Source organism: Collinsella aerofaciens ATCC 25986, assembly GCF_010509075.1.
In the GTDB taxonomy this organism is placed as follows: domain Bacteria; phylum Actinomycetota; class Coriobacteriia; order Coriobacteriales; family Coriobacteriaceae; genus Collinsella; species Collinsella aerofaciens.
The window spans coordinates 1899322-1956992 of sequence record NZ_CP048433.1 but is presented as its reverse complement, the minus strand read 5'-3'; the positions used below and the strand labels follow the sequence as shown (position 1 = coordinate 1956992).

50 protein-coding genes and 1 tRNA gene (2 of these 51 only partly in view) are annotated in these 57671 nt (G+C 61.0%); 25 read left to right on the top strand and 26 right to left on the bottom strand.

What is annotated here, in order from left to right; all coding sequences use genetic code 11:
• From GXM19_RS08795 to GXM19_RS08765, 7 genes are all read left to right on the top strand, one after another.
• Positions 1-799, top strand: partial view of a tyrosine-type recombinase/integrase gene (locus tag GXM19_RS08795; protein WP_006235184.1) — the 3' portion only. It extends 509 nt beyond the left edge of the window; only the last 799 of its 1308 coding nucleotides appear in the window; the start codon falls outside the window, past its left edge; it ends in the stop codon at positions 797-799.
• A gap of 64 nt (positions 800-863) precedes the next feature.
• Positions 864-1550 carry a hypothetical protein gene (locus GXM19_RS08790; protein WP_006235185.1) on the top strand — a complete coding sequence of 229 codons (687 nt, stop codon included), beginning with the start codon at positions 864-866 and terminating at the stop codon, positions 1548-1550.
• 92 nt (positions 1551-1642) lie between these two features.
• Positions 1643-1885 carry a hypothetical protein gene (locus tag GXM19_RS08785; RefSeq protein WP_006235186.1) on the top strand — a complete coding sequence of 81 codons (243 nt, stop codon included), beginning with the start codon at positions 1643-1645 and terminating at the stop codon, positions 1883-1885.
• Complete coding sequence (locus tag GXM19_RS08780; protein ID WP_006235187.1) at positions 1885-2781, top strand: DnaB-like helicase C-terminal domain-containing protein; 897 nt, start codon at positions 1885-1887, stop codon at positions 2779-2781. Before GXM19_RS08785 ends, GXM19_RS08780 begins: the two co-directional genes overlap by 1 nt.
• Positions 2782-2784: 3 nt before the next feature.
• Complete coding sequence (locus GXM19_RS08775) at positions 2785-3129, top strand: plasmid mobilization protein (protein ID WP_006235188.1); 345 nt, start codon at positions 2785-2787, stop codon at positions 3127-3129.
• Between the two features lie 2 nt (positions 3130-3131).
• A complete protein-coding gene (locus GXM19_RS08770; RefSeq protein ID WP_162010716.1) occupies positions 3132-5048 on the top strand; it encodes a type IV secretory system conjugative DNA transfer family protein in 1917 nt (638 codons plus the stop codon).
• Positions 5049-5058: 10 nt separating this feature from the next.
• Positions 5059-5997, top strand: a complete 939-nt coding sequence (locus tag GXM19_RS08765; RefSeq protein ID WP_006235190.1) for a relaxase/mobilization nuclease domain-containing protein — start codon at positions 5059-5061, stop codon at positions 5995-5997.
• Between the two features lie 484 nt (positions 5998-6481).
• Here the strand turns inward: GXM19_RS08765 and GXM19_RS08760 are convergent, their stop codons facing one another.
• From GXM19_RS08760 to GXM19_RS08720, 9 genes are all read right to left on the bottom strand, one after another.
• Complete coding sequence (locus GXM19_RS08760) at positions 6482-8251, bottom strand: GmrSD restriction endonuclease domain-containing protein (protein ID WP_040359134.1); 1770 nt, start codon at positions 8249-8251, stop codon at positions 6482-6484.
• Complete coding sequence (locus GXM19_RS11155) at positions 8251-11079, bottom strand: DNA methyltransferase (RefSeq protein WP_006235192.1); 2829 nt, start codon at positions 11077-11079, stop codon at positions 8251-8253. The genes GXM19_RS08760 and GXM19_RS11155 overlap by 1 nt, the downstream gene beginning before the upstream one ends.
• A gap of 395 nt (positions 11080-11474) precedes the next feature.
• Positions 11475-11550, bottom strand: a tRNA-Arg gene (locus GXM19_RS08750).
• A gap of 269 nt (positions 11551-11819) precedes the next feature.
• Positions 11820-12218 (bottom strand): DUF956 family protein, encoded by a 399-nt coding sequence (locus tag GXM19_RS08745; RefSeq protein ID WP_006235193.1) that lies wholly within the window; start codon positions 12216-12218, stop codon positions 11820-11822.
• Positions 12219-12338: 120 nt separating this feature from the next.
• Positions 12339-13259 (bottom strand): PTS system mannose/fructose/sorbose family transporter subunit IID, encoded by a 921-nt coding sequence (locus GXM19_RS08740; protein WP_006235194.1) that lies wholly within the window; start codon positions 13257-13259, stop codon positions 12339-12341.
• Between the two features lie 16 nt (positions 13260-13275).
• Positions 13276-14094, bottom strand: coding sequence for a PTS mannose/fructose/sorbose transporter subunit IIC (locus GXM19_RS08735; RefSeq protein ID WP_006235195.1), 819 nt, complete (start codon positions 14092-14094; stop codon positions 13276-13278).
• An 18-nt stretch (positions 14095-14112) separates the two neighbouring features.
• Positions 14113-15102 (bottom strand): PTS sugar transporter subunit IIB, encoded by a 990-nt coding sequence (locus GXM19_RS08730; RefSeq protein ID WP_006235196.1) that lies wholly within the window; start codon positions 15100-15102, stop codon positions 14113-14115.
• Positions 15103-15507: 405 nt separating this feature from the next.
• Positions 15508-15936 (bottom strand): hydrogenase maturation nickel metallochaperone HypA/HybF, encoded by a 429-nt coding sequence (locus GXM19_RS08725; RefSeq protein WP_040359136.1) that lies wholly within the window; start codon positions 15934-15936, stop codon positions 15508-15510.
• Between the two features lie 30 nt (positions 15937-15966).
• Entirely contained in the window at positions 15967-18744 is a 2778-nt protein-coding gene (locus GXM19_RS08720) for an FAD-dependent oxidoreductase (RefSeq protein ID WP_006235199.1), read from the bottom strand.
• A 187-nt stretch (positions 18745-18931) separates the two neighbouring features.
• Here GXM19_RS08720 and GXM19_RS08715 point away from each other — a divergent pair, with 187 nt between their 5' ends.
• The 3 genes from GXM19_RS08715 to GXM19_RS08705 all read left to right on the top strand — a co-directional run bounded on the left by GXM19_RS08715 (position 18932) and on the right by GXM19_RS08705 (position 22401).
• Positions 18932-19594, top strand: coding sequence for a TetR/AcrR family transcriptional regulator (locus GXM19_RS08715; protein ID WP_006235200.1), 663 nt, complete (start codon positions 18932-18934; stop codon positions 19592-19594).
• A gap of 63 nt (positions 19595-19657) precedes the next feature.
• The gene (locus GXM19_RS08710; RefSeq protein WP_006235201.1) at positions 19658-20665 is read left to right on the top strand and encodes a DUF5692 family protein; all 1008 of its coding nucleotides are present in this window, start codon (positions 19658-19660) and stop codon (positions 20663-20665) included.
• Between the two features lie 239 nt (positions 20666-20904).
• The gene (locus tag GXM19_RS08705) at positions 20905-22401 is read left to right on the top strand and encodes a hypothetical protein (RefSeq protein ID WP_006235202.1); all 1497 of its coding nucleotides are present in this window, start codon (positions 20905-20907) and stop codon (positions 22399-22401) included.
• 73 nt (positions 22402-22474) lie between these two features.
• Here the strand turns inward: GXM19_RS08705 and GXM19_RS08700 are convergent, their stop codons facing one another.
• From GXM19_RS08700 to GXM19_RS08685, 4 genes are all read right to left on the bottom strand, one after another.
• Positions 22475-23827 carry an ATP-binding protein gene (locus tag GXM19_RS08700; RefSeq protein ID WP_006235203.1) on the bottom strand — a complete coding sequence of 451 codons (1353 nt, stop codon included), beginning with the start codon at positions 23825-23827 and terminating at the stop codon, positions 22475-22477.
• A 321-nt stretch (positions 23828-24148) separates the two neighbouring features.
• Positions 24149-24343: a hypothetical protein gene (locus GXM19_RS08695; protein WP_040359140.1), complete on the bottom strand. Its 195-nt coding sequence runs from the start codon at positions 24341-24343 to the stop codon at positions 24149-24151.
• 132 nt (positions 24344-24475) lie between these two features.
• Positions 24476-27103, bottom strand: coding sequence for an ATP-dependent chaperone ClpB (gene clpB, locus GXM19_RS08690; RefSeq protein ID WP_006235205.1), 2628 nt, complete (start codon positions 27101-27103; stop codon positions 24476-24478).
• 367 nt (positions 27104-27470) lie between these two features.
• Positions 27471-28142, bottom strand: coding sequence for a hypothetical protein (locus tag GXM19_RS08685; RefSeq protein ID WP_147293026.1), 672 nt, complete (start codon positions 28140-28142; stop codon positions 27471-27473).
• A gap of 234 nt (positions 28143-28376) precedes the next feature.
• Between GXM19_RS08685 and GXM19_RS08680 the strand changes: the two genes are divergently transcribed.
• Complete coding sequence (locus GXM19_RS08680; protein WP_006235207.1) at positions 28377-29045, top strand: hypothetical protein; 669 nt, start codon at positions 28377-28379, stop codon at positions 29043-29045.
• Between the two features lie 474 nt (positions 29046-29519).
• Here GXM19_RS08680 and GXM19_RS08675 read toward each other — a convergent pair whose 3' ends face one another.
• From GXM19_RS08675 to dnaK, 5 genes are all read right to left on the bottom strand, one after another.
• Entirely contained in the window at positions 29520-31820 is a 2301-nt protein-coding gene (locus GXM19_RS08675) for a hydratase (RefSeq protein WP_006235209.1), read from the bottom strand.
• Between the two features lie 388 nt (positions 31821-32208).
• A complete protein-coding gene (locus GXM19_RS08670) occupies positions 32209-32625 on the bottom strand; it encodes a heat shock protein transcriptional repressor HspR (RefSeq protein ID WP_006235210.1) in 417 nt (138 codons plus the stop codon).
• 72 nt (positions 32626-32697) lie between these two features.
• Positions 32698-33663 carry a DnaJ C-terminal domain-containing protein gene (locus tag GXM19_RS08665; protein WP_006235211.1) on the bottom strand — a complete coding sequence of 322 codons (966 nt, stop codon included), beginning with the start codon at positions 33661-33663 and terminating at the stop codon, positions 32698-32700.
• A gap of 108 nt (positions 33664-33771) precedes the next feature.
• Positions 33772-34614: a nucleotide exchange factor GrpE gene (locus GXM19_RS08660; protein ID WP_006235212.1), complete on the bottom strand. Its 843-nt coding sequence runs from the start codon at positions 34612-34614 to the stop codon at positions 33772-33774.
• 2 nt (positions 34615-34616) lie between these two features.
• Entirely contained in the window at positions 34617-36509 is a 1893-nt protein-coding gene (gene dnaK / locus GXM19_RS08655; RefSeq protein WP_006235214.1) for a molecular chaperone DnaK, read from the bottom strand.
• A 592-nt stretch (positions 36510-37101) separates the two neighbouring features.
• Here dnaK and GXM19_RS08650 point away from each other — a divergent pair.
• Positions 37102-37353, top strand: a complete 252-nt coding sequence (locus GXM19_RS08650; protein ID WP_158564522.1) for a ferredoxin family protein — start codon at positions 37102-37104, stop codon at positions 37351-37353.
• Positions 37354-37554: 201 nt separating this feature from the next.
• Here GXM19_RS08650 and GXM19_RS08645 read toward each other — a convergent pair whose 3' ends face one another.
• The 4 genes from GXM19_RS08645 to nadA are packed head-to-tail and all read right to left on the bottom strand — an operon-like array spanning position 37555 to position 41421.
• Positions 37555-38100 carry a transcription repressor NadR gene (locus GXM19_RS08645; RefSeq protein ID WP_006235217.1) on the bottom strand — a complete coding sequence of 182 codons (546 nt, stop codon included), beginning with the start codon at positions 38098-38100 and terminating at the stop codon, positions 37555-37557.
• On the bottom strand, positions 38100-38960 hold the full coding sequence (gene nadC, locus GXM19_RS08640; RefSeq protein WP_006235218.1) for a carboxylating nicotinate-nucleotide diphosphorylase: 861 nt from the start codon (positions 38958-38960) through the stop codon (positions 38100-38102). Before nadC ends, GXM19_RS08645 begins: the two co-directional genes overlap by 1 nt.
• 3 nt (positions 38961-38963) lie before the next feature.
• Positions 38964-40367: an FAD-binding protein gene (locus GXM19_RS08635; RefSeq protein ID WP_050766129.1), complete on the bottom strand. Its 1404-nt coding sequence runs from the start codon at positions 40365-40367 to the stop codon at positions 38964-38966.
• A gap of 28 nt (positions 40368-40395) precedes the next feature.
• A complete protein-coding gene (gene nadA / locus GXM19_RS08630; protein ID WP_006235220.1) occupies positions 40396-41421 on the bottom strand; it encodes a quinolinate synthase NadA in 1026 nt (341 codons plus the stop codon).
• 292 nt (positions 41422-41713) lie between these two features.
• Here nadA and GXM19_RS08625 point away from each other — a divergent pair, with 292 nt between their 5' ends.
• Together GXM19_RS08625 and GXM19_RS08620 are read left to right on the top strand one after the other, a co-directional pair.
• Positions 41714-42436, top strand: a complete 723-nt coding sequence (locus GXM19_RS08625; protein ID WP_006235221.1) for a LytR/AlgR family response regulator transcription factor — start codon at positions 41714-41716, stop codon at positions 42434-42436.
• Positions 42436-43713, top strand: a complete 1278-nt coding sequence (locus GXM19_RS08620; protein WP_006235222.1) for a sensor histidine kinase — start codon at positions 42436-42438, stop codon at positions 43711-43713. The genes GXM19_RS08625 and GXM19_RS08620 overlap by 1 nt, the downstream gene beginning before the upstream one ends.
• Positions 43714-43731: 18 nt before the next feature.
• Here GXM19_RS08620 and GXM19_RS08615 read toward each other — a convergent pair whose 3' ends face one another.
• A complete protein-coding gene (locus GXM19_RS08615) occupies positions 43732-44307 on the bottom strand; it encodes a hypothetical protein (protein WP_040359148.1) in 576 nt (191 codons plus the stop codon).
• A gap of 136 nt (positions 44308-44443) precedes the next feature.
• On the opposite strand from GXM19_RS08615, the gene trxA reads away from it, so the two are divergent.
• The 10 genes from trxA to GXM19_RS08565 all read left to right on the top strand — a co-directional run bounded on the left by trxA (position 44444) and on the right by GXM19_RS08565 (position 54174).
• Positions 44444-44764 (top strand): thioredoxin, encoded by a 321-nt coding sequence (gene trxA, locus GXM19_RS08610; RefSeq protein ID WP_040359205.1) that lies wholly within the window; start codon positions 44444-44446, stop codon positions 44762-44764.
• A gap of 231 nt (positions 44765-44995) precedes the next feature.
• A complete protein-coding gene (locus GXM19_RS08605) occupies positions 44996-45244 on the top strand; it encodes a hypothetical protein (protein ID WP_006235225.1) in 249 nt (82 codons plus the stop codon).
• Between the two features lies 1 nt (position 45245).
• Positions 45246-45758, top strand: a complete 513-nt coding sequence (gene nikR, locus GXM19_RS08600; RefSeq protein ID WP_022094795.1) for a nickel-responsive transcriptional regulator NikR — start codon at positions 45246-45248, stop codon at positions 45756-45758.
• Between the two features lie 117 nt (positions 45759-45875).
• Entirely contained in the window at positions 45876-48347 is a 2472-nt protein-coding gene (gene hypF, locus GXM19_RS08595; RefSeq protein WP_006235227.1) for a carbamoyltransferase HypF, read from the top strand.
• A gap of 131 nt (positions 48348-48478) precedes the next feature.
• Positions 48479-48739 carry a HypC/HybG/HupF family hydrogenase formation chaperone gene (locus GXM19_RS08590; RefSeq protein WP_006235228.1) on the top strand — a complete coding sequence of 87 codons (261 nt, stop codon included), beginning with the start codon at positions 48479-48481 and terminating at the stop codon, positions 48737-48739.
• Positions 48739-49851, top strand: coding sequence for a hydrogenase formation protein HypD (hypD, locus tag GXM19_RS08585; RefSeq protein WP_172544907.1), 1113 nt, complete (start codon positions 48739-48741; stop codon positions 49849-49851). The genes GXM19_RS08590 and hypD overlap by 1 nt, the downstream gene beginning before the upstream one ends.
• Before the next feature lie 48 nt (positions 49852-49899).
• Entirely contained in the window at positions 49900-50934 is a 1035-nt protein-coding gene (gene hypE / locus GXM19_RS08580; protein ID WP_006235231.1) for a hydrogenase expression/formation protein HypE, read from the top strand.
• A gap of 125 nt (positions 50935-51059) precedes the next feature.
• Complete coding sequence (locus tag GXM19_RS08575; RefSeq protein WP_040359150.1) at positions 51060-51728, top strand: HAD family hydrolase; 669 nt, start codon at positions 51060-51062, stop codon at positions 51726-51728.
• A gap of 368 nt (positions 51729-52096) precedes the next feature.
• Positions 52097-53350, top strand: a complete 1254-nt coding sequence (gene istA / locus GXM19_RS08570) for an IS21 family transposase (protein ID WP_006235233.1) — start codon at positions 52097-52099, stop codon at positions 53348-53350.
• Positions 53347-54174, top strand: a complete 828-nt coding sequence (locus GXM19_RS08565; RefSeq protein ID WP_006235234.1) for an ATP-binding protein — start codon at positions 53347-53349, stop codon at positions 54172-54174. Before istA ends, GXM19_RS08565 begins: the two co-directional genes overlap by 4 nt.
• A gap of 320 nt (positions 54175-54494) precedes the next feature.
• Here GXM19_RS08565 and GXM19_RS08560 read toward each other — a convergent pair whose 3' ends face one another.
• The 3 genes from GXM19_RS08560 to GXM19_RS08550 form a co-directional block, all read right to left on the bottom strand.
• Positions 54495-55052, bottom strand: a complete 558-nt coding sequence (locus GXM19_RS08560) for a hypothetical protein (protein WP_006235235.1) — start codon at positions 55050-55052, stop codon at positions 54495-54497.
• A 353-nt stretch (positions 55053-55405) separates the two neighbouring features.
• On the bottom strand, positions 55406-56149 hold the full coding sequence (locus GXM19_RS08555; RefSeq protein WP_040359153.1) for a hypothetical protein: 744 nt from the start codon (positions 56147-56149) through the stop codon (positions 55406-55408).
• A gap of 312 nt (positions 56150-56461) precedes the next feature.
• Positions 56462-56998, bottom strand: coding sequence for a PTS sugar transporter subunit IIA (locus tag GXM19_RS08550; protein WP_006235238.1), 537 nt, complete (start codon positions 56996-56998; stop codon positions 56462-56464).
• Positions 56999-57184: 186 nt separating this feature from the next.
• Here GXM19_RS08550 and GXM19_RS08545 point away from each other — a divergent pair, with 186 nt between their 5' ends.
• Positions 57185-57671, top strand: partial view of a MurR/RpiR family transcriptional regulator gene (locus GXM19_RS08545; protein ID WP_050766130.1) — the 5' portion only. The gene runs 68 nt beyond the window's last position; 487 of the gene's 555 nt are visible here — the first part of the coding sequence; its start codon is at positions 57185-57187; the stop codon falls past the right edge of the window.

Below are 57671 nucleotides of genomic sequence, written 5' to 3'. Positions count from 1 at the left end.
ACTGGAGAATGAGCTAATCGGGCGCAACCCATGCATCAGCGTCAAACTCCCAAAGCCAGACCTTAGAGTGCGCAACTTCCTCCCACCCGACGAACTGCCCCGATTCACCAAATGCCTGCTATCCGAACCCATGGGGCCGATGACCGTCTGCACCATGCTCATATTCCACCTAGGACTCAGAAAAGGCGAGGCCCTGGGGCTCTGTTGGGAAGACTACGACCCCGAGGCGATGGAAATCAGAATCGTCCACCAGTACACCAATGACAAAACGCTCAGGGCACCCAAATCGGAAATGAGCAGGCGGATCCTGTCTATAGACTCTTCGCTAGCCGCGTATTTAAACGACTGGAAGATGCGGCAGCGCAACCTATTCGAGCAACGCGGGCTAAGACAGAGAAACTCTGACCCCATCGTTCACGCCCTCAGCCCGCATAAGGACGAAAACGGCAACCTTCACGTCAGTATCACCCGACCCGATGGACACAACTATTCACGCTGGTTCAGGGACTTCTGCGTCGACAACGGCTATGGCGAGTACGCCAACGTGACAAGCCAGTTCGAGCGCAACGGCAAGCTGCACACACGCGGCACCGGATACTCGGGTCTCATCCCCCACGGACTGAGACACACGGCAGCGACGGCGCTCGTCGCAAACAACGTCGATTTGAAGACCGTTCAGGCGCGGATGGGACACGCATCAGCGAGTACGACGGCCAATTTCTACACCCACGCAATCAGAGCCAACGACCGCAACGCTGCCGAAGTCTTCGAAAAATTATCTGAAGGTAATGAAAATTAATACTCTCATAATTGTGTCACCAGATGTATACTGCAAATAAGGCCAAACAGAGAGGAGGTTATCAATGGCACTTACCACTGCGAGCAGCAAGCTGCGTTCGACAATCCTATTCAACTCAAAGGATGAGCAGGTACTCTTCAAGCGCTCCAGCGCTGACCTCGCCGCGGCAAGGGGTCTCACCCCGTCCGCGCTCCTAGCGAGGCTTCCCATGGAGCAGCTGACGAGCTCGGATCTAGGCAGGTGGGCCGCGCAGCTCATCTATGCTGAGGATGGGAGCTGTCTCGACGCCTTCGAGGGCATGTTCGAGGACTGGAGCGCAATCCAGCCAGAAAATGATTGCCGCGACGTCATCAAAGGCTTTTTTGACTACTGTCATGAAGCAAGGATCTGCATCGACACCACGAGCGAGCGCGTTCATCATCTCCGCACTAACTGGGACAGCATTTGCCTCATTATGGAAGAGGCTGCAAAGATGCCCGAGTGCAACCTCGACGCACGTATCCAGGCTAAGACCGGCCGTGAACTCGAAACTACCCTGCAAGACCCTACAGCGTTGCTCGCCGTTACACCTTTGGTCTCATACATTCTCAACGCATGGGAGCACATCAAGGGCTATTCCTGCACTTACCGTGCTCTGCTCGATTTCGCCAACATCGGCAGATCATCCCGCAAGGGATACAGCGAGCCCGCAGAAGCTCGAATCAGTCTTCTGCACCTTATCGACGAATACGAGAAGAAAGGGGCTAATTAGTCGATAAAACCATTTTATAAACAAGCACCCGACTCCTCTCACTGTCGCCAAACATCGAAGAGGAGCCGAGCGCCCTACTAAAGGAGTTTATCATGCATCTTGCAGATGACCCCAAGACCGACGCCATCTCCGCAGGCATCAACCTGCGCCATGTCGGCACCAAGCGCATCATGAGCCGCCTGGACGTTCAGATCCTCACCGGCATCGGACAATCCAGCGCCATCAAGCTCATGAAGTCCACCCACCACTGCTTTAGCATCGCCAACCAGTACTTCGTCATGGAAGAGGACCTGTTCGACTACTTCCACAAGCTGGCAGAGGGGGCGAGCGAGTAATGCAGCGCCCGAACGTCAATCCCCTCGTCTTCGAGCTTGATGTGCTCGACGAGCACGTCCACGCCCTTCAGGAAGACAAACCCATCGCCTCCTTCGGGCTCGACGCACTCAACAGCATCCTCGGCGGTGTCTACCCCGGGCTCAACTACGCAATCGGGACCGCCCCGGGCAAGGGCAAGACGACACTGGCACTCCAGGAGGCCGACAAGCTCGCGGCAGACGGGCACCCGGTAATCTACGTTTCCGCCGAGCTTCCCGCGCACAAGCTGATCGAGAAGAGTCTGGCGCGTCTCAGCGACGGCAAAGTCGCGTTGTCCGAGGTCTCCAGCTGCGCGACCCAGAATCACCCTAAGCACACGACTTTCGAGGCTGCACTCGACAAATATCGCACCCAGATCGCCCCCAATCTCTGCATCACCGGCCCGCTCAACACCGTGGAGCTCTCCAACCTCGTCGGGCTGGTAACACGCGAGCGCGGCGAGGTTCCCATCGTCTTCATTGACTACCTCCAGCTCCTCGCCTGCGGCGTCACGGCGGACCAGCAGTTCATCGACGAGCGATTGGCTATCACAGCATGCGTGAAGGGCCTCCGCGAAATCTCGAACCTCTATGGCTCTCCCGTCATCGCACTGAGCTCGACCACTCGCAAGTCCTACGATTCCGGGAAGTCGGCCAGGCCCAACCTCGCCATGTTCGGTGGTTCCTCCGCTGTCGAGTACGGCTTTGACTCGGTGCTCTACCTCGCCGATGACAATGACAAGCCCGAGTGGCCCTACGAGTCTCCCGCAACCGGCACGCCCCTCAAGCTCGTCGCCCTCAAGAACCGCTACGGCACGCTGGGCGAGTCCCGACTCGACTTCGACGGTGCGCGCGCCACCTTCCACGACAGGGGCTAGCCCATGCGTGGCAAAGCCAAGACCGCGCATATAAACGTCCGCATGACCGAGGAGGAGCGTGCCGCCATCACGGTGCGCTCCTCCTCTTTTGGTATGGCCCCATCGACGTTCATGCGCGAAGCCGCCCTCCTCATCGGTGAGAAGCCCGTCAGGATCGCCGACGAGGCGACGCTGCGGCAGCTTCTTCATCAGATGAAGAAGCAGGGCGGAAACCTCAACCAGGCCGTTCGCACCGCAAACGCCTATGGCGTGGATACGCAGACGGCCCAACAGCTCGCGGAGGCCGTCCGTCTGGTATCGGGCACGGCCTCGCAGCTATCGAACCTCATCTCCAAGAATCGAGAATGATCATGAAAACCAAGATGCCCACAGCGCTCATATCATCTCTTCTCCTAGCGATCCTCGCATGCCCCGTCCTCGCCGTCCCCGTCGACGATTTCGTCGCCGGGACACCGTTAGGCGCGGCTGCGATTCCGTCGTCGTTCGGCGTGGATACCGTCCTCGGCTGGTGGCTCACGGGTGGGTTCACTGCTTGCCCGCTCGGAACCCTGCTGACCTTCCTCCTCGCCTTTTGCATCTGCACTCTCATCGCCTACTCGACCACCCTCAACGCGAGGGCCGAGGACGGCGGCGTGCTCGGCGACGCCCACGTCAAGACGGGTCGCGAGGTCATAAAAGGGTCCATGACCTGGGACGGCTCGACGAATCCCTCGTCACGTGGGTTCGTCTATGGGTTCACCAAGTATCACGGCAAACCCTGCTATCTCTACGAGCCCAAGAAGATGGCCTTCGTGTCAGGGGCCACCGGGTCAGGTAAGAGTCGCTTCCTCTATCTCCCCTCAATCGACCTGCTCAGCTACGGCGGCGCTTCCAACGGATCCGAGCCCGCGACCCTAATCGTCTCCGACGTGAAAAACGAGCTCATAGAACTCACGGGCGACGAGCTGGCCCGTCGCGGCTATCGCGTCCTGCTTCTCGACACGCAGCACCCCTATAGGGGACAGAGGTTCAACCCGCTCAAGCAGGTGCTCGACCTCCATGCCGAGGGACGCGACCAGGAGGCCGAGCAGGCGGCGGACGCCATCGCGGAGCTCGTGGTGCAGGACGACGAGAAAGACAAGGGCTCGCACTGGACCGCCTCGGCCAGGGGCCTGCTCTCGGCCCTGGTCCTGCTGGTCTCCATGTCCGACGAGTGTCCCGAGGAATCAAAGCACCTCGCGACCGTCTGCGAGGTCCTGGACCGCGGCACCGAGGCCGAGGGAGACGACCCGTCCGAGCCCCTGAAGGCCGTCTTCCGCGCTCTGCCGAGCGGCCACCCCGCCAAGGGCAGGGCGTCGCAGTTCGTCTCCTCGGGCGGCAACGAGCTCAGGAGCATCCTCTCGACGCTCAAGGTCGCCCTGCGCCCGTTCTCCTCCGCCCCGGTCGCCTGGATGACCTCCGGCTCCGACATCGACCCGCACACGGTACTCACGGAGAAAAGCGCCGTCTTCCTCCACGTGCTCGACGAGGGCTCCCCCTACAACTGCATCGCGGCGATGTTCCTCTCGCAGCTCTGGGCTTCGGTCCAGGCGGTCGCGGACGTGAACGGCGGCAGGCTCCCCCGCCCCGTGCAGATACTCGGCGACGAGTGGGGCAACCTGCCCCGCGTCGAGTGCCTGCCCGCCCTCCTCAGTCTCGGGCGCGGGTGCGGGACGTTCTGGGTCGGAGCGACGCAGGACGTATCCCAGCTCAACAAGTATGGCGAGAGAGACGGCCGCAGGAAGATCCTCGCGAACTGCGGGGTCAAGATTGCGATGAAGCTCGCCGAGGAGGAGGACCGCCGGTACTTCACCGAGCTCATCGGCAAGACCACGCGCCACACGCAGGGCACGAGCAACGGCAGGGCCGCGTCGGGCACGTCATCCTCGACGTCCTACAGCGAGAGCGCCGACGACGTGATACACCCCTGGGAGTGGCGCGGCATGGCCCCGGACCGGGACGGGATCATCGTCGTGAAGCACGCGGACAACGGTATGCCCGCATGTCGAGCCGGCGTCTTCCGCTCCCCCGTCACCGACTGCACCAACACACCCACAAGGGAGCACTTCGACCTCGGGACCCCCGAGCACGAGGCGGAGAACCGTCGCGCCTACCAGCGCCGCCTCGACGAGTCAGCTGCTGGGAAGATGCGCGAGGAGGCCTCGACCTGGTGCCCAAAGTGGCCCGAGCCGGAGAAGAAGAACGGGAGCAAGCCGGGCGGCAAATTCAGCGGGCTCTCGCTCGACTAGGGAGGCGACCATGACGGCGATAAAGCAGACGAGCGTCTGCAGCGAGAGGCACCTCGCGAGACTCAGGGATTACCTCTCCTGGGACCGCGACAAGGCGCTCGCCCACGGCACGCAGAACATCATCGACGATGACCGCTGGTTTCAGGAGATGGCGGACACGAGGGCGGCCATGGGTCACGACAGGCCCGGCAAGGCCGGTGCCAAGTGTACCTACATGCAGCACCAGATACTCGGGTTCCTCCCAGACGAGTGCGACCTCAACGGCGGGAAGATGACGCCGGAGCTGTGCATGCGCTATGCGAGGGAGTACGTGGCCGAGCGCTACCCCAACCAGGAGGTCGTGATGGTGCTGCACCGCGAGCGCTGCCGCGCGGACGCCACTGACCGCTACGCCGTGCACCTCGGCATCAACCGCAGTGATCTGGAAACCGGCCGAAGGCTCGACGAGGGCCCCGCCCGAAAGGCGGCGGCATCACGCGTGAAGACCGTCCGTACCCTGGACGAGAGGTATGGACTCAGGCAGCTTGAGCGCGGCAAGGCCAACTCGCGCGTCCACGCGAGGCAACCCGGCACGGAAGAGCGCGACATGGCCCGAAAGGGGCAGGCCGAGCGCTCGGAGAACGCCCGCATCCGCGTCGCGGTCGCCCGCCGGATCGAGGAGGTCGGGCGCATGCGCGACTGCCCCGACCGGATGGGCGAGCTTGAGCGGCGGCTCAGGCGGGACGGCATCGAGCTCGCCAGGTCGAAGGGCGGGAGCCTTCAGTACCGATTCTTCTCGAAGGCCCTCGGGGCTGTGCGGAAGGTAAACGGCGGCAGGCTCGGCTTCGCGGTCGACCACTCGACCGGCCTCGTCGTCCGCTTCACGCTGCGCGGGATAGCGACGGCGATGAGGGCGTTCTGGGAGCTTGAGCGCAAGGCGCTCGAGAACCAGAACGGGCGAGGGGACTGAGCATTTGGGCCGGGACGCAACAGGCGTCCCGGCCCCTTTTGGCGAGAGCGACTTCGGAGCGGTTCGCCCCCGCCGCAGGCGGCAAGATGATTCCGTGCAACGGAATCCATATCTTGCCCGCACGGAGCGAGCCACTTGCCAGGGGCAACGCGAGCCCGGGCGGGTGAGCGCCGGCTGAGCCGACGCCGAGGAGACACGACCCTGGGGAGCGTCGTACGACGGCGCTTGGCGACCCGGCGCGAGAGGCCCCGCCCGGCGACCACGGCGTAGCGATGGCGACTTCCGGAAGCCATCGAGCGCAGCCGTTCGGCGGGCGGGGCCGGCGTGAGCGGAGGCGGACGAAACGCGACCCATGGGGAGCGTTGCAGGGAGCCGCAGCGAGAGCGACGCCTCGCGTCGCGGGGGCCCGCCCATGAGCGGGACCCATCGGCCGCAAGGCCGATTGCTACGCCTCGACCCTCAGGGGCGGGTCCATGGCGCGAGCCTACAACTGCTCGTACGCCCTCTTCACCAGCTCGCCCATGAGACGCCTGCGCCTGCCGAGGAACTCCTCGTAATCGAGGTCCTCGAACCCTATGGGCAGGGCATGCTCCTCGCAGTTGCGGCGGTACTCGTCCTCCCCCAGCGAGTCGCGGTACTTCCTGACGTACTCGCTCGGGGCGTCGTCCGAGATGTAGATGTTGTTCTGGTAGTCCACGAGGGTGAAGTTGCCCCTGTTGCTACGCTGCGAGAGGTAGCCCCTGGACTTCAGGTAGTTGTCCGGGAACAGGTGGTGCTTGTCCAGCGCCTTCTTCGAGCCCGACGAGCCCATGAGCAGGAGCTGGGACAGCGGGGCCGTGCTGAACAGCGCCTTGGCACCGAGCACAACCTGAGCTGCGACGAAGCCCCACCAGGTCGGACCCGTCGCCTCGTTTGCATCGAGGGAGCTGGGCAGCGTAATGGAGAAATAATCGTCCGTCATGATGGCGGCGAGCCTACGATCGAAGTACGCCTGGAACTCGTCGGCAGTATCAAGGCGCGAGACGTCGTTAAGCTGCTGCTCGAACTCGGATTCGAAGGATCCCACATAGAGCCCCGTTATGGCTGCGGCGAAATACCAGCGCCGCACGAGCCCGCGCACAGCCAGTGGCTCCATGTCGAACTCATAGCGCCCGATAAGGTAGAACGCATAGCAGAACATGAGCGCGTTGCCCGACCCCACCTGGTCGGAGCAGACGTAGCCCGCCTCCGCCAGCGTGTTGATGAAGGCATGCCAGTTGTTCAAGTCAAGCACGAGATCGAGGGCGCGACCGAACGTGGCAAAGTTCTCGGCTCGCGTCTCGGGCGTCGTTTCCTTTGTCTTGAGATCTCGCCCACGAAGAATCTGGTAGGCATAACGTAGGCGACCCCTCTTGAACCCCACGCCCACCGTGGCGCGAATGATATGCGTCGGCGAGACGGTCATGAGCGGGTTGTACGAGGTGCCCTTTGCGGGCGCATGGCTCATGGCGCAGAACTCCTCTATACGCTCCCTCATGGCAGGTTCGTAGACCGAAAGCAGGGTCATGATGAAGTCATCCTGCTTAAGCGCCTGCCCTTGCGAGTTCACACGCACAAAGATGTCCGATACGGTCTCCTCGTCAGCCGATTCGGAAATCTCCAGCGTCGGCAGAAGATAACGCTCAAGCCCGAGTAATGCGTTGAGCCCGCTCTCGACGGCATCCTCGCCGTCATCGTCGAGTTCGGGTTCTCCCTTTTTGGCGTTCGCCTCGTTAAGGCGCTTGATGAACGCCCTGCGATAGGCGCTCAGCTTGTTATCGTGGTTCGCCGCGAAGGCCTCGGATACGTCCGGCATATAGCGCGAATCCTTCTCGGTCGAGGCGTCGGCATTTTTGAATGAGCGTGCGATGGGATCGTAGGCGACCTTCACCGTTCGCTCCCTGAAGTTCTTGTCTCGCACGGACACGCCGTACAGGGAGCTCAGAAGGGCAGTGAGTCTCTGCTGTCCGTCGATGACAAGGGACTTGGGGACGGTATACACCTTTTGGTTCGAGCCTATGGCGGTCTTCTTGCCCGCGTTGTCGCTCGGAGAGTCCCACAGCATCACATAGCCAATAGGGTATCCGCGGAGCATGGAATCAAGCAGGTCGCGGACCTTTTCGTTGCCCCACACGAAGGGTCGTTGCAGATCGGGCAGACCGATCTTGCCCGTCTGTACGTCCTTCAGGATGTTACCAACCTCCAGCGATATGGGGTTATAGATGGAGTTTTGCACTATAGTTCACCGACCTTCTCGGCGTACAGGTTGAAGAGATGGGCGACTATCTTCTCCTCATCCCCACCGAAGTCGACGCCATAGGCGGCTTCGACGGCGGCGTCGAGCGCCTTGTGCGCTGCCATCAGCTCGGGGAAGAACGTCTCGTTCTTGGGATCGTACATGTCCGCGAGCGTCGCACCTTCTTGGGCATCCCGAGCGTCGAGCACGGCTTGGGCGCAGCGTTCAACCTCGTTCCTTTGCTCTTCACTGGGCTCGGGCCAGACGAAGTTGTTGTAGACGATTCCGCCGGAATAGCGGTAATCGGATTTGAGCCGCCCCGCGACCGTGCGCATCCATGCGTTGTGGAGCTGTGACTGAAGGACGCCAAAGTGATAGAGCGTCGCATTGGGTATTAGAAACACCAAGTCACTGCACAACGTCTCAGACCCGACAAACCCCATAGGGATATACCTTCTACGCTCTGACGAGACTTTGGGGACAATGATGGCAGTCGAATTAGGAATGATTTCGGTACCGAAATGGTTCGGCCTCTCGGCTGCTTTCAAGGTCTGCTTCCTCGAGCTACTCAGGCGATAGTTTCTAACGTTCTCGATTCTCTCCCTACAACAAGGAAGGCCCTTGAGATCGGCCCACGAGGCCTCCCCCAACCACAGGCACCATCTCTCAATACCCCGTATGAACTCCTGCGATCCAAGCCATTTATGAAAGTACTTCTCAGCCGCGGGCTCTTTCGAAAGGAACGCCGCCTTCTCCTCCGGTGTGAACAGATAGTTGCCGCCATCAATCGGTTGAGAGCCGATACCGATAGCGGGCACGTCCGACAAAGGCTTGCTTCTGTTCCAGATGAAAGCGTCGGGCGCGTTCTTCAGATAGGCATTGAGCCGAGGAACGGCAATCCGGTCTTCGTCAGAATCGGGCGTCGCATGATAGAAGAGCGTCTTGTTCCCCGCTTCGCGGGAGAACCCGACGATGACGCAGAACACGTGTGCTTTGTCCGCCGCCTCGTTGTCCCAGCGGAAGGTGTTGTGTGCGAAATCGATATGGATGCCCATGTCATGCAGGGGTTTCCAGAGGTTGGCGACCTGCTCGCCCTGACATATCGAGTTGGTAGAGACCAGGGCGCAGCGCGTACGCTTTCCCTGCGTGAACCTCGCGGCCTTCATGTACCAGGCCCCGCAGTAGTCGATGTTGCCTGCGTTCTTCGCTCCATCGAAGACCTCAAGGAGCTCTGCCTTCTGCTCCTTGGATTGGTTGCGAGCACCCAGGAACGGCGGGTTGCCCACAAGATAAGTAAGGTCATCGGGGAACACCTCGGACCAATCGGTCTTGAGGGCGTTGCCCTCATGGAGGTTGCTGAGGCTCCTGAGCGGCAGGAAGTCGAAGTCATAACCGACGTATATCTCCTGCGTCTTTCGGAGCATCTGCTCCTCGGTGATCCAAAGGGCGGTCTTTGCGACCGAGACGGCGAAGTCGTTAATCTCGATGCCGTACAGTTGATCGAGAGAAACGCGGACGGGGCTATCCTGCGCAATGACGAGGGATGTCTGCCCCGCGTTGCCGGTCTCCTCGCTGAGCTCGTCCTCGATGATTCGGTTCTCGATGGTGCGCAGCTGCCGGTACGCCTCGGTAAGGAAGTTGCCCGAGCCGCATGCCGGGTCGCCGATGGTGATGGAGGCCACCTTGTCGTGCAGCCTCGCCAGGGCCTGCTTGCGCTTGGCAGCCGTCCTCTCGCCCTCGGCCTCGTGCAGCTCATCCCACAGCTCGTCGAGGAAGAGCGGCCTGAGGCAGCGCTCGATATTCTCGACGCTCGTGTAGTGCATGCCCCCGGCATGGCGCGTCTCGGGGTTCAGCGTGCCCTCGAACACGCCGCCGAAGATGACGCCCGAGATCTCGCGCCAGTCGAAGTCCTGGGACGCGTCGGTGATGGCTTCGAGGATCTCCGGGGTCATCTGCGGGACGATGATGGAGGAGTCGGCGAACAGACCGCCGTTCACGTAGGGGAAGGCCGCGAGGTCCTCGTCCATGTACTCGTCCCGCTTGTCCAGGGGCGTGTCGATCGCCTCGAACAGGTCCACCAGCTTGCGGTGGAGCTTGGCAGGGTCACCCTCGCAGTACCTACCGAACGCCTGGTGCGATTGCAGGAGGTCGGCGTCCTCGGCGTAGAGCAGAAAAATGATTCGGGTGATGAGCACGTTGAGGGAGCGCTGCTCCTCCTGCGCGCGCTCGTCCTTCTCCTCGATGTGGTGGTACTGCTTGGCGAGGGCATCGTAGAGCCTAGAGACGTAGGCCCCGGCCTCGATGGAGAGCTGCTGCTCCTTGTGCAGACGGCTCGTCTCGTTGGAGGTCAGGAAGGACAGAAGATACAGACTGTCCGGGAGCTCTTCGAGGGAGAACTCCTGCACGGTGTCCTCGGGCCGCTCGTTGTCGAGGTCGTATAGACGGAAGGTCCCGAAGTTGCACGTCATCACCCAGCGGGGGCGCTCAGAGTACGGCAGGTGCCGCGCGTACCACATGGCCTGCTGAAGCGGCGTCTCCATGCCGCCGTTCCTGGGTTCGGGCTTGTCGAGGTCGATGCCCCACGACTTCTGCTCGCAGAGGAAGTTGTGGTCGGAGACGAACACGTCGATGCGACGGCCTCTCACCTTCCGCTCGAAGTCAACGAAGCTGTCTATGGTGTTGGACGGGATGCCCAGGACGTTGATGAGCAGGTCGACCCAGAACTTCTGCGTATCCTGCTGCTCGTTGTTGGAGCCTGCGGGGATGGCACCGAGGCGCTTCTTCCACCGTTTGACGAACTCCTTTGCCTCTTTCTTGCTGGCAGGCATACCGGACCTCCTGCGTCGTTGTCACTTTCGGACAATTTTAAGGGGTAAAAGCCCTCTTCCAAGCGGAAGGGCGAGTTTTCAACGGTCCACGGTGTCGCAGGGTCCCAGGCGAAACCCGAAGACGCCGGGGGCTGTTGGAAACTCGCCCATCTCACAGCAACGTCACCCTAGGTTTTCAACGCTTTCCATGGCCGAAGGGCTTCTTATAAGCCCGTAGGCTGTGGGAAGGGTTGGAAACCGGATATTTGGGTGAAATATCGGAGTGAAATATGTAGGCGAGCTGTTTTCATCATAGAACTTTCTTTCACCCCTTTTTCACCCCTCTATCGTCTATTTAGCCCTATTTATACAGAAGCAGGTCAGACGATTTATACCGTCTGACCTGCAATTTCTTCTGGTGCCCCCGGTGCGATTCGAACGCACGACACCCGCTTTAGGAGAGCGGTGCTCTATCCCCTGAGCTACGGAGGCATGTTGTACTAGTGTAGCAGATTTGCGCCACCGCCATGCAGCGCATAGCCACTCTTCGAAGTTACGGTGGAACAGCCTTCCGGAAAGCGTGTCCCACTATCCAGACGAAATCTGGGACGGGCTTTCCGGATGGGGCCTCTCTAGGAAACTACGGCCCGGAATTTGAGCTCGAAACGGGATATGGTTTCCCAATTGAGCCTGTTCCGGAAACTGCATCCCAGAATAGGCGCTCAAACCGGGATGATATTTCCCCAACGACTACCCAACGACTAGTTGCCTTTGTGGAAGAGGTTTTTGATAACGGAGGGGATGCTCTTGGCGCCCTTGGCAGTCACATCGATAAAGTCGGGCGAACGCACGAGCTTATCCTCGTCGACGTACTTACGGACAGCACGAAGCGTCTCTTTGTCGTCGCGCGTCGAAAACGTAAAGTGACCGTTGTCCTTGGTGAAGATGGCAAAACGCGTGATCTTCTTGGTGCCGCGTAAAACCTCGGCGGCAATATAGTCGACCTCGTCCCACGGGATTTGAATATAATCCTCGGGATTGCGCTCGTTGTAATACTCGAACGCCTTATTGCCCACCATCACGTTACCGTGGCTGGTAAGCCCCATCAGGCAGGTTGCCGGCGTTGCCAGATCGACCGTGCTGTTCTGAGATTGCGCCATGCGCGCCTCGCCCTCCAAATAAAACAATCGGACCGCATCCAGTGTACCCACCGGGTGCGGTCCGTTTCAATGGCTCAAAAGCCCTTGCCTAGCAATTCTCGGTCTTAAGCCGAAGCGTGCTTACATGAAGCCGCAGAAGCGACCGATGATGCCGACGGCGAAGAGAGCCAGGATGATGACGATCGGGCTGACCTTCTTCTTGAGGAGCTTGCAGACCAGCAGGGTCAGGCACACGGCGGCAAGGCCGGGGATGAGCTGATCGAGGTTGGCCTGAAGCGTGGTGACCTTCATCTGATCAAGGGCGGTAGCACCGACGGAGTTGTACATCGTCAGCGCTTCCTTGATACCCTCGGAACCGGAGGGCAGGCTAGCCCAGTCGATAAAGGCGCCAGCAGACTGCTTGACCGTGGAGACGATCGGGGTGAAGGAAATGGACACCCAGCGCTCGACCAGGGCGCCGATGATGAACATACCCAAGATGGAAGCGCCCTCGGTGACCTTGCCCATCAGACCACCGGAGAGGTCCTTGGCGATGGAGGAGCCGACCTTGTAGCCAAACTCCTGCGTGTACCACAGGAAAGCGTAACGGATGATGTTCCACGCGAAGAAGAACAGCAGCGGACCGACGATGCTGCCGGACATGGCCAGGGAAGCGCCCAGAGCGCCCAGAATCGGGCGAAGGGTGAACCAGAAGACGGGGTCGCCGACGCCGGCGAGCGGGCCCATCATACCGACCTTGACGCCCTGAATGGCGACGTCGTCAATCGGGGCACCGTTGGCGCGCTCCTCCTCGAGAGCGAGGGTAACGCCAATGACGGGGGCGGAAACATAGGGGTGGGTGTTATAGAACTCCAGGTGGCGCTTAAGAGCGGTAATCTGGTCATCCTTGCTGGTGTAGAGCTTCTTGATCGCAGGGATCATTGCGAAGCACCAGCCGCCGTTCTGCATACGCTCGTAGTTCCACGAGCCCTGAAGGAACTGATGACGGAAGCAAACCTTCTTGCGGTCAGCCTTGGTGAGCTGAATCTTGTTCTCTGCCATATGTATCACTCCCCTCCTACTCGTAATCGTTCAGAATGTCGCCGAGCGGGTCGCCGGAGCCACCGCCCATGCCGCCACCCTGCTTGGCCAGATCCTTAAGGCCAAGGTAGATGAGGGCAAGGGAGATGCCGATGAGACCAAGGGCGATCAGCGTGAGCTGAGGGATGGCAGCAAGGACAAAGCCGAGGACGAAGAACGGCCAGGTCTCCTTGGTGGCCATCATGTTGATGACCATGGCGTAACCGACGGAAGCGACCATGCCGCCGCCGACAGCCATGCCGCCGGACAGCCAGTCGGGCATAGCGTTAAGCGCGTTGGTAACGGCCTCGGCCGGGATGACGCACAGAAGCACTGCCGGGATGGCGATACGAAGGCCCTGCATGAGGATGGCAGCATACTGCCAGCGCTCGATGCCGGAGAAGTCGCCCTTCTCGGCGCAACCGTCCATGGCGTGAGCGATAGCGGTAGCAATGGTACGGCAGATCATGGTCAGGAACAGACCAGCGACCGACAGCGGGACGGCGACGGCGATAGCGGTGGTAACGGCCTTGGCCGAATCGGTGGCGCCACCGTTGAGGGCGAGCACCATGATGATCGAAGAAGCGACCGAGGCCAGAGCGGCGTCAGGCGCGACAGCGGCGCCGACGTTAGCCCAGCCAAGGGCCATCATCTGGAGCGAACCGCCCAGGAGGATGCCCTCCTGAAGGTGACCGGTTACGAGACCGATAAGCGTGCATGCCACGAGCGGCTGATGGAACTGGAACTCATCCAGAATGCCTTCCATACCGGCAAGCAACGCGACAATCGCAACAAGCAGAATAGTGATTGCAGACATGTATCGGACCCTCCTTTACTATGCTTGAGCGGCCAGTTCGGCCTTAGCTTTCTTCAACATGGCGTCGAGATCCTCGGAGGAATCCGAAGGAACCTTGCGGACCTCGAACTTGACGCCCTTGGCCTTGAGGGCCTCGAGAGTCTTGACGTCATCATCGCCCATAGCGACGGCGTTGGTGACGACGACCTTGCCCTTGGAGTGAGCCATGGAACCGATGTTGACTTCCTTGATGTCGACACCGGCCTCGATGGCCTTGAGCAGATCCTGCGGGTTCTCAAAGAGCAGCATGGCCTTGGTGTCACCAAAGCGCGTGTCCTTGACGACCTCGGCCATCTTCTTGATGGGCACGACGTTGGCATGGACTCCCGGAGGGGCAGCCTGCTCGATCATGGTCTTGCGGAGCTCGTCGTGAGCAACGCCGTCGGAAACCACGATGATGCGGTTGGGGTTGATCTGCTTGGTCCACGTGGTGGCCACCTGACCATGAAGCAGACGGGTGTCGATACGGACGTGGGCGATCTTGATGTGCCCATCGCCGATGACCGTTCCCGGAGGGATGGCGCCTGCAGGAGCAGCGGCGGCCGCAGCCGGCTTCTTCTCCTCGGGCTCCAGAGACTCGGGCTTGACACGCACGCCAGCCTTAGCCTCAGTCACGAGATGTTTTGCGATCGCATGTGCAGTGTTCTTTGCGTCAAAGCGCTGCGAATATGCCTCGATGAGCATAGGCAGGTTGACACCGGTGACGATAGCCCAGGAATCGTGGCCCTCGATGAGCCCGCTGATCTGGTTGAACGGCGTGCCGCCCCACAGATCAACGAGGAAGAGCACCTGCTCCTGGTCTTCGAAGGAAGCGATTGCTTCCTCGACCTTGGCACGGAAGTCGTCGGGCCCCATGCTCGGCTCGAGCGAGACCACGGCAACAGACGGCTGATCGCCAAAGACCATCGAGCCCGTCTGCTTGATTCCAGCTGCCAAGTCCCCGTGGCTAGCAAGAACAATACTTACCATCACATAACCTCCTTTTTGTCTACGTATTTCCTACACGACATGAAAGGAGTATAGCTGTTTGGTTTGTGGAATTATAGCTAAATCCGCAAAAGGTTGGATTATTTGTTTAAACGTCTAGGTTTGTTACAAGTTGATTACGTTACTGCTTTTTGACTCATTACACGACAAGGCGTCGCTCATCAAGCCATGCATTTTACAGATACAAGCAGGCTGTTCATTAATATCGATTTTAGGCAAGCGCGAATGCGCTTGTACTGCCGCTATTTTGTTTAAACAGACATGGCTTGACTATTTTCGTGACTTATGATTTATGAAACCACTCAAAATAGTTGCGGTGGAATAGTTCTTGTTTAAGAGCCAGAAGGCTGAATTTAGGAACTATTTCACCGCAACTTATAGGGAATCCTAGGCGATGTGGAGGGGGTTGGCGGCGTCGACGGCGTCGGGGACGTCGGAAGGACCGTCGGGGACAGCGTCTGCCGGGTCCTCGTCGGGGGTCTCGATCTGCTTGATCATGACCTCCTGGCCCTGCAGCAGGTATGTCTCGCCGCTACCGCAATGGGGACAGGTCTTGCCGTGCTCGACCGTCGCGTAGTCGCAGCTACACGCCTCGCAATGCGTCACAGCCTCGACGGGCTCCACAACAAGCTCCGCGCCCTGCGCGATGGGCTTTTTATCTACCGCCCAGCGCCAAGCGTCGAGCAGCAAGTCGGGAACGACGCCCGAGACCTCGCCCAGCAGCAACGTCACGCTCGAAACGCGACGCACGCCATGAGCGCGCGCCACGTTCTCGACATCGCGAATGATGTGGTAAACGATCCCCAATTCATGCACTTTTTCTTCCGCCGTTCCCGTTATGGCTACTTACTTGCGACCGAACTTAATCTTGATGGCGCGCTTGAGCGCGTACTTGCCGAGGCTTGGGAGCTTTTGCTCGTATTTGACCATCGTGGAGCACTCGGGGCGGTCGCGATCCAGATGGATGGCGTCGAACGCGCACTTGGTGGTGCACAGGCCGCAGCCGATGCACTTGTTGGGGTCGACGATCGAGGCACCGCAACCCAGGCAGCGGGCGGTCTCGGCGCGCACCTGCTCTTCGGTAAAGGTCTCAACATACTCGCTAAACGGCGCGGCCTTCTCGCGCTCGCGGTCCACGTGGGCAACCTCGCGGCTCGCGTTGTCGTAGCTCTCGAGCACAACGTCGTCGCGGTCGAGCGCGGTGTAGCGGCGCTGATTGCGGCCGATGGTGAGCGTGGATCCCGGCTGCACAAAGCGATGGATGGACACGGCGGCCTCGTGGCCGGCGGCGATGGCATCGATGGCAAAGCTCGGACCGGTGTAGACGTCGCCGCCCACAAAGATGTCTGGCTCGGCGGTCTGGTAGGTCTGGGGATCGGCAAGGGCACCCTGGCCGCGGCCGAGCTCCACCTTGGAGCCAGCCAGCAGGTCGCCCCACACAATGGACTGGCCAATCGACATGACGACACGGTCGGCATCGACACGGCGCAGATCGTTCTCGTCGTACTCGGGCGCAAAACGGCCCTCGTCGTCAAAGACACGCGTGCAGCGCTTAAAGGTTATGCCGCACACACGACCGGCCTCGTCCAGGTGAACTTCCTTGGGGCCCCAACCGCAGCTGATGTGCGCGCCATCCTCGATGGCCTCGCGACGCTCCTCCTCGCTCGCGGGCATCTGGGCCTCGCTCTCCAGGCAGAACATCTCAACGTGCTCGGAACCCAGACGGCAGGCGTTGCGGGCAACGTCGATGGCCACGTTGCCGCCGCCCACCACAATGGTGCAGCCGGACAGGGTATCGATCTTGCCGCTGTTAACCTCGCGAAGGAAGTCGACGGCCACGGTCACGTCCTCGGCACTCTCGCCCGGAATGCCGGCAAGGCGGCCGCCCTGGCAGCCAATGGCAACGTAGAAGGCCTTAAAGCCCTGCGCGCGCAGCTCGTCGAGCGTCACGTCGCGACCGACTTCCACGCCATAGCGAAACTCGGCACCCATCAGGCGAATGACCTCGACCTCGGCCTCAATGACGTCCTTCTGCAGCTTAAAGCTGGGAATGCCGTAGGTGAGCATGCCGCCCGGGCGCTCGTTCTTCTCGAACACGACAGGTTTGTAGCCCTTCTCGGCCAGGTAGAAAGCGCAGGACAGGCCGGCCGGACCGGCACCGATGATGGCGATCTTCTGATCGAAACCGCCAGCGCGCGTCGGCGTCACCACGTGCGGGACATAGCGGGTCGCGGCATCCAGATCGCGCTGAGCGATGAACTTCTTGACCTCGTCGATAGCCACGGCGGCGTCCACACGGCCGCGAGTGCAGGCATCCTCACAGCGGCGGTTGCACACACGGCCGCAGATAGCGGGCAGCGGATTCTCGCGCTTAATGAGTGCTAGGGCCTCGTCGTAGCGACCCTGAGCCGCGAGCTTCAAATAGCCCTGAACGGCAACGTGCGCGGGGCAGGCCGTCTTGCAGGGAGCGGTGCCGGACTCATGCGTCTCGATGCGGTTGTCGTTGCGGTAGTTGGGCGACCACTTGGTGTGGTCCCACTTGGTGGCATCGGGCAGCTCCTGGCGCGGATACTCGGGCACCTGTCCGCCGGCCTTTTTGCTGCAGAGCTTCTGGCCCAGCTTGGCGGCGCCGGCCGGACACACCTCAACGCAGCGACCGCAGGCCACGCACTTGTCCTTCTCGACCTTGGCGACATAGGCCGAGCGCGACAGGTTGGGCGTGTTGAACAGCTGCGAGGTGCGCAGGGCGTAGCACACGTTGACGTTGCAGTTGCAGATGGCGAAGATCTTGTTCTCGCCGTCGATATTGGTGATCTGGTGCACAAAGCCGTTGTCCTCGGCCTGGCGCAGGATGTCGTAAACCTCGTCGCGGGTCACGTAATGGCCACGATCGGTTTCGACCACGTAGTCGGCCATATCACCCACGGCGATACACCAATCGGCCGGGTCGTCGGCGCAGCCCTCACCCATCACGCGACGGCTCGCGCGGCAGCTGCAGGTGCTAGCGGCATATTTGCCATCGTATTTGTCGAGCCAATGCTCGATATGCTCGATCGGCACCGAGGTGCTCGAAGCATCGATAGCCTTCTCGACCGGAATGACATGCATGCCGATACCGGCGCCTCCGGGCGGCACCATCGGCGTGGCCTTGGACAGCGGTCCCTTGGACGCCTGCTCAAAGAACTTGGCATAGACCGGGTGCTCCTCGAGCTGGCTCACGCGCATGTTGAGGAACTCAGCGGAACCCGGCACCAGCATGGGCAGCACCCACTGCTTGGCGCGCTCGGGGTTTTCCCAGTTGTACTCGAGCAGACCCGTGTAGCTCATGTCGTCGAGCATCTTCTCGATATCGGCCTCGGGCATGCCGGTGAGCTTGGCCATCTCGGGCAGCGTATAGGGACGGCGCATCTTCATCTTGCAGAGCACTTCGGCCTGCTCGTCGGTCGCGGCCTCGGCAAACGACCAGTACTCGTAGCCCAACAGCTCGTCGCGATGCAGCAGACGGTTGGTGCAGTGCTCGCACAGCTTGACGATGGCCTCGCGCGGATGCTCCGGCAGCGGCGGCACGAACTCCGAACCGATGTCGGGCTCGGTGTAGCTAATCCCCGGTCCGTTGAGAATCATGGTTGTCCCTTCTCTTGCCACAGCCCGACGAGGCCGCAGCGCCCCTCTTTTTTTGCAGGCCGGGCATGCCCCATGCCGTTCACCCGCCATTGTTGACATTGTGTCAAAAATAGTATTGACGAACCGTCAACAATATTCAAGACTGTTAGGCGAACGGTCAGGCAAAAGAGGATGAAGGCGGCAAAACATGGGCAACAACACAGCAGGTACCTCTGTGGTCGATGCCGTCCCCGCATCCGATAGCGCGGCAAAGCGCCTGACGGGCGACGAACGCCGTCGCGAGATCCTCGATGCCGTGCGCACCGTAAGCTCCGAGCTGGGCGTGTCCCACCTATCGGTATCGGCCGTGACCAAGCGAGCCGGCTGCACGCGCTCGCTGTTCTACCACTACTTCGCCGACATGGACGCCGCCGTCACCGCCGTTATGGACGAGGCGATCGACGGCTTTATCTCCGAACTCGAGCGGTGGAACGCCGACCGCACCGTCGGTGATATCGAGGGCGCGCTCGACACCGTCGCCCCGCTCTTTAAGCGCCTGGTCGCCAGCGGCCACGAGCTGCCGAGCACGCTTACCTCGAGCAGCGGCGCGCTCTACGGCGGCTTTTTGCACAACGTGGTCCAGCGCGTGGCGCAGTATATCTGCGACACCACCGTAGTGGATTTTGTCGCCCATCATGAGCTACGCATCGACCATGTCTACGAGACGTTCTACACCCTCATCATGGGTCTTTTGATGTATATCCGCACGCACCCCGATGTGCCCGACGAAACGGTCAAGGAAATCATCGCCTCGACACTCCACATCGATGGCTATACCGCCAAGTATCCGGAGCGCAAGCCCCAGAACTGACGACATTTGGCCAAACTGCCCGCGATCAGAAGAGGGGCCGCGGGCGTGTGAAAGGAGAGCAGCATGCTGTTCGATGTTTGGGGTAGCGATACCCTTATCCACTGGGCCGGCTGGGCCATGGTCTTTATTGGCCTGATCGTGCTCAACGAGGTCGGCCGCCGCACTAAGCTGGGCGCGGCAATCATCTTTGGCGTGGCTCCGCTGGCCATGACCATCTACTGCGTCGCCATCGCCATCGGCGTTTCGCAGGGTGCCGAGTGGGCGCTCACCAACCCCACCCATGTGTACCAGAACAGCTGGTTCCACTACGCCAAGGTATACGCTGCGCTGGCCGGTTGCTGGGGCTTCATTGCCATTAAGTACCAGTGGGGAAAGATCGGCAAGGCGCATTGGTTCCGTGCGTGGCCGTTTGTGATCGTCGCCATCAACATCATGATTGCCGTCGTGTCCGACTTCGAGAGCGCCTACCACTTCTTTGTCCTGGGCGAGTCCACCTGGGTCACCTCCGAAGGTGCTACGCAGCTGGCCGGCTGGAACAACGTGTTCAACGGCATCGCCGGTATCATCAACATCTTCTGCATGACCGGTTGGTGGAGCGTCTACGCCTCCGAGGATCAAACCGACATGCTGTGGCCCGACATGACCTGGGTCTACATCATCGCCTACGACATCTGGAACTTCTGCTACACCTACAACTGCCTGCCCACCCATTCCTGGTTCTGCGGCTTTGCGCTGCTGTTGGCGCCCACCGTCGCCGCCTTTATCTGGAACAAGGGCGGCTGGATCCAGAACCGCGCCTTTACGCTGGCCATTTGGTGCATGTTTGCCCAGGTGTTCCCGTACTTCCAGGAGGAGTCCGTCTTTGTGACCCACTCCACGCTCGACCCCGGCGCCGCTACCGCGGTCTCGATCGCCGCACTGATCGCCAACGTCGCCGCGATCATCTACATCGCCCACCGCGCCAAAAAGCTCGGCCGCAATCCCTACAAGCAGGATGTCTTTGAGGGCACCAGCGATTGGGAGAAGGCTACCGCTCGCCGCGCCAAGGTGGATTACGCACACGCCGAGTAACATGTTGGTCGCTGTTGGCACCTGGGCATAGGCCCGCCTGCCAGATTTTCAATCCAATGTCTCGCAGAGCCCCCGGAAAGCGTTTCACTCGCTTTCCGGGGGCTTTTGTCGTTGCGTCTCTAATCATCATCTATTCAAAAACACGCGCACATATAAAATCGGATTTCAAATCATGCGGCGGCTCTATGGGGTCCCGTTTTTGGGTACAGTGTTGTCCCGATATTGAGCTTGGGGGATGTATGAATGATGAGACGATGGGCCAAGAGGATGCGGCCCAAGATGCAGAAGCGTGTGCCGAAGCCCTGGAGAGCCTAGACCGGATTTCACTTGATGAGATTGCGTTTGACGATTCGGGCGTTGATGTGCAGGATGAGTCGGAAGCCGAGGCGCAGTCCGATGATCAGGATGCAGACGACGTTGAGCCTGCCGAAGATGAGGCAGATCACGAAGACACCGAATGCGAGGCCGACGACCAGCCCGAATCCGACACGAGCGAGGAAACCATCTTGCTCGACAGCTTGCCGGCCGAAGATTCGCTGACCCGCGAGCTTCCCGGCCTGGGCTCCGCTCCTGCCGTGGACGAGACCATCGCCATGGGCGATATTCCCCTGCCGTCCGTTCCCTCGGCACGCGAGGCCGAGGTCCGCCATCGCAAGATGTCGCCCAAGCGCCGCAATCTGATGGTCGCCGGTGTCGTGGCCGTCGCGCTCGTCGCCGGCGGTGCAGGCTATGCTGCCTGGAACGGATATCAGCAAGAGCAGGCTGCCGCTGTCGCCGCCAATGCCCACACGATGATGTCGGTGCAGATTGGCGCGCATGCCGCGGGCCTCGACTGTTCCACTGGCTCCAAGATTCCCGTACAGGTGAGCGGTCAGGATTCTGACGGCTCCTCCGTGAGCGAAACGCTCTATGTTGACGAGCACGGCCGCGGCATCAAACTGCTGCCCGGCGATTACACGCTCTCCATCGCTGCCTCCCCCATCGCGGCCGACGGCACCATCTATACCGTCCCGACCACCAAGACGCAGGTCACCGTTAAGAGCGATGGACAGGATTTAAGTGCCCAGGCCACCTTTAAGCTCAAGGTGCCTTCGGCCGACACAGTGACTGACGACCAGATCGATGCCGCCGCCAAGTATGCCGAAGAGGGCGGTGCGAGCTCCGCCGCGGCTGCCAAAGTGCTCCAGCAGGCAGCAATCGCGCGGCGCGACGCCGCCGTCAATGCCGTGAGCGCGCAAAAGGCACAGGCATCCCGTGATGCTGACGCTCGCCACAAGGCAACTGACCTCTACCAGCTCGATATTCCCGTCGAGTGGTACGGCAAGGTCGAGACTTGGCAGAATGGCAGCACGCTATGCATCTATCTGGGCGACGACGCCAATACGCCGCTCGTGACGCTCGTCGCCGTGCGCGATGGCGAGACCTTTACGCCCGATGACGGCGATACGGTTTTGGGCACGGTCAGCCTAGGCAACGGTTATACCGTCTATGCCAGCGGCCCCGTCTATCCGCACGTGGTGCCCCAGACTATCAACGGGCGCACCCAGAATCCCGTGTCAACCTACCCCATGGACACGGCCATTGAGCTTGTCGAGCTGACGACCGGCAACCGCTATACGTATAGCCAGATCAAGAACGACCTGGTTGGCAAAGACGGCAACGCAGACGCCGCCACCAAACTCGAGACCGACTACCTCGCGCAGATCCTGCTGCCGAGTATCAAAGCCCAGGACTAGCCTGGCGCAGCAACGTGCTCCCCAATCGTGATGAAGGAGCCAGGAGGTCCTGACCCCACAGGCCCATAGATGATTAGGCAAGGAGCCACTTCCATGCGGGCATAACGTGTACCACACCGTGCTCGCATGGAATATCGGTCTGTTCATCCATGGTAACGATTGCCGACTCGCCAAGATCAAACTGGGCCATCGAGGCATCAAGCGCGGCAATTTCGCGCTCGCGCGTTTTCTCACTTGCCATATCCGCACTCACCTGAATCAGGCTATAAGCCCGCATGAGAAGCGCGTCCCCAGCCACAAAGTCTACCTCATGGCTTTTGCTCTTCTCTTTGATTAGCAGGCGGCAGACCGAGCCGGTCCTCACCGCGGGAGTCCTTCTTCTTAGCGCATTGAACACTGCGGTCTCGAGCCTCTGGCCCTGGTCCAATGCCGATGCGGGAGAGAATGCTCCAAACATCGCAGGGTCGACAGCGTAGACCTTAGACGCAGACCGCATGTTATTTGCCAGTGAACGCGTGAACTCCGGCACAGAAAATAACAGGTAGGCGTCCTCATAATACTCAAGTAAATCGCTGAGCGAATTACGACTGACGGGTATCTGTCTGCTCTTGAACTCGTTGTACACTTTGTTCACTGACAGCTCTCGTCCCGAAGATGCCATACACCGCGTCAAGAACAGCGATGCCAGGCGAGGGTTCTTGACGTCGTAACGTTCAACGACGTCCATGGCGACCGTTCGCGAAGCATATTCCTGTAGCAGCTGAATCGCGTCTGCAGGCGTCTGCTCAAGTGTCGCGATGAATCCCCCTTGTTCAAGATACCCGATCAGATGATGTCGAAGCAGCGCTGCATCGCTCGGGGAAAAGGTCGCATCTGGCTCGGGGACGCTCCCCGTCTTATATCGAACGTATTCCGAAAAACTCAACGGAAAAAGCTCTCGCACAAGAGAACGACCCCTGAACTCGCTCTTAAGTTCTGAGGACAGCATCTTGGAAGAAGATCCCGTCACATAGACGGTCGCTTTCTCCGTATCGACTACACGCCGCAGAAACGCACCCCATTCGGGAATTTCCTGGATCTCGTCAAAGAAAATGTAAGCGCCCTCGGTTCGAGCAACAGGATACAGTGCATAGAACGTGTCGAGCACGTCCGCCAGCAGCGATGGCTCATACGGGCGCAAGCGCTCATCCTCAAAATTGAAGTAAAGCATCCGGTCAAGCTCGACGCCCCGGCTCTGAAGCCGCCGCATCTCCTGATACAGGCGATACGTCTTTCCACAACGGCGGGCCCCCACAATCACATTTACGATGTTGTCGCGCTTTGGCTCCTGTGGGTTTCCTAGATCAAGGTCTCGCTCAAAGACCTGCGGAACCCCCTGCTGTTCAAAGTCCTTTATTTTCTGGGCGATCAAGTCGTTGAATGCCATGATTCTCCAATCTTGCTCTCTAGCTAATCAAAATTATAGCGATTCTTGATTAATTAGAGAGCAAGATTATGTCTGACTTGATTAACACTTAAGCAAGTTTTTTCACTATTACTGCTCGAAGGATGCCGAGTGGCTGAGAGGACAACCAAGCCCGAATGCGACTCCCTGGACAGTCGATTTGGGACGGGGCTTTTTTGACTACCGTCCCCCTGTAGAAAAATCCCTAACGCAGTTGCGGTGAAATAGGGATTGTTTTTGCTGGTCAAACCGCAAAACAGTCCCTATTTCACCGCAACTTTTTGGTGGCCTTTTTGGTGGCACTCAGCGCCAGGGGTCGGCTTCGAACATTGGCTCGCGCTCGGGGCGGCGATCGCTGTAGGGATCGTAGCCGTCATCGTCCTCGTTCTCGGCACGGATGTAAGGGTCGCGCGGCTTGGGTGCCGGCTTGGGCGCAGGCTTGGGTGCGGCGGGTGCGGCATCGGTCGCCGGCGTGTTCGTCTTGTTCTCGTCTTTCATCTGCATAGCTCCTTGCCATGTGCTCACGTTCAACACCATCGATTGTCGCACGAAAAAGGGCGGCGGACCCAATTGGATCCGCCGCCCTTGGCGTTTAGAGACGGCTGGTAGATTTTAAGGCATGCCCAAAATCTACTCGGCATCGGGAACCTCGTAGGTGGCCGCCGGCGTGTTGTCGCACACGACGGTAAAGCCGCCGTCCTTGTCGACATCGACCGTCACCTGATCGCCCTCGCGCACCGTGCCGTCGATGATAGCGGCCGCGATGGCATCGACAACCTCACGCTGCACCAGACGCTTGAGCGGACGGGCGCCAAAGACCGGGTCCAGGCCGCCCACGGCGAGCATCTGCTTGGCCGCCGGGGTGATGGCAAGCGTCATGCGCTCCTTGGCCAGACGCGCGCGGACGTCGGCGAGCTGGATGCCGACGATCTTCTCGATCTGCGCCATACCGAGCGGATGGAACACCACGATATCATCGATACGGTTGAGGAACTCGGGGCGGAAGGTCTGAGCCATGGCCGCGTCGACCTGATGGCGCATCTCCTCCTCGTCCTTGCCGGAAAGCTCAGCGATAGCCTTGGAGCCCACGTTAGACGTCATGATGATGATCGTGTTCTTGAAGGATACCTGGCGACCCTGACCGTCGGTCAGACGGCCGTCGTCAAGCACCTGCAGCAGCACGTTGAAGACATCCGGGTGAGCCTTCTCCATCTCGTCGAGCAAGATCACGGAATACGGACGACGGCGCACGGCCTCGGTGAGCTGGCCGCCCTCGTCGTATCCCACGTATCCCGGGGGCGCACCGATCAGACGCTGGACGCTGAACTTCTCCATGTACTCGGACATGTCGATACGCACGAGTGCGCGCTCGTCATCGAACAGGCACTCGGCTAGAGCCTTGGCGAGCTCGGTCTTACCCACGCCGGTGGGGCCCAGGAAGAAGAAGCTGCCAATGGGCTTGTCCGGATCGGAGAGGCCCGCACGGCTGCGGCGCACAGCTGCGGCGACGGCGGAGACGGCCTCGTCCTGGCCGATGACGCGCTTATGCAGCTCACCCTCCAAGCCCTTCAACTTGTCGAGCTCGCCCTGCATCATCTTGGACACGGGCACGCCGGTCCAGGCACTCACGACCTCGGCGATCTCATCGGAGGTCACCTGCTCGTTGAGGCCCTCGCCGTCCTGCTGCTTTTGTGCCTCGAGCGCAGCCTCGGAATCCTGAATCTGTTGCTGCAGACCCGGGATCACGGAATAGCGCAGCTCGGACGCACGGCCCAGGTCGCCGTTACGCGTCGCGCGCTCCTCTTCGCTCTTGGCCTCGTCAAGCTGGCTCTTAAGCTCCTGCACGTGGTCAATGGCGTTCTTCTGGTTGAGCCAGCCGGCCTTTTGCACGTTGAGTTTTTCCTGGACCTCGGCAATCTCCTGGCGCAGGGCCTCCAGACGCTCCTTGGAGGCGTCATCGGTCTCTTTCATGAGCGCCTGTTCCTCGATCTGCAGCTGAGTGAGCTGACGCGTGGTGGCGTCGATCTCGACCGGCATGCTGTCGAGTTCCATGCGCAGGCGGCTTGCCGCCTCATCGACCAAATCGATGGCCTTGTCGGGCAGGAAGCGGTCGGCGATGTAGCGATCGGAGAGGTCGGCAGCTGCCACGAGCGCGCTATCGGTGATATGCACACCGTGGAAGATCTCGTATTTCTCCTTGAGGCCACGCAGGATCGAGATGGTGTCCTCGACGGTAGGCTCGCTCACCATCACGGTCTGGAAACGACGCGCGAGCGCCGCATCCTTTTCGATGTACTTGCGGTATTCGTCGAGCGTGGTCGCGCCGATCGCGTGCAAGTCGCCACGGGCAAGCGCCGGCTTGAGAATGTTGCCGGCGTCCATGGAGCCCTCGGTGGCACCCGCGCCCACGATGGTGTGGAGCTCATCGATGAACAGGATGACCTTGCCCTCGGACTTTTGCACTTCCTTGAGCACGGCCTTCAAGCGGTCCTCGAACTCGCCGCGGTATTTGGCGCCGGCGACCAGCGCGCTCATGTCGAGCTCGATAAGGTCGCGGTCGCGCAGGGTGCTCGGCACGTCGCCGGCCACGATACGCTGGGCGATGCCCTCGACGATGGCCGTCTTGCCGACGCCCGGCTCACCGATGAGCACGGGGTTGTTCTTGGTGCGACGGGACAGGACCTGGATGGTGCGGCGAATCTCATCGGTACGGCCGATGACCGGGTCGAGCTTGCCGGCGCGGGCCAGATCGCAGATGTTGCGACCGTACTGCTCCAGTGCCTCAAACTGAGTCTTGTCCTCGGCAGACGTCACGCGGTCATCGCCACGCAGCTCCTCGTAGACTTGCTCGATGCGCTCCTTGGTGACGCCGGCGTCGCGCAGTACGCGGCCCGCCTCGCCCTTGTCCTCGGCAAGCGCCATCAGCAGATGCTCAGTCACCACAAAGCTGTCGCCCATCTTGGTGGCCTTCTTCTCGGCCTTTTCGATGACGCGGACGAGCTCGTTGGACAGGCCCATCTGCTGGCCCTCGCCCGAAACCTTGGGCGCGTGGTCGATGGCATCCTGTGTGGAGCGTGCGAGCTGAGCCGGGTCGGCACCGATGCGCTCGATGATCACGGAGATATTGCGCTCGCCGGCACCGAGCAGGGCAGACAGCAGATGAATCGGCTCCACCGCGCCGGCCTGCGCATCGGCAGCCGTGCTCATGGCGGTCTGCAGCGCCTCGCGCGACGTCATTGCTAGCTTATCGATTCTCATGGAATCACCTCTCTTGGGGTGGCCGCCCTACGGGGCGGCTTCACGTTGTTCGAGAAGTATTGTTGCCAGCTTTGCGCGATCTTATACACAAATCTAAGTCTCTATATATAAGATTTTCTGAGTGATTAAGAGATAGGGAGCAGGTGCGCTCACCCGCTGCGCCCTCGTCCCCTTACTATCTCAATCTGTAACATCTAGCGACTGTTTATGGCTCCAGATGTTATAGATTGAGACGAACAGAAAACACCCGGATCAAAAATCTAAATCTGTAACACCAGGCCCACTTTTAGCGGCCAAGATGTTACAGATCGAGACAGACCGAAAACCATCACAAAGAGGACAGGCACCTTTGTGGTGGTCGCGGTCTCTACTCCTTCGCCGAACCCATACTTCCCGATTCGACGGTCCAGGGCATCTCATCCTCGAACAGCCATGTACGGGCAGACCCACTATCGCGTGCAGTCTGCGGGTCAGGCAAGCAGGTCTGTTCATAGGCATCTTGGATACACTGATCCATAAAATCGTTGAGCTCGGTCTGGTCGCCCTCCATGACATAGGCGACATCGCCGTCCATGATGTAGATGCCCGGACCCTCATTGCCCTCGTAGCCCGGATCGTACGAGACATCACATAACTTTGCGCCGTTTGCAGTGTCCAGCTCGATAGAAGAGTGGCATCCGCCAACCATGTCGTTCGCTTTTGCCCGATAGGACGCATATCCGTACCAGCGCTTAAATGTTTTGCCCTTGAGTAGCTCGGACGCCCTATCGATCAGGCTTGTATCCGTGGTATAGCGCATGGCCCCAAGCTGAATACGCGGATAATTGCTAATACCCAGCACAGCCGGCTGCTCATCAAAATCAACGGTAATGGTCTCGGGCTTGTCGTCGCCGGTCAGAAGTTCGACAGATTGAGTCACAGGCTTGACCACCGGCTCCGTCACCGCAGCAGGTAGAAATGCCATACCGACAGCGCCCGCGCCAACCACAGCGATCGCAAGCGCCAAAACAATCAATCCAATACGGGCAGGACTTCTCACAGCAAAGCACCTCACAATGCAAGCCTTCACCACCTGCACTAATGATATCGCCAGCCAGCACTATTACCTAAAGGAGCCGCGCGCTCCTCACCACCACAAAGGGGACAGGCACCTTTGTGGTGGTTTTCGACGCTAACGGTCGACCATCTCGCGCCATGAGATTAAACTTGAATTGTTCTCTGAACATATCCATTTCTGCCTATCCTCAACAGATCTTTGTCTCGAGGAGCGCATATGAAGCCGTCTCATTCCACCGGCCGCAACGTCATCGCCATTCTCGCCATACCCATCGTGATGCTCTTCCTTATCGTCATCACGCCCTTTTCTTTTGGTATCGCCTCGCCCTTCGATCTTTGCGGGATGATCGACGCCGGCTCGCGTGCCACCTCGCTCTCCTTTGTCTGCCGTGGCGTGTTCTACGAATATGCAATTCCCACCGGAAGTTGGCAGTCCAAGTTACCGTTGCTCGGCAAGGTCGACGGATGCTCCCCCTATTTCTGCCTTGAACCTCAGGCGCTAAACTATCTGATCGACGACCAGCCACTCGACTCCATCACCCTCGCCTACGACTACGCACCAAACACCGATGAGCGCCACATGAACCAAGTCCTCGACAAGCTGCTTGGACAGTGCGGGCTCACCGCGGAAGCCGGTCGAACCATCTATAGCAACCAGAAATTAAAGCGAACAGAACTCCGCCGTGTCGGAAAAATCAAAGGGCGAAACGGGGCCGCCTACTGGGATGCCTGGGCAACACGCGACAAGGGCGAATTCGGACACAGCACCTATATGGTCACTGTCTACACCAAAGACGGAATTAAGGACAATGTTGACGATTTCGCGTCATCCAAACTCGGCATCCCCAAAACAATCAAGCCCGCCAGCCCAGATGAAATCCTGTAGAGACGCTCATTAGAATGTCGTTCAGCGAGCACGGCAGCATCGAGCTCGCCCCCCACCACCACGAAAGGGACAGGCCCCTTTGTGGTGGTTTTCGACTCTGGCGCTCAACTGTCTCGATCTGTAACACCTAGCTGCCGTTTTGGACCTCAGATGTTACAGATCGAGACGAAATGTTCAGCAGTTTCCGTTTATCTAAATCTGTAACAACTACTCGGCAAATAAGGGTCTACCTGTTACAGAACAAGACAAACCGCGGACCACCACAAAGATGTCTGCCCCCTTTGTGGCGGTTTTCGACAAAAAGAAGCCGCCCCGACAACAGAGGCGGCATCAAGCAAGTCTATTTTTAGCGTCCCTCAAGACCCAACGAGAACGCAGAAATGTAGCCCGGGGCTTACCCTTTCCCGAACGCGACCTTCGCGAAGCGCGTGAGCGGGCGGGAAAGGGTAAGCCCCGGGCGGACAATTAAGTGCGTTACTCGGCAGCGGCCTTGAACTTGTTGTAGTTGATCAAGCAGCCGGCCTTGACGATGGCACGCTCCTCTGCCGTCATATCGGCAATGTAGAGCTCAATCTGCTCAACCGCACCGTCGGCACGCACCACGTAGGCAGCGATGTTCTTCAGGTCGCCATCGAGCGCGGCACGGATACCCGGCACAAAGACGTAGTCGCCCACCTCAAAGTTGGGCTCCGCCTCCATCTGGAAGGGCACCATGCCCCAGTTCATCACGTTGGAGCGATAGCGCTTGGTGGCGTACTCGTGGACGATGTTGGCCAGGCCGCCAATCACGCGCTGGCAGCTCGCGGCCTGCTCGCGGGCGGAACCGTCGCCGGGCTTCTTGGCATAGAGCATAGAGCCGTACTCGGTCGCCTTGGCATCGGCCGTGACACCCGCGCCGGCCAGTGCCTCAAACACGCTGGCAAGCTCAGCATCGAGTGCCGCCAGGTCGCCCGCGGCCTCGCCGGCAACGCGGCGCTTCTCCACGGCGTCGACCTCCTTGGAGCGGCCCACGTAGGCCGGGTCGCGGCGGCTGAGCGTAAACTCGGCCAGGCCCAGCGGGTTGGAGCGGAAGGAGCTCGTCTCGCCCGAGGGAATGAGCTCGTCGGTCGTGGTGACCGGGTCCATGATCTTGGAGCACACCTTGAGCAGGATGTCGTCGCCGAGAGGCTCCATCGCGGGCCACGGCTTGATGTTGGGGCCCTCGACCAGCTCGTCGGCAGGCTCCGCCTTGCCAAAGCCCCAGTACACGCGCTTTTTGTACGGCGCGTCGTCAAAGGTGTACTCGCAGGCCTCGTCCCAAGTCTCCTCGGGCAGGTCGGTCGCCGGCGTCAGGACGCCGCCGTTGGCAGCCGTCGCCGCAATGGAGCGGGCGTCCATCAGGGCTACGGCACTCAGCTGGCCATTACCCGGCTTGGAACCCTCGCGGTTGGGGAAATTGCGCGTGGTGTGGCGGATCGAAAGGCCATTGTTGGCGGGCGTGTCGCCGGCGCCGAAGCACGGGCCGCAGAACGCCGTGCGCACAATCGCGCCGGCCTCCATAAGGTCGTAGATGTAGCCGCGGCGTGTAAGCTCGAGTGCCACGGGCTGGCTCGTGGGATAGACCGACAGCGAGAACTCGCCGCAGCCGGTGTTGGCGCCCTTGAGCACGCGGGCAGCCTGGACCACGGAGTCGTAGTTGCCGCCCGAGCAGCCGGCGATAACGCCCTGCTGCACGTGCAGCTTGCCGTCGATGATCTTGTCGAGCAGGCTAAAGTGCGTCTTGCCCTCGCCGATCTTGGCGGCCTCGAGCTCCACCTCGCGCAGGATGTCCTCGAGGTTCTCGTTGAGCTCGTCGATCTCAAAGCCGTTGGAAGGATGGAATGGCAGCGCAATCATGGGCTTGATGCTCGACAGATCGACCTCGACGCAGCCGTCGTAGTAGGCAACATCGGCGGGCTTGAGCTCGCGGTAGTCGTCGCCGCGGCCGTGCATGGTCAAAAACGCGTGCGTGTCCTCGTCGGTGGCCCAGATGCTCGACAGGCAGGTGGTCTCGGTGGTCATGACATCGACGCCATTGCGGTAGTCGGTCGTCATGCTCGCGATGCCGGGGCCCACAAACTCCATGACCTTGTTCTTAACGTAGCCCTTGGCAAAGACGGCGCGGATGATGGCGAGCGCCACGTCGTGCGGGCCGACGCCGGGGCGCGGGGCGCCCGTGAGGTAGATGGCGACGACACCGGGATAGGCGACGTCGTAGGTGTCGCGCAGCAGTTGCTTTGCCAGCTCGCCACCACCCTCGCCCACGGCCATGGTGCCCAGGGCGCCGTAGCGGGTGTGCGAGTCGGAGCCCAGGATCATCTTGCCGCAACCGGCGAAGTTCTCGCGCATAAAGGAGTGGATGACGGCGATGTGCGGCGGAACGAAAATGCCGCCGTACTTCTTGGCAGCCGAGAGGCCAAAGACGTGGTCGTCCTCGTTGATGGTGCCGCCCACGGCACACAGGGAGTTATGGCAGTTGGTGAGCACGTAGGGCAGCGGGAACTGCTCCATGCCCGAGGCGCGCGCCGTCTGGATGATGCCGACAAAGGTGATGTCGTGGCTCGCCATGGCGTCGAAGCGAATCTTGAGCGCCTCGGGATCTCCGGACGTGTTGTGTGCCTGGAGGATCGAATACGCGATGGTGCCGCGCTTGGCATCCTCGGGCGTCTGCGTAATACCGCGCTCGGCAGCCTCGGCCGCAGGCACAACCTCGCTGCCGCCGCGCAGGTAGACGCCGTCCTCGTACAGCTTGACCATACTGTCTCCCACTCTGCCCAAAAGATTTGGGCGCATAGCATACATTCGTTCAATATCGTGCCATAGAACGGTTGCGAGTGGGTTACGAATCTACACGTTCACTTTATCTCAGTAAAGTAAAGGACGAACCCAGTGTGGGTCGGAAGATTTGGTGCAAGAGCGTCCCTCTCGACTAGTCATTTAAGAACGTCCCCAATGACTACCGCATCCGGAGCAAGGCAACGCCGCAGGTAGAGGACGGACAGCGAGCGACGTCCAGAGCGAACAAGTTGGCATGAAAAAGGCGAGGCATTGACCTTCTGGTCATGCCTCGCCTTTTGAATGACAAATTGTCGCCCTGGGCGGCGAGCAGCGTCGGCCCGTTACGCGGTTTGGTAAAACCGCGTAACTACAGATCCCCGCCTGCGCCCAAAAGCTTGCGCATGACTTGCTCGGGGTTGACTGAGCCGTCGCGCGGGGCCAGGGCGGTAATCTTCTTCTGCATCTTGTACTCGTGCAGCTCGTCCTCGAGCTGGCGCACGCGGGCGCGGAGCTTTTCGTTCTCGCGCTCGCGCTCCTCGGCACGCTCCTTCATATCGAGAATGCGCACCACGCCGGCAAGGTTGATGCCCTCGTCAGTCAGCTGGTTGATGAGCTCCAGGCGCTCGATATCGGCACGCGAATACAGACGCGTGTTGCCACCCGAGCGCTGGGGGTTCACCAGGCCCTTGGACTCGTAGACGCGCAGAGTCTGCGGATGCATGCCGGTCAGCTCGGCCGCCACGCTGATCATGTACAGCGGTTTGTTCCTATTGTCCTCGGCCATGCTACCTGACCCCTTTCCGTCTCGTTATCGTCCATCATAAGCCCGCGGGCGCGGGCGTGCGCCACGACCGCCCTAGTACGTCGCCTTGTAACGGTTGACCTTCTCGCGATAGTCGCGCGTGTCGGCCTCACGCAACTTGGTCATGGCGTCGCGCTCATCATCGGATAGGTTCGTGGGGACCTGCACCTTGATCTCGACGAGCAGCGCGCCTGTGCGGCCACGGTGCTTAACGTCGGGCGCCCCCATCTCCTTAAAGCGGAACTTCTTGCCCGTCTGGGTACCCGCGGGCACCTTCAGACGAACCGTCGCACCGCCGGGCGTCGGCACGTCCACCGTGCAGCCGAGCGCCGCCTCGTAGACCGAGACCGGTACCTCCATAGTCACGTCGGCACCTTTACGCTTAAACAGCGGATGCTCCTCCACGTGCGTGGTCACGACCAGGTCGCCGCGCTCGCCGCCGGCAACGCCGTACTCGCCGCGACGCTTGTAGCGCAGCTTGCCACCGTCGACCGCGCCCGCAGGCACTGAGACCGTAATTGTCTGTTGCTCGCCCGTCGAGGGAATGCGGTAGGTGACCTTGTGCGTCACGCCGCGAAACGCGTCCTCGGCCGAAACATCGACGGTCAACGACAGGTCGCCGCCCTTGCGAGCACGGCTGCGGCCCGCGCCGGCACCGGCAGCGCCCGCAGCCCCGGCAAAGCCCGAGCCCCAATCGCTGCCCCAGGCGCCGTTGCCGCTAAAGATGCTGTCGAAGATATCGCCCCAGCCGCTGGCGCCTGCGCCGGCACCGTAGCCGCCGCCATACGCGCCGCCCGCGCCCGGCATGCCGCCAAACATGAGCATCTGGTCGTACTCTTTGCGCTTCTTCTCGTCCGAAAGCGTCTCGTAGGCCTCGCTGATCTCCTTGAACTTGGCCTCGTCGCCGCCGGCATCGGGGTGATATTTTTGCGCGAGCTTGCGAAACGCGCTCTTGATCTCTTTGTCGGAGGCGCTCTTGGATACGCCCAGGATGTCATAGAAGGTTTTGCCTGCAGCCATCGTAGCTCCTCTCCTGTTATATCCGCCGCCCCTGCGGACGGCGGCTCATGCTTTCATATGGCACTAGGCCAGAAAGGGCCCCGGGTGTTGCCCCGGGGCCCTTCTCAATTACTCCTCGGCGCTCTCGGCCGTATCGGCCGCGGCATCCTCGGGCGCCGCTTCGGGCTCCGGTGCGGGGCGCTTATCGCCACCGTAGGTCACCGTCACCATCGCGGAGCGCAGGATGCGGTCCGCCATGCGGTAGCCCTTCTGGTACACGTCGTTGACGGTCTCGTCGTACTGCGATGCGTCCTCGACACGCCCCACGGCCTGGTGCTCGAGCGGATCGAACGCCTCGCCCTTGGGGTCGATGGGCTCAACGCCCTCGTGCGCAAACACATCAAGCAGCTTGGCATGCACCGCGTCAACGCCATCGACGAACTGCTTAAAATCGTCGGAAAGCTCCTGGCTACGGGCATGGTCGATTGCACGCTCGATATCGTCAACCACCGGCAGCAGCGCAGTGACGAGCTTCTCGGTCGCGCGCTCGCGCTCGGCGATGCGCTCGTTGGCGGTGCGGCGACGGAAGTTCTCCCAATCGGCCTGCAGACGGGCGGTGCGCTCGGTGGCGTCCTTTGCCTTGTCCTCGGCGGCCTTCTGAGCCTCTGCCGCAGCATCGAGCTCATTGCGCACGTCGGCAAGCTCTTTCTGAGCCTGCTCGAACTTGAGCTTAAAGTCGTTGTCGGCGGCTTCCTCACCGGCGCGGATAGCGGCTTCCACCATCTCGTCCTCGGTCATCGTCGCCTCCTTGTTGGAATCCTCTACTTGGTTCTCGGCAGCCTCGGCGGCCGGGGCCTCGTTGGCCTCGGTAACGTCTGCGGCCTCTACGGGAATCTTCACGTCCTTCTCCTCAGAGTCAACGGGGGCGGCACCAACGGCGGCCGCCTCCGTGCGAGCTTTACGGGCGGACATGATTATTTGTCCTCGTCGTCCACAACCTCGTAGTCGGCGTCGACAACGTCATCGTCGGCAGGCTGGGCGCCAGCGGCACCGTCGGTCTGCTGCTGAGCGTCGGCATAGACAACCTGGGCCAGCTCGTAGGCCACGGACTGCAGGGACTCGCCGGCGGCCTTGATGGCCTCGACGTCAGAGCCCTCGAGCGCCTTCTTGGCGTCGGCGATAGCGGCCTCGGCCTTGGACTTCACGTCGGCGGAAACCTTGTCGCCCAGCTCGTTGAGGGTCTGCTCGGTGGAGTAGCACAGACTGTCGGTCTGGTTGCGGACCTCGACCTCTTCCTTCTGCTTCTTGTCCTCCTCGGCATGAGCCTCGGCGTCCTTGACCATACGATCGACTTCGTCGTCGGACAGAGCAGTGGAGCCGGAAATGGTGATCTGCTGCTCCTTGCCGGTGCCCTTGTCCTTAGCGGAGACCTTGACGATACCGTTGGCGTCGATGTCGAAGGTGACCTCGATCTGCGGCACGCCGCGGCGGGCAGCCGGGATACCGGTCAGCTGGAACTTACCGAGCGACTTGTTGTCGCGGGCAAGCTCGCGCTCGCCCTGGAGCACGTTAATCTCGACGCTGGTCTGGTTGTCGGCAGCGGTGGAGTAGACCTCGGTCTTGGAGGTCGGGATCGTGGTGTTGCGGTCGATCATCTTGGTCATGATGCCGCCCATGGTCTCGACGCCCAGCGACAGCGGGGTAACGTCGAGCAGCAGGATGCCCTCGACGTCGCCGGTGAGCACGCCGCCCTGGACGGCAGCGCCGTCGGCAACGACCTCGTCGGGGTTCACGGACATGTTGGGCTGCTTGCCGGTCATGGTCTTGACGAGCTCCTGGACGGCGGGCATACGGGTGGAGCCGCCGACGAGGATGACCTCGGTCAGATCGGAGAGCTTAAGCTTGGCGTCGCGCAGGGCATTGGTGACAGGCTGCTTGCAGCGCTCGAGCAGGTCGCGGGTGATCTTCTCGAACTCGGCGCGGGTCAGCGTGTAGTTGAGGTGCAGCGGGCCGGACTGGTTCATGGTAATGAACGGCAGGTTGATGGTGGTCTGCTGGGCGGCGGAGAGCTCCTTCTTGGCGTTCTCGGCGGCCTCCTTCAGACGCTGCAGGGCCATGGGGTCCTGACGCAGGTCGACACCGTTCTCCTGCTGGAACTTATCGGCCATCCAGTCGATGACGCGCTGATCCCAGTCGTCGCCGCCCAGGTGGTTATCGCCCGAGGTGGACAGAACCTCAAACACGCCGTCGGCGAGGTCGAGGATGGAGACGTCGAAGGTACCGCCGCCCAGGTCAAAGACCAGAATACGCTGGTCGGTGCCCTGCTTGTCCAGGCCATAGGCCAGAGCAGCAGCGGTCGGCTCGTTGACGATACGCTTGACGTTGAGGCCGGCGATCTTACCGGCGTCCTTGGTGGCCTGACGCTGGGCGTCGTTGAAGTAGGCCGGGACGGTGATGACGGCGTCGGTGACGGTCTCGCCCAGATACTTCTCGGCGTCGGCCTTCATCTTGGCGAGCGTCATGGCGCTCACCTGCTCAGCGGTGTAATCCTTGCCCTCGATGTCGACGACGGCACGGCCACCCTGGCCCTCCTTGACCTCATACGGCACGGTCTTGATCTCGGAGGTGCACTCGGAGTACTTGCGGCCCATGAAGCGCTTGATGGAGAACACGGTGTTCTTGGGGTTGGTGACAGCCTGGTTCTTAGCGGCCTTACCCACGACGCGGTCGCCGTCAGCACGGAAGCCCACGACGGACGGGGTGGTGCGGTCGCCCTCGGCGTTCACGATAATGGTCGGAGAACCGCCCTCGAGGACGGCCATTGCGGAGTTAGTAGTACCAAGGTCGATACCAAGAATCTTGCCCATTAGAAATTCCCTCTCTCTTGTGCGTTTACACCGACTCGGCGGTCTGCCGAGCGGTGTTTCGGCTTGTCTTTCAGGATGTAGTGTATCCCCTTATGGGCCGGAATATACAAAATCTAAGTCAATTCATATAAGATTTCTTATTGCTGAGAGTTTAGGTTCTTAAATGCGCAGGTAGACGCACTGTTTGAGTTCTCGGCAAATCTATCGAGATCTATGTAGAGATGGCTGAGGTTTGCGTCCGGGGGTGCCTGGGGGCCGTCTTGCGGAAAGCTCATCCCGGTTTGAGCGTGGATTCCGGGTCGCAGTTTCCGTCTGAAGGCTCAACCGGAAACCGTATCCCGTTTTGAGAGCTGATACCGGCTCGCATTTTCCGCTAGCGGGCCTAACCGGAAACTGCAACCCGTTTTTCGACAAAATAATGGGATGCGGTTTCCGCAAGCACGCTCAATCGCCCTATATTTCAAGTCACCTTTAGCTAACATTTATGCAGCTCAACGGCCCCACCTGCGTGTTTTTTAGTAAACCTTGGCATACTCGGCGAACGGTATGAAGATGCCGGTCAGAGGGTATTGCAAACGGTCGCTCCCGTGGTATGTTTTTGCCCGAATCAAACCGGCGCGCATCACCTGTAGCGTCGGTCAACAGAGAGGAAACTACCATGGCTCATCCCGTAATTGATGCCGACGAGTGCATCGCTTGTGGCGTTTGCGTCGACTCCTGCCCCGCTGGCGTTCTGGAGCTCCAGGACGTCGCTACCGTCGCTGACGAGGACTCCTGCGTCGCCTGTGGCGCTTGCCAGGACGCTTGCCCCGCTGGCGCGATCACCGAGATCGTCGAGGAGTAACAACTCCCCCACCTGCACACTCAAAAGTACACCGTGCACAAAAAAGGAGGCCTCCGCATCGCCGCGGAGGCCTCCTTTTGCATGTGTGGGCAGCTAATTTGGAGCGGGACCCTTGGCAGTTGCAGTGGAATAGTTCCTGTTTTATGGCTTAGATGCCGATTTTAGGAACTATTTCACCGCAACTTATAGATGCAGCGTCGGCTACGAGAGATCATCCTCGTAGGGCATTAAATCGGCAAGGTAGCCCTTCTCCTTGAGCATGGCCTCGATCTCGTCGAGGGTCTGTTCGTCCTCCGCCGCAATGCGATGGAAGTGATAGCCGCTCGTCACCGTTAGCAGCGGAAAGCTCTTGCCGCTCTCGATATCGCGCAGATAGCGCTCGACATCGCGGCGGTTGCGGATGTCCAGGTCGGCCGTAATCTTACCGTACACGCGGTGATTGACAATCACATTGAGCACGGCGCCGCCGGCGTCGACGATACTCGTGAGCTCATCGCCTGCCTGCTCCACGCTGTGGCGAACCTTGACCAAGCGCGTAGGCACGGCGGGGCTGCTGGGGGCCTCCTGCAGCACGTAGCCGCGGTTGGTCGCCACGATATCGTGCCCATCGGCGCGCAGCAGGGCGATGTCCTGCACCACGATCTGGCGGCTCACACCCACCTCGCGGGCAAGCGCGCTGCCCGATACGGGCCCCTTGGCCCCCTCGAGCACGGCCATGATGGCACGGCGACGCTCGCGGGCGTTCATTATTTACCGTCCAGCAGACGCAGGTGCTTAAGCGAGAGGTCGAGGATCGGCGCGGAGTGCGTCAGGGCGCCCGAGCTAATAAAGTCAACGCCCAGGTCGGCAAGCGCGCGGATATTGCTGGCATCCACGTTGCCCGAGCACTCGGTCTTGGCGCGGCCGGCGATAAGTTCAATAGCGGCGGCCATGTCGTCATGGGTCATGTTGTCGAACATGATGATGTCGGCGCCGGCCTCCACGGCCTCGCGCACCATGTCCAGGTTCTCGCACTCGATCTCGACCGTCGTGGTAAACGATGCATGGGCGCGCGCCATCTCGATCGCGCGTGTCACGCCACCGGCGGCATCGATGTGGTTGTCCTTGAGCATGACGGCCGTCGACAGGTTGTAACGGTGGTTGCTGCCGCCGCCAATCTCAACCGCCGCCTTCTCAAACACGCGCATGCCCGGTGTGGTCTTGCGCGTGTCGACAAGCACGGTCTTGGTGCCCTCGAGCGCAGCCGCCATCCGATGCGTGTAAGTAGCGATGCCGCTCATGCGCTGCAGGTAGTTGAGCGCCACGCGCTCGCCCGAAAGCAGCACACGCGCATCGCCGCGCACCTGACCCACGTGGTCGCCGGCATGTACCTCGTCACCGTCGGCAACATCAAACAGCACCGAGCTCTGCGAATCCAGCAGCTCAAAGGTGCGAGCGAACACATCCAGGCCGGCAATGATGCCATCGGCTTTGGCGATAAGCTCCACCGTGGCGGGACGCGCCGTGGGGCACACGCTCGCCGTGCTCACGTCCTCAAACGTAATGTCCTCGCGCAGAGCTTGCAGAATCAGATCATCGACGACGAGCTTCATGGTAATGGGATTCATGGTCTACTCCTCCACGGCCTGCGTGCCGGCGGCACGGGCCAAATCATCGATTGCCAGAGGGTCGGCGCCCAGGGCGCGATGACGGCCATCGAGCGCGGGATCGCCCGCCTGCTCCACGGCCAGCGACTCGCCGGTACGCATATACCACGCGGCGCGACGACCCCAGACCAGCGCCTCGAGCAGGCTGTTTGAAGCAAGGCGGTTCTTGCCGTGAACGCCGTTGCAGGCCGTCTCGCCCGCGGCGTAGAGCTCGGGCATCGAGGTGCGGCCGTCCTTGTCGACCCACACGCCGCCCATAAAGTAGTGCTGCGTCGGCGTAACGGGAATGGGCTCATCCAGGATGTCGCGACCGTCCTCCAGGCAGCGCGCGCGGATATTGGCAAAGTGCCCGGTCACCACGTCGCGCTCGACGGGGGCAAAGCTCAGCCACTCGTGCTCGGTGTCATCCTGCTTCATCTGCTCGCGGATGGCGGCGGCGACAACGTCGCGCGGCTGCAACTCGTCGGTAAAACGCTCGCCGGCGGCGTTGAGCAAAATCGCGCCCTCGCCGCGGCAGCTCTCGCTGATCAGGAACGTGCGACCCGGCTGCGGCGAGAACAGACCCGTGGGATGGATCTGCACGTAGTCCAGGTGCTCCATCTTAATGCCATGCTCCTGAGCGATGTAGCAGGCGTCGCCCGTGAGCTGCGGGTAGTTAGTCGAATGGTCGTATACGCCGCCGATGCCGCCCGTTGCCCACAGCGTGTGGCGGGCATGGATCTTAAACGGCTCGCCGGCATGCACGCCCTCGGCGGCATTTGTCAGCTCGTCGGCGGGACGAACCGAGTTGTCCTCGTCCACGGGAACGGCGACGACACCGGCACACACCGTGGCGCCGTCACGCTCGCCCGTCAGGATGTCGGTCATGGCCACGTGCTCCAAAATCTGCACGTTGTCCAGCTTGCGGACAGCCTGAAGCAGCTTGGTCGTAATCTCCTTGCCGGTGATATCGGCATGGAAGGCAATGCGCGGACGGCTGTGTGCGCCCTCGCGGGTAAAGTCGAGGCCGCCGTCGGCCTTGCGCTCAAAGTCCACGCCCATCGCCAGCAGGTCGTTGATGACCGAGCGGCTCGAGCGAATCATGATGTCGACGCTCTCGCGGCGGTTCTCGTAGTGGCCGGCGTGCATGGTGTCCTCAAAGAAGGCATCGTAGTCCGAGCCTTCGGGCAGCACGCAAATGCCGCCCTGCGCGAGCATCGAATCGCACTCATCGACCGCGCCCTTGGAGAGCATGATCACGCGCGTGCTCGTCGGCAGATTGAGGGACGCGTACAGACCCGCTACGCCGCAGCCGGCAATGACGACGTCGCACTCCATATCGGGGTATTGCTTGGTTTCCACAGGAATCCTCTCCCTTGAATGTGACATAAGGGACCGTCCCTCATGCAACATTGTTCTAGCGTGCTGCGTACTCGAGCATACGGTCGAGCGTGAGCTTGGCCTGGTCGGCAGCCTCGTCCGACACGCCGATCTGCACCTCGCCCTCGCCCGTCTCCAGGCAGTGCACGAGCTTTTCGAGCGTGATGAGGTCCATGTTGACGCAGGCGGGCTGCACCGCGGGGAAGTAGAACTTCTTGCCAGTGCCCTGGCAGCGGCGCTCGAGCTCGTAGAGCACGCCGCGGACCGTCACGATAATGAACTCGCTCGCGTCGGACTCCTCGGCATACTTGATGATGCCGGCGGTGGAGCCGATGTAGTCGGCCTCGGCCAGGACGTCGGCCTTGCACTCGGGGTGCGCCAGCACGAGCGCGTCGGGGTGGGCCTCCGTCGCGTCGACGATCTGCTCGACGGTGATGATGTGATGGCGCGGGCAGTAGCCGTTGTTGAGAATGACGTGCTTTTGCGGCACCTGCTCGGCTACGAAGCGTCCCAGGTTTTGGTCGGGAATGAACAGAATATGCTGCTGCGGCAGCTCGGACACGATCTTAACGGCGTTGGAACTGGTGACGCACACGTCGCTCCAGCTCTTGATCTCGACCGTGGAGTTGACGTAGCACACCACGGCAAGGTCGTCGCCGTACTCGGCGCGCGCCGCATCGACCGTCTCACGCTTGACCATGTGCGCCATGGGGCAGTCCGCGCCCGGCTCGGGCAGCAGCACGGTCTTGGTGGGGTTGAGCAGCTTGGCGCTCTCGCCCATAAACTCCACGCCGCACAGCACGATGGTCTGCTGCGGCAGGCTCTTGGCGAGCTTTGCCAGGTAGAAGCTGTCGCCGACGTAATCGGCAACGGCTTGGACCTCGGGCGCCACATAGTAGTGCGCCAAGATCACCGCGTCACGTTGGGATTTTAGTTGCTGAATGGCCTCGACGAGCTCTGCGGGCACCAGTGCCGCGCGCTCCGTTGCCGTCGTTGCCGATGCTAGGCCGGCCGCGATATCGCGCGCAAGCTCCGACGCATCCATGTTCGCGCTCTGTGCCATCAAGGCCCCTCTCTTTTGGCGAATCTTGGGGCTTTAGTATGACACCTAGGTTTACAGCTGACAAGACAGCTGTAAACCTAGGTGTAAAGTTGAAATAAAGATTCAATCATGCGGCAGGTCCATTTTCGAACTGGCAAGCTGAGGATAGCTGAGCTCTCGATGGCGCAGGAGGCATCTTTCGCCACCGCAACACCGCTTGGCGCGAGCTGCACGCCGTGGGGCGCAAACGGTCCGCACCCCCGCAAGCGGCGCGTGCCCGATGTGGCAAAATCGAACTACTTAAGGGGGCCGAATGCTCAAGATTATTGCCTGCGACGATGATGTCGCTTTTCTAGATAGACTGCACCGGATGATCGACCGTTGGTCGACCGAGACGGGCACGGCGGTCGATGTTGCGCTCGTCACGCGCGGCGAGGACCTGCTGGCCCGCCATGCCGCATCGCGCGCCGACATCATTCTGCTCGACATGATCATGCCGCTCGTCAACGGCATGGACACCGCACGCGAACTGCGCCAGGCCGACACCGCCGTGCGCCTGGTGTTCCTCACCTCGTCGCCCGAGTTCGCGCTGGAATCCTACGAGGTCCGCGCCTTCGACTATCTGCTCAAGCCCGTGACTTACGAACGCCTGGCGCAGTTACTTAACGAGCTTTCGAGCATGCGCCCGGCGGCAACCGACGAGCTCGTGATCAAAACTTCCTTTGGCTACCACGCCCTGCGCCTGTCCGACATCGAATATGCCGAGGCGCGCAACAAGCACGTGGTCTTCCACCTGCGCGACGGACGCGACATCGAGGCACTCGAGTCGTTCCGCAGCGTCGAGGACCGTTTGGCGCAAAATGCCACCTTCTTTAAATGCCACCGCAGCTACCAGGTCAACCTGCGCAACATCGATCACTTTGACCGCACGGACATCGTCATGCGCTCGGGCGCGTGCATCCCGCTTTCGCGCAGTTGCAAGCAGGGATTCCAAGACGCCTACTTTGCGGTGCGCTTTGAGGCTGGGAGACACTGATGGTCTCCTCGGTCGAAATGGTCCTTTGGGCAATCCACCACGCCACAACGCTACTCTTTGGCGTCTTTGCCTCGGCGGCGCTGTGCGGTATCGAGATCAACCGGCGTCATGCGCTTGAACTGGTGCTGGTCGGTGCCGTAACCGGATGCGCATTTGGCCTCGCCAATGCCGTCGGCGGAGAGCTTTTCGCCCGCCAGGTATATCCGCTCGTCGTGCATCTGCCGCTCATCATCTATTTGTGCGCGCGCTACCGCCTGAGCCCGCTGCTTGCCGTGCTCGGCATTACGAGTGCCTATCTGAGCTGCCAGTTCAGCAATTGGATGGGCATCGCCGCATTTGCCGCAACCGATTCTCAGATCGCGTACTATCTGGCGCGCATCGCGACCACACTCGCCGTCTTTGCCGTCCTGCTGCATTGGGCCGGCGACATCGGTCCGCGCTTGGCGATTAAAAGCACCACCGAGCTGGGCATCCTTTTAATCCTGCCGCTCGTCTATTACGTCTTTGACTATGCCACCAACGTCTACACCACGCTGTTCCACTCGGGCTCGGTGGTAACGGTTGAGTTTTTGGCATTTGCGCTCTGTGCCTTCTATCTTATGTTTCTTGCCGTTTATCTGCGCGAATACGAAGAAAAGGAAACCGCCGAGCGAGAGCGCTGGATGCTCGAAACCCGCGACAGCGCCGCCATCAAAGAGCTCGAGGCTTGGCGTCAATCTGGGCGCGAGCTGTCGATTCTGCGCCACGACATGCGCCACTTCCTACGCGGCCTGGCCGCTTTAATTGAGGAGGGCCACACCGACGAGGCGCTCGATCGCATCGACGAACTCTGCGAAGCCGGCGACCGCACCGCCGTACGCCGCTTCTGCGCCAACGAGACCGTAAACATCGCGCTTTCGTCATTTAACTCGGATATCAATAGAAACGGCATTACCGCCAACCTGCGCGCCGCCGTACCCGAAACCATCCACGTAGGTGACGCCGACCTGTTTAGCGTGCTCTCAAATGCCTTGGAAAACGCTATCACCGCCGCAAGCGCCGCACCCCAAGGAAAGCGATTCGTCGACTTTGACCTGCGATTAGAGGACGGCCAGCTGCTGCTGTTAGTTTCCAACACGTTTGACCGCGCGCCGCGCATGGTCGACGGCATGCCCGTGACCCGGCATGCGGGCCACGGCTTTGGCACCAGGAGCATCAAACTTGCCGTGGAGCGCATGAACGGCAACTGCCAGTTCCGCATTAACGGCGATCGGTTTGAGCTGCGCGCTGTGATGTAGGGGCTGCCGCCAGCCTCGCTACAGCGGAGCGGCTGCCGGGGTCAGCTGCTTGATGTATGCCCACATGCGCTGCTTGGCGGCTTTGTCAGTGAGCGCCGCCTCAAAACCGTCGAGCGCGAGCACGCGGCGACCCTGCACATGGGCGACCAAGCCGGGCTTGAGCATGGCGGTGTCGAAGTCATCGATCGCCACGAGCATATCGGCGTAGGTCTCGCGCATGGTATCGGCCGCGCGATCGTCCAGCAGCAAGACCGCCTCGGGGTCCAAGGCCTCGAGCGCCTCGCGGAACAGCTCGCACGGTAGGCCCTCGCCTGTCGCGACCGCCCCGTCACCCACGCCGGCGACGCTTGCCAGCACGCAAAAATCCTCGGGCGCGTAGCCGATGGCCCCAAGCGCCTTGCGCAACGCCGCGCCATCCGGGCCGGCGGCAAGCTCGCCACCCGAACGCTCGGCCTCGTCCAAATCGCCTTTGACTAGTACGATCGGCGAGCACGCGTTGCCCGCGATACGCACGCCGCGACCCGCGAGCGATGCGAGCTCCTGCTCGGCCGCCTGGGCGATGGCTTCTTTTTTCTGGCTTTGTGACGTGGGCATGCGCTCTCCAATCGTTTGCGTGCCCACCATTATATAAAAGAGCCGGCCGCGAGTGGTTGCTTTGCGGGCGGCTGGGTATAAGCACGGTCGTACTGAGTTTTACGCGGCCAAGCCGCGTCGCATTATGGAGGTCACCATGGCTGACATTAATCAGATTACCCCCGAGAACTTCGATTCCATCGTTAACGACAGCCTGCCCGTGCTGGTCGATTTTTGGGCACCGTGGTGCGGGCCCTGTCGATCCCTCTCGCCCATCGTTGACGAGGTTGCCGATGAGCTGGCGGGCAAGCTTGCCGTTGCCAAATGCAACGTCGACGACAACCAGGACCTGGCCATGAAGTATGGCGTCATGAGCATCCCCACGCTGGTTGTGTTTAAGAACGGCGAGGAGATTGACCGCTCGGTTGGCGCTCTGCCCAAGGCGAGGCTGCAGGCGCTGCTGGAGAAGTATCTGTAATACGCTTGTTACATGTTGCCGTCTGCCTGCCGTCCATGAGCGCTTTTGCACCGCTCGCCGGACTTCTGGATGCACCGAGTGCAACCACGGATAGTATGGTAGTCACAAACAGCCCCCAGTGAACGGGTGCGGGTCGCACAGACTCGCACCCGTTTTCTTATGCAGCTGCGCACAGAGCGGGCGTAGTAAAATCTGAACCACTGAACTGCCCCATACAAAAGGAGATTTTCCATGCATGACGTCGGAATGAACATGAGCCAGCTTGCCATGAGCGTCAAGCAGGTCGACGACACCATCGAGCTCGCTCACGAGTGGAGCCATCAGCTGCTGCATGCGACCGAGAATTTTGACATGGAGCGCATCGGCGCCAAGCTCGAGGCCGCCATGGCCGCGCTCCACGAGGCGCATGACGCGCTCGAGGGCTACGAGGAAGCCATCGAGGCCGACCACAACTCCGTCGGCTCCGTGAAGCTGGTGTAAGGTGGCCGAACACGAGCACAGCTGCGGGTACGAGCACGAGCATCCGCACGGGGCGGATGGTGACGCGGGCTGCCACTGTAGTGGTTCCGGCTCCGAGCTGGTCCGTTTTTCGGTTACCGCACCCGACGACCTGCTGCGCCGTTTTGACGAGCAGATCGCACGCCGCGGCGACGTGGCCAACCGATCCGAGGCCGTGCGCGACCTGATTCGCGCCTCGATCGCCAAGGAGCAGATGCGCACGCCCGATGAGCATGTTATCGGGTCGCTCACCATGATCTACGACCACCATACTGGCGACCTGACGCGCCGTCTGGACGAAGTGCAGCACGACTACACCGACGAGATCGTATCGACCATGCACGTGCATCTGGATCACCACAACTGTTTGGAGATTCTGGCGCTCAAGGGTCGCGGCGAGCGCGTCTACGAACTAGCCGACCGCCTGCTGGGCCTGCGCGGCGTTAAGCACGGCGAGCTCACCTGCGCCGCCACCAAGCAGAGCCTGGGGCTGTAGCGGGATTTCCCGCAGCGCACCTGCCAAATAGGGACAGGTTTGTTTTGGCAGGTTTAGAAGTTTTACCTACCAAAATAAACCTGTCCTTTTTTGGTCGGTTTTGATGAGGGGTGTCGCATGCGGCATGTGCATATTCATGTGACGGGCATTGTGCAGGGCGTTGGCATGCGACCGTTTGTGTATCGCGAGGCCATGGCGCATGGCATTTGCGGATGGGTGCTCAATGCGGGCGACGGCGTGCATATCGAGGCGCACGCTCCGGCCGATGCGCTCGATGCTTTTGTTGCCGCGCTTTCTGAGCATGCGCCTGCGGCAGCTCGCGTAGAGTATGTCGAGGTTGTGGACTTGGCAGCCAACGGTTGGGATGCCGCCAATGAACAGGGTTTTCGCATCGTAGCATCGCAGGACCAGACCGCGCACACGACGCTCGTCTCGCCCGATATCGCCACCTGCAACGATTGCTTGCGCGAATTGTTCGATCCCGCCGACCGACGCTATCACTACCCCTTTATCAACTGCACTAACTGCGGGCCACGCTTTACCATCATCCGATCGTTGCCTTATGACCGAGCGGCCACGTCGATGGATTGTTTTCCCATGTGTCCCAGGTGTGCCGCGGAGTATGCCGACCCACTCGACCGGCGTTTTCACGCGCAACCCGATGCCTGCTTTGATTGCGGGCCGCATATTACGTGGCGCGAGGCTGTAAACGGCGATGCGTGCGGGAATTCGTCCGCGACACCGGCCGTCGGCACCACACGCGAGGCCAGCGACGCTATCATCGAGCGCTGCGTTGAGCTGCTGGCCAGCGGTGGCATCGTCGCCATCAAGGGCCTGGGCGGATTCCATCTAGCCTGTGACGCTGCCAACGAGCAAGCGGTGGCCGAGTTGCGCCGTCGCAAACGCCGCAGCAACAAACCGCTTGCCGTCATGGTGCGCAGTCTTGCCGATGCCGGGCGCCTGTGCCATATCGACGACGCTGAGCGCGAGCTTCTCGCCGGCAGCATCCGCCCCATTGTGCTGCTGCGCCGACGTGCTGTTTGCGAGAGCAACGGCGGCTCCCCCGACGCCTTCGCGCTCGCGCCATCTGTCGCACACGACTTGCCCGAGCTCGGCGTCATGCTCCCCTATACGCCGCTTCAGCATCTGTTGCTCGCCGCGGCAGAAGCCTGCGGTATGCACGCGCTCGTCATGACCAGCGGAAACCTAAGCGAAGAACCCATCGAGACCGACGACGACCTTGCCTGGGAACACCTCGTTGCCGCCGGCATCGCCGACGCGTTGCTCGGTAACGACCGCGCGATCCTCTCGCGCTACGACGACTCTGTAGTGCGCGTGGTCGACGGCGCCATTATGCCCGTTCGCCGCGCTCGCGGATATGCACCCCAGCCGCTACCGTTGCCGGCGCTCGACGGCGCTCCGTCCTGCGTGCTAGCCTGCGGGCCACAACAAAAGGCCACGATTGCGCTCGCGCGTGAAGGGACGAACGGCGAGGCGCCCTGTTTTGTGTCGCAGCATATCGGCGATGTTGAAAACGGCGGGACCTTCGATGCCTGGAACGCCGCGCGCACGCGCTTGGAAGATCTCTTTGATTTGGCGCCCGCCGCCTTGGCCTGCGATGTACACCCCAGCTATCTATCGGGCCAGTGGGCGCGCGAGCAGGCGCGAAAATGCAATCTGCCGCTCGTCGAGGTGCAGCACCATCATGCGCATATCGCGAGCGTAATGGCCGAGGCCATCGCCGCGGGCCAGCTTACAACCGACGCGCGCGTCCTTGGCATCGCCTTTGACGGCACCGGCGCCGGCGCCGATGGGACCATTTGGGGCGGCGAGTTTCTTGTTGCCAGCCTTGGCGGCTTTGAACGCGCCGCGCATTTGCGCACCTGGGCGCTCCCCGGCGGGGCGGCCTCCGTGCGCGACGCCCGCCGCAACGCCTTTGCCCTGCTCAGTGAGCTCGGTCTGCTCGAGCACCCAGGTGCCGCTCGGCTTTTGGACAGCCTCGACGAGCAAACGCGCAGCGTGACAGCCACCATGATCGAGCGCGGCATCAACAGCCCGCGTACCAGCAGCATGGGGCGTCTCTTTGATGCCGCGGCAGCGATTCTGGGCATCTGCGACAAGGCAACCTACGAGGGCGAACCCGCCATAGAACTCGAAGCCGCCGCCTGGCGCGCGCTCGACAACGAAATCGCCCGTTTTCCCGACGACAACGCCGGTTATTTCGCATCTGGCCCATCGTGGCTGGACGGCCCCTATGTTCTGGACCAGAAAGCACTCTTTGAGGCACTTTTGGGAGGAATTGAAGCCGGAGCGTCCGCCGACAGGCTCGCACTCGACTTCCATGTCGCCGTCGCGCGCTCCTCGGCGCGCATCGCCAGCGAAATCTGCGTGCACGAGGGCATCGATACCGTCGCGCTCTCGGGTGGCGTGTTCATGAACCGACTTTTGCTCCAGCTCCTCACCCGCGAGCTCAAAAGCATGGGTCTCACTGTCTTGGTTCCTCACTCCGTACCCGTCAACGACGGCTGCATCGCCTACGGTCAGGCGGCAGTCGCACGCACCCGCCTCGCACAGGTCGCACCGCAATAGGCTGTTCGGCCAGCCCACAAGCCACCGTCTCACAGGTGTAGCGCGTTTGCCCGCAGCGCCCGCGAGCGCTACCATCAACTGATGGATTATTGAGCGCCCGTCCAGCGCAAAGCGTATAAAAGGGGAACAATATGTGCCTTGCCGTTCCCGGTAAAGTAGTCAAACGCGACGACGACCTCAAGGCCACCGTCGACATGATGGGCATCGAGCGCCCCGTGTCGCTGCGACTCGTGCCGACGGCGCAGGTTGGCGACTATATTCTCGTACACGCCGGCTTTGGCATCCAGATTGTCGACGAGCAGGAAGCACAGGAAACGCTCGAGCTTGTTAATGCCATGTCCGAGCTGGTCGAAGAAGACCAGCTGGCCACCAACCCGGCGGAGGCTTACTAGTGGCGCCCGAGCAGCCGGCGCGCTCCGGTATCGATTTCTCGGCATTCCGCGATCCCAAGCTGGCTCGCGAGCTCATCGAGCGCATTCATGAGCTTGTCGGCGACCGCACCATCAACCTTATGGAAGTCTGCGGCACGCATACCGTGAGCATCGGGCGCTATGGCTTTCGCTCCATTATGCCGGCCGGGCTCAAGCTGCTGAGCGGCCCGGGCTGCCCCGTCTGCGTCACCGCCAACCGCGACATCGACCACGCAATCGCGCTCGCCAACATAGACGGCGCCATCATCACCACCTTTGGCGACATGATGCGCGTGCCCGGATCATCCACCTCGCTCGCTGCGCAAAAGGCGGCGGGGCGCGATATCCGCATCGTCTATTCCCCGCTCGACGCGCTCGACATTGCCGAGCAAAACCCTGATCGCCCGGTCATTTTTATGGGCGTGGGCTTTGAGACTACGACGCCCACCATCGCCGCCGCCATCTTGGAGGCCGAGGCGCGCGGGCTTTTGAACTTCTCGGTCTATTGCGCCCACAAGACCACGCCGCCGGCGTTGCGCGCCATCGCCAACGACCCCGAGACCACCATCGACGGCTTTATCCTGCCGGGCCACGTCGCCACCATCACGGGCTTGGCGCCCTTTAGCTTTTTGGTCGACGAATTTAATACCCCGGGCGTGGTCACGGGATTTGAACCGGTCGATATCCTGCAGGGCATCTGCATGCTGGTCCAGATAGTTGTCGAGGACAGGCCGGCGATTGACAACGCCTACCGCCGTGGCGTCAACGCAGACGGCAATCCCGTGGCGCGCCAGCTGGTCGAGCAGGTGTTTGAACCATGCGACACCACGTGGCGCGGGCTGGGGCCGATTGCGGCTTCGGGACTCGCCATTCGTCCCGAATTCTCGCGCTTTGATGCCCGTACCCGCTTTGATGTGCCCGTTGAGGCGACAGTCGAGCCGCGCGGGTGCCGCTGCGGCGACGTGCTGCGCGGGGCCATTACGCCGAGCGACTGCCCGCTCTTTGGCCGCACCTGCACGCCCGAGCACCCCGTCGGCCCGTGCATGGTGAGCTCCGAGGGCAGCTGCGCGGCGTACTACCGCTACCGCAACTAGCCCGGACACACCCGCACACCGGCACCACCCACGATTGGAGTTTTCGATATGTCCCATAGCGTTACCGATAGCACCGTCCTGCTGGGCCACGGCTCCGGCGGCCAGATGATGAAACGCATCATCGATGAGGTCTTTTTGGATGCCTTTGGGTCGCCCGAGCTGCTCGAAGGCAACGACGCCGGCGTCGCCACGCTGCCCGCGAGCGGGCGCATCGCCATGTCGACCGACAGCTTTGTAGTCTCGCCGCAGTTCTTCCCCGGTGGCAACATCGGCCGCCTCGCCGTGTGCGGAACCGTCAACGACGTCGCGACCTCGGGCGCCAACGTGCGCTACCTATCGTGCGGCTTCATCCTCGAAGAGGGCTATCCCATGGATAAGCTCCACCAGATTGTGCAGACGATGGCCGAAACGGCGCACGAAGCGGGCGTGTCCATAATCACGGGCGACACTAAGGTGGTCGAGCGCGGCGGGGCCGACGGCGTCTATATCAATACCGCCGGTGTGGGCGAGGTACCCGCGGGCGTGGCGCTCAGTGGCGCAAACTGCCGGCCCGGCGACGTCATCCTGGTGTCGGGCACACTGGGCGACCACGGCATCGCCATCATGAGTCAGCGCGAGGGTCTGGCGTTTTCGAGCACCATCGAAAGCGACGCCGCGCCGCTCAACCACCTGATTGCCGATGTGCTTTCCGCAGCACCCGACACACGCTGCTTCCGCGACCCCACGCGCGGTGGCCTGGCGTCCACACTCAACGAGTTTGCCCAGGCCAGCGGTGTTGCCATGGAGGTCGACGAAGATGCCGTGCCCGTGCGTCCCGGCGTGCAGGCCGCCTGCGAAATGCTCGGCTACGATGTACTGCAGGTGGCAAACGAGGGCAAGATGGTTGCCGTCGTGCCTGCCGAGCAAGCCGATGCCGCGCTGAGCGCCATGCGCGCCGCCCGCTACGGCGAGAATGCCGCCATCATCGGTCGCGTGCTGCCGCTTGAGTCAGGCGCCCGTCCCGCCGTGCGCGTGCGCACCGGCTGGGGCTCGACTCGTATCCTCGACATGCTCGTGGGAGAGCAGCTGCCGAGGATTTGCTAACGGCAAAAGCTTGCGGCCGGCGCGATGCGACTTGATATCCCTGGAGATGTTCAGATTCCAAGCTCGCCCAACGCGGAAGCCCAGTATTATGAGGTGCGTTTTTAAAGCCAATGACGGGAGCTTTCATGGCAGCAGCTTTTTCCCATGTGATCTTTGATCTGGACGGCACCATCCTCAACACGCTCGAGGACCTGGCGGCCGCCGGCAACCATACCTGCGAGACGCACGGCTGGCCCACGTTTGCCGTAGACGAGTACCGCTACAAGGTGGGAAACGGCATGCTCAAGCTGGTTGAACGCTTTATGCCCGCCGAGTACGCGGGAGACAGCCGTATGTTTGAGCAGACGCTTGCCGAGTTTAGGGCTTACTATGGCGAGCACAAGGAGGACCACACTGCCCCCTATGCCGGCACGATCGAGATGCTCGACCGCCTGCGCGCCGCGGGTGTGCAGCTTGCCGTGCTCACTAACAAGGACCACGTCTCGGCGGCTCCGCTTATCGAGAAGTATTTTGGTTCCGAGCGCTTTGCGCTGGTACAGGGCCGTGTCGATGCGTTTCCACCCAAGCCCGAAGCACCCGTCACGCTGCATGTGATGGAGGAGCTGGGTGCCGATCCGGCAACCACACTCTATGTGGGCGATTCCAATGTCGATATCCTGACCGGCCACAACGCCGGCCTTAAGAGCGCGGGCGTCAGCTGGGGCTTCCGCGGCCGCGCAGAGCTGGAAGCCGCCGGCGCCGACTACGTGGTGGACACCCAAGCAGAGCTCGCGGCGCTGGTGCTGGGCGAGTAACGAGCGACACTGCTTAACGCAGCTGCGACAATTCTTCCGCGCGGAAAGCGCATCCCGTTTTGGAGCTCCGGAATGGGATGCGCTTTCCGTTTGAGGCGCGTCGGGGAAACTGCATTCCGTTTTGGAGCAATATTCCGGGTCGCACTTTCCGCAGCCCACCCCATTCGGAAAATGCGATGTTAGCGCCGGGCGATTTTAGCCGCTAATAGTCAAACTATTTTGACCAATCCCGGTCACCGAATAATGGCCACCGTGCCTCCCCGCCGCCACTACGCTGGTGGTGCCAACACGCCGGCGTTAGGAGGACCATTGAGGTGAACGAGAGACACGATGACCTACAGGAGATTATAGACGCGGCGCTCCGGGAGATGGCCGCGGAGGAGGGCGACGGGTTCGACCCGCAGGCATGCAACCTCGCGGAGTTCTGCAGGAGGACGGGGCTCACCCGCTCCCGCGCGAGGACGGTCAGGGCACACGGGTTCAGGGCCCTGCCCCACGGGAACAGCGGGAGGAGGGCCGCGCCGGGCGTGCTCGCCGGCCACACCGGCCTGGTGGACGACCTCCTGCGGAAGGGCGTCACCAACTCGCAGGTGATATTCGAGCGGCTGCTCGGCCAGGGCTACGCCGGCGGCCTCACCACGGTGAAGACCTATATCGCCGCGCACCGGGACCTCGTGCCCGCGAAGAGGCGGCAGGCGGCCCCGCAGGGCTGCCGCGGCCAGCGCTTCAGGACGGCGCCCGGAGAGGCCTACCAGATGGACTGGGGCTTCGTCGCGGTCGAGCGCCCCGGCGGGGAGCGGGCGCGGATCGCCTGCTTCGCCATGGTCTGCCACCATTGCGGGGGCGCCCACGTCGAGTTCTTCCCGAACGCGCGCCAGGAGAACCTCCTCATCGGGATGCTGCACGCGTTCTCGGCGCTGGGCGTGCCCGCGACCGTGCTCACCGACAACATGAAGAGCGTGGTCGTCCGCCGCGATGCCGACGGCCGGCCCGTCTGGCAGGCCGACTACGCCGAGTTCATGGGCGTCGTCGGCTTCCGCACCAGGCTGTGCAGGCCGCGCCACCCCTATACGAAGGGCAAGGTGGAGAGGCTCGTCCGCTTCGTGAAGGGGAACTTCCTCGCGGGAAGGTCCTTTACCGACCTTGACGCCCTCAACCGGGAGGCCGCCCTCTGGTGCGCCGAGCAGGGAGGCCGCTGGCGGCGCGCGGCGGCATGCGTCCCGATGCGCGAGCACGAGGCGGCGTGCTCGGCGAACACCAGGCCGCTCGAGGTCACGGCCGAGGTCGAGCGGTACCTGTGCCCGCGCCGGAAGATCTCCTTCGACGGCTTCGTGAGCTTCGAGGGGCACCGCTACGGCGTGCCCTACTGGTACGTCCGCCGCGAGTGCAGGGTGAACCGGGAGGGGCGCGTGGTGCACATATACAGCGACGACCTCTCCCGCGAGCTCGTCGCCCACGCCGTCGGCACCGGCGCCGACAGCTGGTGCGAGGGGCAGTGGGAGACATCGCCGGCGCAGCCCGAGGAGCTGCCGACCCAGCCGGTGGGGACCGTGGTCGAGCAAATCGCCCCGCCCAGGACGAAACCCGGTTTCGAGAGGTTCGACTTCGGGAGGGCCGAATGATGGCGGGCGCGGGGGCGAGCCCCTACGAGCTCGCGAGCGACGCCGCGTCGAGGCTCGGGATCGCCGTCGGGGCGGAGGAGCTCGCGACCCTCGCCTCGGACCTCGACCTCGGCGACGGGGAGATGGCCGCCGTGGCAGCCACCTTCTCCTACCTTGCGGAGAAGAGGAGGCTCGCCTCCATCGAGACGCTGCTGAGGCTGAGCAGGCTGCCCAGGCGCGAGCCCAAGACCTTCGAGGGCTTCGACTTCTCCAGGATCCAGGGCCGGGACGCGGCCGCGCTGGGCAAGCTCCCGTCGCTGGCCGACCTCTACGCGCACCGCAACGTCGCCTTCGTCGGGCCCGGCGGCATAGGGAAGACGCACCTCGCGCAGGCCTACGGGCGCGAGTGCTGCATGCGGGGGCTCAAGACCTACTACATAAAGGCGACCGAGCTCAGGGACAGGTTCCAGAAGGCCGTCCAGCGGGGAAACACCTCGCGGGTCGTCTCCTCGCTCGTCAAGCCGTCGTGCCTCATCGTTGACGAGGTGGGGAGATGCGTCTACGACAGGCCGTGCACCGACCTGTTCTTCGATGTCGTCGACAGGCGCTACGAGAAGGAGGGGCCGAACGCGATGGTCCTCACGAGCAACATCGCCCCGAGCGGGTGGGATGAGTTCTTCACGGGCGACGACACGCTCCTCTGCGCCCTCGACAGGCTGTTCGACAAGGCGTCGGTGTTCGTGATGCGGGGCCCGAGCTACCGCGGCAGGGAGCTTGACACCTACTCGGTGGAGGCCGTCCCCCAGGCGGTGAAGGTGAGGGGGATCCAGCCCGAGGGGATGTAGGAATGCGATAGGAAAGTCATAGATGCGGGCGTGTTGGCTAAAATGGGTCGGCCGGGATTGGTCAATCTCGGCCGACTATATTTGGCTAAATTATTCCGGCGCTAACAGCGACCCACTATTCGGCCAAAAACCGGGTCGCATCTTCCCAAGCACTCGATGCAACGCTGGCACAAGGAGTGTCCCCAACTGCTGGCAGAATAACGCTTACCAATATCGCAGACACACTTGGCTTTGGTTGTCATAAAGGGAGGGTCGCCCCAACGATCCTCCCTTTATTGCATAACGAACTGTTTGTCGCATGGCAACCTAAATATAAAGCGCTACCTTTGCAGAGCGCTCATCATCTCGGAGATATTAGAGTCGTCCCCCGACCATTCGTTGTCATCGTTAGCAGAATACTTAAAGATAACCTTGGTGTCCTTGGGCTTGGCGGCCTTGGTCACATCGAGCATTACCTGTCCAGCCAGCTTGTACAACTCATCTTCGGAAGGCGACCCATCAAGAGCAGCAACCTTCTCTTGGTATTTGGTGGCAAAATCCCCTTGAATTTGAGCCATCGACTTACAAGAAACGGTCACTTCGGCAGTAGCGGTACCCTTATCTTCATCGACTACAATGTCGCCGATTTTATAGTCGAAGCCCTCGAGATAGCTCTTGGCGTATTCCTCGGTATTGATGCCGACCCTTTTAAACTCTTTCCCTGCAGCCTTATCCAAGCCATCCAGAAATGACTCGTCGTTATTTTTAATCTCATCAAGCTGATTGATCAGATCTTCGTTAATAAGTTGCTCGACTGTGGGATCACCGCAACCGGAAAGAGAGATCAAGCATGCAACCACTACAGCCAACATGAGCGCAAGCAGCGGCTTCTTTTTCATGACATTCCTCCAAACAAGCGGCGCTGCGTTCCATGCGCAACGCACGTTGTGACAGTAAGTCCATATTAACGGCTCGACCCAAACCCCTGAGTCGCAAAAACGGGCTTCTGGCCGGGACGACCGGATTCGAACCGGCGGCCCCTTAACCCCTCAGGCTTGGGACAGGCTCAAAATAGCGATGATATTCCAATTGACTAGGATAATGTAAAAGCGCTCAGATGCTGTGATATTCGATACACGCTTGTTCACGTCGATCCTGAAACATACGAGATTCTTTCCGTTGTGATGAAGTTGCGGGGGGAGAACGATAACCGGATGCTGCAAACTAAGAAACGCTGTTGATTTTCATCTGCTTAGCACGGTTCAAGAACGTTCTTCAAAATGCTGTACTCATACGATGCATAGGGAGATCCAGTCAAATCGAGACCACTATTGGCAGAGATTATCGTATGGCAGCCCGCTTCAAGAACATCAGAGCCACCCGCAAATCCGTTCACGACGTTCCCCATATCATCTTTCAATACGCCCATGAGCGTCGTGCCCATACCATAGTCATACGGCGAATCATTTTGAATTTCGACATCAAAACGATACATGTTAGTAGCGATTTGTTCTAATCGTTCATTTAACACTGTGAACTCATAGGTGTCTTTTTCGGTGACCTTCTTAAAGCAATTAACCCTAAACGTAAGCTCAAGTGACACCGGTAGTTCATCTATGCCATCGATTGCGCCGAAGTACCATATTTCTTGCCCCGGAAGAAGAGCACAGCAGCTAGATATTGTGCTACTCACAGTGCCACACAGTGTGCCATCCGCCTTCTTTGCGATGCCATCAACTCCCCAATCGACAGCAACTTGATCACTAGTGTTTTTGATTTTTGTAATATAGCCACAGCCGCTTTGACCAACCTGATAGTTGTAAATAGGGTCCATGGTTACTACAATATCGGAACTCTGTGGACTACTTTCATTCTTAAGCGTGCCCTTTTTCGGTTTTAGCGTGGAACTGTCCGTCTTATCAGGTTTGCCCGAACATCCAGCAAGGCCCAGCGTTGCAATTCCGGCTAGAAAGTCCCTTCTCGAGATATCTTTCATCAATTCCTCCCCTTATGCGTACGCTAATTTCATACCTAGATTACAGAGAAGCATTGGCAAGTTGTTGAGCAACAAATACGAACGGTAGAACTTGCATGGCAAGCGTTTCTATCCAATAAAAAACCTCGATCGTATGGAGAGGTCAACAATTAGATTCAAAACGAATCGAGGCCACAACCGCGCAGGCGGCTCAATTTGATGAACGAATGGCCCGTAAAGCAAGCCCCCTGCAATAAAACGCACCTGCTTGGCCCATTAAAAAAGGTGGCCGGATAACCCGACCACCCTTGCACATCCTTTGGATGCCGCAGCTTACTTGCGGACGACCTTGACGATGGCATCACCGGCAGCGACGGCGGACTCTGCCTCAACGGCAAGCTCGACGTCGGCGAACTCGGCGGTGTTGGACACGGCCACGACGACACAGTCCTTGTAACCGGCGGCAGCGATCTTGGCGCGGTCGATCTTGAGTATGGGCTGGCCGGCCTTCACGACGTCGTCGGCCTTGACGAAGCCCTCGAAGCCGTCACCGTTCATGTTGACGGTATCGACACCAACGTGCACCAGAACCTCGATGCCGCTATCGGACTGCAGACCCACGGCGTGACCCATGGTGACGGTCACCTTACCGTCGCAGGGAGCGTAGACCAGATCGTCCTCGGGCCACACGGCACAGCCCTTGCCCAGAACCTCGCCACCAAAGACGGGATCGGGCACGTCGGCCATCTTGATGACCTTGCCCTTGACGGGCGAGCACAGCACGTCGGCGCCAGCAGAAGCAGAGATGGAGGCCGGAGCAGCGACAGCCGCGGGCTCAGCCTTCTTCTTGAACATGTCAAACAGACCCATACGTTTTCTCCTCTTGATTAAGCGCAACGTTGTGCGCATGCCTACAGTAATTATAGTGCCAAATGGCCAAAATACTAAGGCGAGGGCTCGAATCGCAAGCCCTTCCCGGTAGTGCTCGTGGGATGAGCATCTCCTTTGCATCGCGGGTCGATAAGCCGAGTATCGCCTGCGCAGGTCATGGAGCGCATGGAGGGGCTCTACCAGAACACGCTGGCCGAGACGCAGGAGCTGCTCGACCCCACGCAGCTCGACCACGCCACCAAACTCATCGCGAACGCCCGACAGGTCGACATCTACACGGGCTCGCACAATCTCTATCCAGCGGGAATGTTCCGCGATCGCCTGTTCTCCGCCGGTAAAAGCGCGACGTGCCACGACAATATCGAACCCCAGGTGTGCACGGCGCTCGCCTCGGGCCCCGACCATGTGGCAATCGCCATCTCCTACAGCGGCCTTGCCCCCAACCTCAAGGACATCTTACCGATCCTCAGCAGTCGGCATGTCCCGGTCATCGTTATCGGCACGCCTCATTGCGCACGCATTCACCCTGGCTTTGCCGCCTACCTCACGGTGAGTGACCACGAGAGCATGACGCATCGCATCACGCAGTTCGCGAGCCACATCGCCGTGCAATACGTGCTCGATTCGCTCTACAGCAGCTACTTCGCCAAAG

Excerpts from the sequence above, each read along its gene's own strand:
- GXM19_RS08645 (WP_006235217.1), bottom strand. The coding sequence starts at position 38,100 with ATGAACGCCCGCGAGCGTCGCCGTGCCATCATGGCCGTGCTCGAGGGG.
- GXM19_RS08605 (WP_006235225.1), top strand. The coding sequence starts at position 44,996 with ATGCATGACGTCGGAATGAACATGAGCCAGCTTGCCATGAGCGTCAAG.
- hypE (WP_006235231.1), top strand. The coding sequence starts at position 49,900 with ATGTCCCATAGCGTTACCGATAGCACCGTCCTGCTGGGCCACGGCTCC.
- nadA (WP_006235220.1), bottom strand. The coding sequence starts at position 41,421 with ATGGCACAGAGCGCGAACATGGATGCGTCGGAGCTTGCGCGCGATATC.
- GXM19_RS08675 (WP_006235209.1), bottom strand. The coding sequence starts at position 31,820 with ATGGTCAAGCTGTACGAGGACGGCGTCTACCTGCGCGGCGGCAGCGAG.
- istA (WP_006235233.1), top strand. The coding sequence starts at position 52,097 with ATGGCCGCGGAGGAGGGCGACGGGTTCGACCCGCAGGCATGCAACCTC.
- GXM19_RS08790 (WP_006235185.1), top strand. The coding sequence starts at position 864 with ATGGCACTTACCACTGCGAGCAGCAAGCTGCGTTCGACAATCCTATTC.
- GXM19_RS08705 (WP_006235202.1), top strand. The coding sequence starts at position 20,905 with ATGAATGATGAGACGATGGGCCAAGAGGATGCGGCCCAAGATGCAGAA.
- GXM19_RS08615 (WP_040359148.1), bottom strand. The coding sequence starts at position 44,307 with ATGCCCACGTCACAAAGCCAGAAAAAAGAAGCCATCGCCCAGGCGGCC.
- GXM19_RS08770 (WP_162010716.1), top strand. The coding sequence starts at position 3,132 with ATGAAAACCAAGATGCCCACAGCGCTCATATCATCTCTTCTCCTAGCG.
- GXM19_RS08740 (WP_006235194.1), bottom strand. The coding sequence starts at position 13,259 with ATGGCAGAGAACAAGATTCAGCTCACCAAGGCTGACCGCAAGAAGGTT.
- GXM19_RS08700 (WP_006235203.1), bottom strand. The coding sequence starts at position 23,827 with ATGGCATTCAACGACTTGATCGCCCAGAAAATAAAGGACTTTGAACAG.
- GXM19_RS08565 (WP_006235234.1), top strand. The coding sequence starts at position 53,347 with ATGATGGCGGGCGCGGGGGCGAGCCCCTACGAGCTCGCGAGCGACGCC.
- GXM19_RS08555 (WP_040359153.1), bottom strand. The coding sequence starts at position 56,149 with ATGAAAGATATCTCGAGAAGGGACTTTCTAGCCGGAATTGCAACGCTG.
- GXM19_RS08745 (WP_006235193.1), bottom strand. The coding sequence starts at position 12,218 with ATGGCGCAATCTCAGAACAGCACGGTCGATCTGGCAACGCCGGCAACC.
- GXM19_RS08590 (WP_006235228.1), top strand. The coding sequence starts at position 48,479 with ATGTGCCTTGCCGTTCCCGGTAAAGTAGTCAAACGCGACGACGACCTC.
- GXM19_RS08650 (WP_158564522.1), top strand. The coding sequence starts at position 37,102 with ATGTTTTTGCCCGAATCAAACCGGCGCGCATCACCTGTAGCGTCGGTC.
- GXM19_RS08670 (WP_006235210.1), bottom strand. The coding sequence starts at position 32,625 with ATGGCCGAGGACAATAGGAACAAACCGCTGTACATGATCAGCGTGGCG.
- GXM19_RS08780 (WP_006235187.1), top strand. The coding sequence starts at position 1,885 with ATGCAGCGCCCGAACGTCAATCCCCTCGTCTTCGAGCTTGATGTGCTC.
- GXM19_RS08765 (WP_006235190.1), top strand. The coding sequence starts at position 5,059 with ATGACGGCGATAAAGCAGACGAGCGTCTGCAGCGAGAGGCACCTCGCG.
- GXM19_RS08680 (WP_006235207.1), top strand. The coding sequence starts at position 28,377 with ATGAAGCCGTCTCATTCCACCGGCCGCAACGTCATCGCCATTCTCGCC.
- GXM19_RS08720 (WP_006235199.1), bottom strand. The coding sequence starts at position 18,744 with ATGATTCTCAACGGACCGGGGATTAGCTACACCGAGCCCGACATCGGT.
- GXM19_RS08695 (WP_040359140.1), bottom strand. The coding sequence starts at position 24,343 with ATGAAAGACGAGAACAAGACGAACACGCCGGCGACCGATGCCGCACCC.
- GXM19_RS08785 (WP_006235186.1), top strand. The coding sequence starts at position 1,643 with ATGCATCTTGCAGATGACCCCAAGACCGACGCCATCTCCGCAGGCATC.
- GXM19_RS08560 (WP_006235235.1), bottom strand. The coding sequence starts at position 55,052 with ATGAAAAAGAAGCCGCTGCTTGCGCTCATGTTGGCTGTAGTGGTTGCA.
- hypF (WP_006235227.1), top strand. The coding sequence starts at position 45,876 with ATGCGGCATGTGCATATTCATGTGACGGGCATTGTGCAGGGCGTTGGC.
- nadC (WP_006235218.1), bottom strand. The coding sequence starts at position 38,960 with ATGAATCCCATTACCATGAAGCTCGTCGTCGATGATCTGATTCTGCAA.
- GXM19_RS08710 (WP_006235201.1), top strand. The coding sequence starts at position 19,658 with ATGCTGTTCGATGTTTGGGGTAGCGATACCCTTATCCACTGGGCCGGC.
- GXM19_RS08550 (WP_006235238.1), bottom strand. The coding sequence starts at position 56,998 with ATGGGTCTGTTTGACATGTTCAAGAAGAAGGCTGAGCCCGCGGCTGTC.
- dnaK (WP_006235214.1), bottom strand. The coding sequence starts at position 36,509 with ATGGGCAAGATTCTTGGTATCGACCTTGGTACTACTAACTCCGCAATG.
- GXM19_RS08775 (WP_006235188.1), top strand. The coding sequence starts at position 2,785 with ATGCGTGGCAAAGCCAAGACCGCGCATATAAACGTCCGCATGACCGAG.
- GXM19_RS08575 (WP_040359150.1), top strand. The coding sequence starts at position 51,060 with ATGGCAGCAGCTTTTTCCCATGTGATCTTTGATCTGGACGGCACCATC.
- GXM19_RS08635 (WP_050766129.1), bottom strand. The coding sequence starts at position 40,367 with ATGTCACATTCAAGGGAGAGGATTCCTGTGGAAACCAAGCAATACCCC.
- GXM19_RS08620 (WP_006235222.1), top strand. The coding sequence starts at position 42,436 with ATGGTCTCCTCGGTCGAAATGGTCCTTTGGGCAATCCACCACGCCACA.
- GXM19_RS08625 (WP_006235221.1), top strand. The coding sequence starts at position 41,714 with ATGCTCAAGATTATTGCCTGCGACGATGATGTCGCTTTTCTAGATAGA.
- GXM19_RS08735 (WP_006235195.1), bottom strand. The coding sequence starts at position 14,094 with ATGTCTGCAATCACTATTCTGCTTGTTGCGATTGTCGCGTTGCTTGCC.
- GXM19_RS08660 (WP_006235212.1), bottom strand. The coding sequence starts at position 34,614 with ATGTCCGCCCGTAAAGCTCGCACGGAGGCGGCCGCCGTTGGTGCCGCC.
- GXM19_RS08665 (WP_006235211.1), bottom strand. The coding sequence starts at position 33,663 with ATGGCTGCAGGCAAAACCTTCTATGACATCCTGGGCGTATCCAAGAGC.
- GXM19_RS08730 (WP_006235196.1), bottom strand. The coding sequence starts at position 15,102 with ATGGTAAGTATTGTTCTTGCTAGCCACGGGGACTTGGCAGCTGGAATC.
- GXM19_RS08715 (WP_006235200.1), top strand. The coding sequence starts at position 18,932 with ATGGGCAACAACACAGCAGGTACCTCTGTGGTCGATGCCGTCCCCGCA.
- trxA (WP_040359205.1), top strand. The coding sequence starts at position 44,444 with ATGGCTGACATTAATCAGATTACCCCCGAGAACTTCGATTCCATCGTT.
- GXM19_RS11155 (WP_006235192.1), bottom strand. The coding sequence starts at position 11,079 with ATGCCTGCCAGCAAGAAAGAGGCAAAGGAGTTCGTCAAACGGTGGAAG.
- clpB (WP_006235205.1), bottom strand. The coding sequence starts at position 27,103 with ATGAGAATCGATAAGCTAGCAATGACGTCGCGCGAGGCGCTGCAGACC.